Below are 57,434 nucleotides of genomic sequence, written 5' to 3'. Positions count from 1 at the left end.
CAGCGATCAGTCGATCCGTCTCGCCCTCGACAGCCTCAAAGTGGCCGGTCGTGTGGAGTCCGACTCCGTCGGGCGAGGGGCCACCTGGTCAAGACTTCCCTGACGCTCAGGAAGAGGCCGCGCGTACAACGCGCTCGAAGCAACCCGCCTTGGTTTCGCTGGGCCAGCAGAGTGTGATCAGGGAGCGTGCAGGGTCGGCACCGTTAGAATCGGGGATGGCCGAGGCACTGAGCCGCACCACTCACGAGGAGAAATCGCCACCCATGAGAATTCTTGTCACCGGCGGAGCCGGATTCATCGGATCCAACTTCGTTCGACGCACGCTGCAGGATGCGTATCCAGGGCTCGAGGGAGCAGAGGTCGTCGTTCTTGATGCGCTCACCTACTCCGGAAACCTGGCCAATCTCGCATCCGTCGCCGACTCACCCCGCTACACCTTCGTCAAGGGCGACATTCGTGACGGAGCACTGCTCGACCAGCTCTTCCCCACCGTCGACGCGGTCGTGCACTTCGCCGCCGAATCGCACGTCGACCGCTCGGTGCGCGACGCCTCGATCTTCGTTGAGACCAACGTGCTCGGCACCCAGCAGCTGCTCGACGCCGCGCTGCGCAACAACCTCAAGCGTTTTGTGCACGTCTCTACCGACGAGGTCTACGGCTCCATCGCCGAGGGCTCGTGGGACGAAGAGCGACCGCTCGAACCGAACTCCCCCTACTCGGCGTCGAAGGCTGGCAGCGACCTACTCGCCCGCAGCTACCACCGCACGCACGGCCTCAATGTGTCGATCACGCGCTGCTCGAACAACTATGGCCCGTACCACTTTCCAGAGAAGGTCATCCCGCTGTTCGTCACGAACCTCATCGATGACAAGCACGTCCCCCTCTATGGCGAGGGCAACAACATCCGCGATTGGCTGCACGTTGACGACCACACCCGTGGCATCGCGATGGTGCTGGTTGAGGGTCGCGCCGGTGAGATCTACAACATCGGCGGCGGCACCGAGCTGACCAACAAGGAGCTCACCCAGCTGCTGCTCGACGCCACCGGCAAGGACTGGTCATACGTCGACCGCGTCACCGACCGCCTTGGCCACGACCTGCGCTACTCGGTCGACATCTCCAAGATCCAGGCCGAGCTGGGCTACCGGCCGCAGGTTCCGTTCGAAGAAGGCCTCGCCGACGTTGTGCAGTGGTACCGCGACAACCGCGAGTGGTGGGAGCCACTGAAGGCACGCGCCGCGCTCGACGCGTAACACCGAAGGCTCGTCAGATCGTTGGGACGGGTACCTGATTCGCGAAGTACGCCCGCGCCGACTTTGTGAGCAGCAGCACAATCACCAGGATATTGATGGCGATGCCGATGATCGCAAAGGGAATATTGAATCCTGCATCCGCCCCGAACACGCTCAGGATGCCCGAGAACACTCCGAGCACCGACAGAATGATGACCACGATGCGCGCCCAGTTGCGGCCGTTCCGCATCGCGAACGCGACCAACAACAGGATGACGCTGAGCACGATGGTGACAATCGCTGCAGTGATCTGAGCCGCAAACATCGGTGCGGAGTCTCCGTCTCCGACGACCACGAAGCCGACCAAGGCAGTGAGCGCGGCGAATATGAGGTCAATGATCACCCCTATCAGCAGGAACCAGAACGCGGCGGTAACGGATGTGGGTCGATTCATGTCAGCTCTCATTCGGTGATGTCGTGACGGTGGTGACGTGCGCCCGCCCGTGTGAAACGCGCGATTTGCTCAACCTATCGGTGTCCGGCAGCTGCTGGATAGGCACAGAGCCAACCGAGAGTGGTGGGAGCGCTAAAGGCGCGCGCCGCGCTCGACGCATAGCACCTGGCTACGTAGCGAGAAGGAGCCTCACGAGTTCGGGGAGTTCCTTCGAGACGGCGACCCACACGATCTCGCGATCTGCGGCGAGATAGTCGTGAGCGAGGATGTTGCGTGTTCGCGTTATCCGCTTCCAGGGAATTTCTGGATGCGAATTCCGCAGCTCTTGAGGAAGCCGATTCTGTGCGAGATCGTCAAAGTTCACGATGAGATGAGAGCCGGCGAGATAGAGGATTTCGTCCTCCGGGTCGAGGAACGCAGCTTCACCGCGGTTCGCGATCTGATCGAGACTCACCAGGATGTGTTCCAACTCGTCGCGGACCGCTGGAAGCCGATCCATTACCTTTGTAGACGGGCCGGCCGCGCCGGTTTTTCGAGGCCTGGGGGCGAAGCGCTCCCGCGGGGAGCGCGACTGGTCGTTCACACGGGCACCGCCTCGGCGAGAACATGGCTGAAACGCGGGTTCTCTGCTTGCCTCTCCGTGATGATGTCGACATTGAAGCCGGTGAGCGCTTCGATTTCCAGGGCAAACGCGCTCAGGTCGAACAGCGAGACATTGGGAAGGGTTCTGACCAACAGGTCGATATCACTGGCCGGGGTGTCAGCGCCGGTCAGCGTTGATCCGAAAACTCGAACATCCTCGATGCCGTGAACCGCTGCAGCGGCGACAATGTCGTCAGCGTAAACAAAGAGCGCGATCGAGGGCCTGGTGTGGGCGGCACCGAGAATCTTGCGCAGAGTGTCGGGCGAGGGCGTGCGTCGACCGGTTTCATAGGCGGCAAGCGTCGGCTGGTGAATGCCGGACGCTGCAGCGAGCGCCGATTGCGTCATTCCGACGTCGCCGCGGGCTGCGCGGATGAGTTTCGCGGCTCGTGCTGGTGCTGGTGACATCGAGTGACTCCCGCCTATATACAGTGTCTATATTCTAGCTGCAGGCGAAGGAATCTCGAAGAGCGGGAACTGACCCGTGGGAGTTTCGAGACAACGGCTTCGTCCCTCAGCCGTTTCCTCAACCGGCGAGTTGATGCGGAGCACCCCCACTCGCTGATTGAGGAGCGAGCGCGAGCGAGCGTCTCGAAATCGGCTCGAGCAACACAACCCCGCGAGAGCGTTCTGCTGCGACGTTGGTTGATTGCTACGGCGTGCTACGAACGGCTACACTAGGGACATGAGCCTGGTACCGGTACGCGAACTCCGCAATCACACCGCGGATGTCATCGAGCGCGCCCGCAACGGCGAAGAGGTGACGATCACGTCGAACGGCGTGCCGGTGGCGACGCTCGTTCCGGTTCGAGCCAAGAAGAGGGCTTTCATAACCAAAGAAGAGTTCCTGGCTCTCGGCCCGGGCAAGCCCGACATGGAACCGCATCCGCACGACCTCTGGGATGACACGACCGACGACCTCGGACCCATTCAGTGAGCGTGCCCCGAGGTCTGCTCGACACCAGTGTGTTCATCGCTCTAGAGCAAGGCAGGCCCTTCGATGAATCGAAGCTTCCCTTGGAGCAGTTCGTGTCCTCTATCACCCACGGCGAACTGTACGCAGGCGTTCACGCCGCACAATCGCGAGAGACTCGCGCGATACGACTTGCCACGATCGAGTCTCTTGCCGGCGTCGTGACGCTTCCCGCCGACACAGCAGCTGCCGCCCATTGGGGCCGGCTGCGACAGGCGGTGAGTGAAGCCGGACGGAAGGCAAATGTCAACGACCTGTGGATCGCATCTATTGCACTCGCCCACTCGCTCCCGGTTGTCACTCAGGATGCAGACTTCGAGGTTCTGTCAGACTTAGGTGGTCCGGAAATCATCACCGTCTGAACCAGCATGGTTCGAACCGGGCACCGTTCGAACCAGCACCGTGTAGGGGAATACATGAAGTATCTGATCACCGGAGCATCCGGAATGCTCGGCCACGATCTGCAGGCTGTACTCGCCGACCGCTCGGCGACCGCCAGTTCCGTGACCTCCAATTCCGTGACCGCCCTCGCCCGTGCCGACCTCGACATCACGAACGCCAAGGCGGTTCAGGATGCCGTTGCCGGGCACGACGTGGTGATCAACGCGGCCGCGTACACCAAAGTCGACGATGCCGAATCCCACGAAGACGAGGCGTATGCCGTGAACGCGATCGGCGCGCAGAATCTCGCTGCCGCAGCATCCGGCGCCGGCGCCAAGCTGGTGCAGGTCTCGACCGACTACGTCTTCAACGGCTCAGCCACGACGCCCTATGCGGAGGGCGAGCCGTACGACCCGATCTCCGCCTACGGACGCACCAAGGCCGAGGGCGAGAAGCTGGCGATCGCCGCCCACCCGAGCGGCACCTTCGTCGTGCGCGCCGCGTGGCTCTACGGCGAGCACGGACCGAACTTCGCGAAGACCATGCTGAAACTGGCCGCGTCGAAAGACACCTGGGGCGTCGTCGACGACCAGCTGGGTCAGCCAACCTGGACCCACGACCTCGCCGAGCAGCTCGTGCGCCTCGTCGACTCAGACGCTCCAGCCGGCATCTACCACGGCACCAACTCAGGGCAAGCGACCTGGCTCGAGTTCGCCCGCGCGGTGCTGGTCACGCAGGGGCTCGACCCTGAGCGGATCACCCCCACCGACAGTTCGGCGTTCGTGCGGCCGGCACCGCGCCCGTCGTACTCCGTGCTCGGGCACGATGCCTGGGCCGCGGCCGGCCTGACGCCGATGCGCGACTGGCGCGAGGCACTCGATGCCGCGAATGCACAGGGTATCTTCGTCTCATGACCACCCTCCGCGTCGTCGTCGACCAGCTCGCAGCGCGTGTTCCAGGCGGCATCGGCCGTTACACCCGCGAACTCACGCAACAGCTCATCGTCACCGCCCCAGACGGCTGTGAGGTCGAAGGAATCGTCTCCGCGCATCCCGACGACACGTACGAACAGCTTGAACGGATGCTGCCGGGCCTTGCCCACCTCTACAAGGCACCGATCGGGCGACGTGAGCTGTCACGTGCCTGGCAGTACGGGCTGGGAATTCCGCTCGGTGGGGGCATGATCCACGCGCCCAGCCTGTTCGCTCCCCTGCGCAGGCACGACCGCGTCAACGACAACGAGCAGATCGCCGTGACCATCCACGATGTGGTGCCGTGGACGCATCCAGAGACCCTCACGCCCCACGGCGTCGCCTGGCACAAGGCAATGGTGAAGCGGGCGCGCAAGCACGCGGATGCCATCGTCGTGCCCACGCACGCCGTCGCAACGCAGCTCGCCGAGTACTACGACTTCGGCGACCGCGTGCGGGTGATCGGCGGGGCCGTCGGTTCTGGGCTGGTGCTGGGCGCGGAGGCGGACGTGCGCGAGCGCTCGGAACGCTTGGAGTTGCCGCCGGAGTACATTCTCACCGTCGGAACCCTCGAGCCGCGCAAGGGTTTGGCGTCGCTGATCGCCGGGCTGGCGCTGCCTGGCGCACCCGAACTGCCGCTGCTGGTCGTCGGCCCTCCCGGCTGGGGTGAACTCGATGTGCTGGCCGTCGCCGAGGAAGAGGGTCTCGAAGACGGCCGGGTGCGGGTGCTGGGGTTCCTCAGCGACGCCGACCTCGCGGTCGTGTTGTCGAAGGCGACCGTGTTTGTGTACCCGAGCCTTGCCGAGGGGTTCGGGTTGCCGATCATCGAGGCGTTCAACTTCGGCACGCCCGTCGTGCACTCAGACGACCCCGCGCTGCTCGAGGTGTCAGGTGGTTCGGGCGTGGCCGTCGAACGCGCGAACCAGAAGGAGTACCCGGCACGCCTGGCTGAGGCCATCGCATCCGTCGTCGGTGACACAGAGCGCTCACGCCGGCTTTCGCAATACGGGATCGACCGGGCGAACGCCTTCAGCTGGCGCGACTCGGCCGAGCGCGTCTGGCAGCTGCACGCCGACCTGTAGGGCTCGCACGCCGCTGTTGACGTTCCTGCAGGGACGTAAAGTGCTCGTCTGCCACCGGATTCAGAGCACTTAGTGACCCCTCGCACGATTGTTCGATGGGTCGAGCCGCTCCCGCTGGTCGAGCTTGTCGAGACCCAGCCAACTGCTGGACCGTACCAATTGTTCACTTTCTTCGATCGAATTCAAGAAACCCTTGACAACCCTAAATAATACATGACATCCTCTCTTCAACTGGTACAGACCACTTGGAGGAAAGATGCTCAAGCGTCAACTCATGGCAGGGACCGCCATCCTGGCGACAGCAGTGATGCTGGCTGGGTGCGCACCTGCCTCCGGCGGCACGGACGGCGACGGAACGGGAACCGTGAAGATGGTGTCATGGCCCGGCCCTGAAGGCGAGGCAATGGCCAAGGTCGTCGAGGCGTACAACGACGGCCAAGGCCAAGACGACGGCATCGAAGTCGAAATGGTCCTCCTGTCTCGCCAGGACACGTTCTCGAAGGAGACGGCGCTGATGGCGTCGAAGTCGAGCGATATGGACATCTACTGGACGGCCTCGTACAACGTCGGTCAGTTCGCGGCTTCCCTCGACCCGCTCGACGGAATCGACACCTCGAGCTATTTCCCCGTCGCCGTTGACGGACTCACTTACAAGGACGAATTGTTCGCCCTTCCCCTCGACGTCAGCAACCACTTCCTGCTCTATCGCCAGGACCTCATCGACGCGCTCCTGGCCGACCCGGCGTCAGTCGAGAAGTATCGCGAGATCAGCGCGGAAGTCCTCGGCACCGCGCGAGACCCGAAGGACCCGCAGACGTGGGATCTCGACGACTACAAGGCGATGGCCGCCTACTTCTCCCAGTCGGAGAACCCGGAGTCGCCGACGGAGTACGGCACGATCCTGCAGGCGAAGAACCTGCTGTACAACACCATGGTCTGGAACGACGTGCTCTGGGGTTACGGCGGCAACTGGGCAGAGGACGGCGAAGCGGCGCTGAACAGCGAAGCCGCGGAGAAGGCCGTGCAGCTCTATGCAGACATCTACACGAACAAGTGGACCTCGCCAGACAGCTCACAGGCCGAGTTCCCCGAAACCCAGGCCGCCCTGCAGTCTGGCAGTGCCGCATTTGCGATCCAGTGGTCCGCGGCCTTCGCGGCGCTCAACGACCCGGAGCAGTCTCCGGAGATCGCCGGGAAGATGGCGATCGCACCGGTGCCAGGTGGCCAGACGCACGTGCACGCCCTGTCGGTGTCGCTGAACAAGTACAGCAAGAACAAGGAAGCCGCGAAGACGTGGCTCTCCTACCTGGCGACACCGGATGCCATGACCCAGTACGCAGAGGCCGGCGGCATCCCCGCAATGCCAGACGTTCTCGAGGCCAACAAGGCCATCAACCCGGCATTTCCGCAGGTTTCGGAGAGCATTGCCGAATACGGATACTCCGAGCCGGTCTTCCCGAAGACCTTCCAGGCCTACAGCAAGCTCGCTGAAGACCTCAGCGGAGCGTGGGTCGGCCAGGTTCCCGCGAAGGAAGCCCTGGAGATCGCCAACAACAACCTCCAGGACCTGCTCGGCTGAGGCGCCTGAACCGTCGCGCCGGGAACGGGGCTCTCCCCGTTCCCGGCTCCCCTCAATATCCGTAGGAAGGTGAAGCCCTCCATGTCGACCTCACTCGACACACGCCCCGCACTCGGCACTCGCAAAAGAGCCGTCGCGGCCCGCAAACGAAGCAGAACCATTGCAGCAGGAGTGCTCAGCCTGCCGCTCATCGCCTTTGCCGCTGTTTTTGTCGTCTACCCACTCATCACCGGGTCGATGACGGCGTTCCAGGCCAGCACTCTGTTCGACCTCGCCGGAACCTTCAACGGCATCGACAACTTCACGTCACTGTTCACCAGCGACGGTTTCGCCAAGTCAGCCGGATTCACCGTGCTGTTCTCGGCGATCGTCGTCACGGTCGAGATGGTGCTCGGGTTCGGACTCGCCCTGCTGGTGAACCGCCGGTTCCCGGGCAAAAAGGTCTTCTTCACCATGATCCTGCTCCCGATCATGGTCGCACCGGCACTACTCGGCATCATGTTCCGGTTGTTGCTCAACGGCGACATCGGCGCGATCCCGGCACTCCTCCAAGGTCTCGGGATGAGCGTCTCGCTCTTCTCCCCCGACTCGGTGGTGCCGCTGCTCATCGTCCTCGACATCCTGCAGTGGACGCCGTTCACCTTCCTCATCATCTACGCGGGGCTCCAGTCGTTTCCGAGTGAGCTCCTCGAGGCATCCGCCGTCGATGGCGCGGGCTATTTCCGCTCCCTGTTCAGCGTAATCATGCCGGTTCTCACCCCCGTGCTGTTCGCTGCCTTCTTTCTGCGGGCGATCGACGCTCTGCGCACATTCGATGTGATCTACGTGCTGACCGCTGGAGGACCAGGCACCAGCACCACCACGCTGAGCATTTATATCTACAAGGCCGCGTTCGAATCCGGCGACTTCGGCAGGGCAGCGGCGGCCGCACTGATCATCCTCGTGTGTCTGATCCCGTTCGTGCCGTTCATCGTCAAACGCATCGCCTCGACCGGAATGGAGAAGACGAAATGACCGTGATCGAAGATCGCCCGGTGACCGTTCGGCGTCGCACGCCGAACCGTCGCCGCTGGCTGTTCACCGCCATCGTCGGCGCCATCGCCCTTCTGGTCAACGTGCCGCTGCTGAACGCGATCCTGGTGAGCTTCAAACCGGACGGCGAAATTGCCGCGAACCCACTCGGGCTGCCGACTGCACCGACCCTGGACCACTACGCAAACGTGCTGTACGCCTCTGGGTACGACTTCCCGCGGTTCTTCGCCAACTCTGCGATGATCGCACTCGGCACAGTGATCGTTGTTCTGGCCATCGCGGTTCCGGCGACCTATGCGATCGTGCGACTCGGTTTCGGCGGCCGCTGGATCATCAACAGTGCGTCTGGACTCCGGCTGCTCCCGGCAATCTTCTTCGTCGTGCCGTTCTTCCTCCTCTTCACGACCCTCGGGCTTCAGGACAGCATCCCCGGCCTCATCGCCGCGAACACCTTCCTCAACCTTCCGCTGGCCATCATCCTTCTCGCTGCCGGACTCAGGGATATCCCGAATGAAATCGAGGAGGCGGCATCCGTCGACGGCGCAAACGTGTACCGGACGCTGTGGGGTATCGTACTGCCGATCCTGGCGCCGACCATGGTGGCGGTGGCGGTGCTGGTCTTCATCTTCTCGTGGAACGACTATCTGTTCGCGCTGGTGTTGTCCACGTCGAATGCGACCCCGGTCACGCTCGGTGCGGCAAACTTCATTACAAGTACGGGAATTCGCTGGGGTGACATCTCCGCGGCATCCTTCCTGTCCACGCTGCCCCCACTGGTTTTCGCGGTCTTTGCCCAGCGATACCTTGTCAGTGGCCTCTCAGCTGGAGCGGTCAAGGGGTGAGCGTTCAAGCGATGAGCAGTCACGAGAAGGGGAACCAGCACATGGCGCACAAATACGAGACCGTTGCCGCCGGGATCCGCGCCACCATTGCAGAGTCGATGGCACCCCACGACGCGCTGCCCTCCGAGCGGGAGCTCATGGCGATCTACGGGGTCAGCCGCATGACTGTGCGGCAGGCGATCGCCAAACTCAGTGAAGAGGGCCGCGTGTACAACGTGCACGGCTCCGGCACCTACGTCGGTTCGACCGATCTCTTCTCGAAGAGCCCGAAGCTGACCTCGTTCACGGAAGACATGATGAGCCGGGGCTATTCGGCCTCCTCCCGCGTTCTCGCCGTATCGAGGGTTGAAGCGGATGATGTCGTCGCGCGGGCACTCGAACTGGTGGCGGGCTCGGAATGCACGCACATCCGGCGGCTCAGGCTCGCCGACGGCAACCCCATGGCCATCGAAGACGTCTACCTGCCAACGACGATCCTCGACATCGAACAGTTCAACCTCGGCGATTCGCTGTATGAACAACTCCGCACATCAGGCCACGAGGTGTACCGGGCGGAACAGGAGATCCAGGCGATCACCCTCAATGAGGAGCGGAGCAGGCTCCTTGAGGTTGAACCAGGAAGCGCCGCACTCTGCGTGTCCAGGGTGAGTTCGTCGCGCCGCGGACAGTTGATCGAGTACGCACGAACGATCTACCGCGCCGATCGATACACCTTCCAGCTCGCAGTGACCAGAGAAAACGACAGATGACAGACCTGGCCGTCGGTATCGACATCGGGGGAACCAAGACGGCGGTCGGGCTGGTCACTCGAACCGGGGAGGTCATCGCGCGACTCGACGCTCCCACTCCTGCCAATGAAGGAGGCGACAGTATCGTGTCTGCCGCCTCCTCCCTCGCTCACACTCTCCTGCACGGACGGACCGTCATCGGGGTCGGCGTTGGCGCTGCCGGAGTGATTGACTCCGTTGCGCGCCGAGTCGTCTCAGCGACCGGCAGCCTCAGCAACTGGGCAGGAACCGACCTCGGCAGGGCGTTCGAGGCGGCCCTCGACCTCCCTGTTGTTGTACAGAACGACGTTCACGCCCATGCCGCCGGTGAGGCCTTCGTCGGCGCGGGACGGGGACACGGCACCGTTCTGGTGGCTGCCGTCGGCACCGGCATCGGCGGGGCCGTCGTCGTCGACGGACAACCGCAGTTCGGCGCCCACGGCGTCGCCGGCCACCTCGGCCATCTGCCTGCAGAAGAAGCTGCAGGCATCCTCTGCCCCTGTGGCAGGGAGGGACACCTCGAAGCAATCGCGTCTGGCACCGCGCTTCACGAGCTCTACCTGCGCCTCGGCGGCGACGCCGACGTGCAGGATGCTCGCGAAGTCGTGCGTCGCACGGACAATGACCAGCGTGCCCGCACGGCGGTCGTCACGTCTGCACGCGCCCTTGGGCGGTGCCTCGGTGGGCTGGTGAACGTCATCGACCCCGACATCGTCATCATCGCGGGCGGCATGCGGCGCGCGGGCGCACTGTGGTGGTCATCGGTTGAGGAGGCAATGCGCACGACCGCGATGCCCCTGGTCGAGCGGGTTCCGCTCGTGGAAGCCTCACTCGGTGATGACGCCGCCATCATCGGAGCGGCGCGAGGAGCCTTCGAATCACTGGAGGCGGTGAACCAGTGATCGCGTCATTCCGAGGCCGCCTCGTCGTCTCGTGCCAGGCCTATCCAGGGGAGCCGCTTCGCGATCCCCGCGCCATGGCCCTCATCGCCCAGTCGGCCGTCGCCGGCGGTGCCGTCGCGATCCGCGCGCAGGGACTCGACGACATCCGTTTGATCAGCCAGTCGGTCGACGTGCCGCAGATCGGCCTCTGGAAGGTGGGCGCGGACGGCGTCTTCATCACCCCCACCCTCGATCACGCGCTCGCGGTGATCGAGGCGGGAGCCCAGATCGTCGCGATCGACGGGACGCGGCGAGCGCGGCCGGATGGGCTGTCGCTCGAGGAGACGGTGCGACGCATCCATTCTGAGACCGGCGCGCTGGTGATGGCGGATGCCGGGAGCCTCGACGACGGGGTGGCTGCCGAAGATGCGGGGGCGGACATCGTGGGCACCACCCTGTCGGGCTACACCGGCGAGCGCCCCCGCACCGCCGGACCGGATCTCGAGTTGGTTCACCTGCTCGCGGGGCGGCTGAGCGTTCCGGTCTTCGCGGAAGGGCGCATCCACTCACCGGACGAGGCGCGTGCCGCGCTCGATGCCGGGGCGTATTCCGTTGTCGTCGGGACGGCGATCACCCACCCCACGACGATCACCTCGTGGTTTGTGGAGGCGCTCGCGCGCTGACCGTGAAGAAACGCGGCCTCCGGACATCCGGTCGTGCAGCACCGAGTTGCACAGTCAACGAACGAAAACAGGACCTCAGTCGATAGCCAGCGCAGATCGCATCCGCTAGGTTGGGCACGTGCCAGACAGCCTGCTCAACGTGAACATCGTCACCGGGCCGGTCATCATCGCGTTCTTCGCGGTGAGCGCCGCAGCTCTGATCTACCTGCTCGCCCGGCGCCCGACACCGCGCTGGATCGTCACCGCGGCCATCGGGCTTCTCGGCGGCGCCGTGATCGGCCTCGCCACCCTCCTGGTCACCGTCGGGCTCCTCAACCTGTTCGGGAGCCCGCTCTCGCACGAGGCGAACGCCTGGATCATCGCCGCATTCGCCGCCATTGGCCTCGCGATCGTCAACCTTTGGAGGTCGCGCTGGTGGCGCAAGCTGATCGCCGTCGTCGGCATCCTGCTGTTCGGGATCACCGCCACCCTCGGAGTCAACGCCGCCTACGGACTCAACCCGACGCTCGGTTCCTTCCTGCACATCAACACCAGCCAGCCCATCGATCCGGGCAAGCCTCCGGCGACGCCCCCGCCCGCCAATGCCGGCCCGCTCTGGGAGACCTGGACTCCTCCGGCCGACATGCCGGCCGCGGGAAAGACCGGCACCGTGGACATCCCGGCCACGGCATCCGGATTCTCCGCCCGCGCCGCGGAACTCTACCTGCCTCCTGCGGCACAGGTCGACAACGCGCCGGCCCTGCCGTTCGTGCTGATGATGATGGGCCAGCCCGGAGACCCTGATGCCCAGTACATCGCCGCGATCCTCGACAAGTATGCCGCCGCGAATAAGGGCCTCGCCCCGATCGCACTTATCGTCGACCAGCTCGGCGACCCGGCAAACGACCCCCTCTGCCTCGATTCATCACGCGGCAATGTCGAGACCTACGTGATGACGGATGCCGTGGGCTGGGCGAAAGCGAACCTCAACATTCTTCCCGACCGCACCGAGTGGACGGTGGCTGGCTACTCGAACGGCGGTGAGTGCTCCGCCTACTTCGGCTCCAAGTACCCCGACGTCTGGGGCAATATCCTCGACATCTCGGGCGACGCGTATGCCGGTGCCGAAGACAGCGACCAGGTGCTGAAGGAGATCTTCGGCGGCGACCAGGCAGCATACGACGCGGTGAAGCCGGTCAACATCTTGGCGGCGGGCAGCTACCCGGACACCACGGCGATCTTCACGGTCGGCGCCGACGACGGCACGTTCCAGCCCGATGCCAAGGCGGTGTCGGATGCCGCGGCCGCAGCAGGCATGAACACCACCTACTACGAGGTGCCGGGAGGCGACCACGGGGTGAGCGCCCTCAACGGCGGACTCGACAAGGGCTTCGAGCTGCTCTATCCCCGCCTGGGCCTGTCGCAACCAGCATCCTGAACCGTGGCTTCCGGCTGTTGCGAACAGCGGGGCTACCGCACGGTCATCACTAATACGCATTAGCGATCGTTTTGCACTATGCTAATGCGTATTACCAGCCCAGCGCCAGCCCGGCGCCTGAGCTCCAGAGAAGTGAAGGCGACGTCCAATGACGAGTCCAACGCACGAGAAGATGACGCAACGCCGCGTCGCCGAACTCGCCGGCGTGAGCCAGGCCACCGTCTCCCTGGTGCTGAACGGCAAAGCCGACGCCGCGTCTCGCATTCCGGAGGAGACCCGCAACCGCGTACTCGAGATCATCGAGAAGACCACCTACGTGGCCGACCCCGCTGCCCGGCGCCTGGCCGGAATGGGCAACAAGATCCTCGGTGTGTTCACCTATGAACCGGCGTTCCCCAACGAGACCGCCGATTTCTACACACCACTGTTGACCGGCATCGAAGCCCGGTCCGAAGAACTCGGCTGCGACCTGCTGCTGTTCACGAGCGCGCCTGTCGAGAACGGGCGTCGTCAGATCTTCCACGGCAACAACCGACTCGGTCTGGCAGACGGATGCCTGCTGCTCGGTCTTGAGATGGATGCCGCAGAACTCAGCCGCCTGGTTGACAATAACTTCCCCTTCGTCGCCGTCGGCCGACGGGATGTTCCCGGCGTGCCGTACGTCGGTGCCGACTATGTGAGCGGCACCGCAGAGCTCACCCGCGCCGCACTCGCCGCCGGGCATGAACGCTTCTTCTACCTCCACGTCGACTCCGCAGCAGAATCGGTGGCGGACCGCCAGCTGGGCTTCCATACCGAATTGCAGAAGGCGGGAATCGAGAGCGTGCAACTGCGCGCCTGCACCGGCGACGACTACCTCGCCGACTGGAAGGCGATCACCACCGCCGATCCCACTGTGCTCTTCATCGAAGCGCCCCGCCATGCACTGGAGATCTACGAGCTGGCCAGGCAAGCGGGCGTACGTGTCCCGTCAGACCTGTCGATCGTTGTCCTGGGCGAGCCTTCCAGACCGAGCGCCCAGGCGATCGACTTCACCCGTCTCAGCCCGCCCCGCACCGAACTCGGTGCCGAGGCGGTCACCCTGCTCCGCCGCATCCTGTCTTCCGACGACGCGCCATCTGAATCCGAGAGCCGGATCCTGCTGGACTGCGTCGTCGAGTCCGGCACCACCCTCGCCCCACCCCGCAACGAAGGAAAGCACCTGTGACCCTGACCCCCGCCAGCACCATCGACGGTACAAGCAGCACGACCGAAGCCAGCACGACCGAAGCCAGCACCGAGATCCTCGTCGTCGGAGGCGGCCTCGGCGGCGTTTCCGCTGCGCTCGCCGCGCTCCGCGCCGGTCGCAGGGTGGTGCTCACCGAGCAGTACGAGTGGCTCGGCGGACAGCTGACCAGCCAGGCAGTGCCGCCAGACGAGCACACCTGGGTAGAGCAGTTCGGCGTCACAGCTTCGTACCGGGCGCTCCGCGACGGCATCCGTGACCACTATCGCGCCTGGTACCCGCTCACCACCGAAGCCCGCGCAATCCGTGCCCTGAACCCGGGCGCCGGGCTGGTCAGCCGGCTCTGTTCCGAGCCGAGGATCGCCGTCGCCGTCATCGACAACATGCTGGCGCCGTACCTGGCGACCGGACGCCTGCGCCTGGTCAAGCAGGTAGTCCCCGTCGACGCCCAAACGGATGGCGATCGAGTCACGTCCGTGACACTGCGTCACCTCGGCACGGGTGACACCCTGACCGTCACCGCAGACTACGTCATCGACGCCACCGAGACCGGCGACCTCCTTCCACTGACCGGCACCGAGTTCGTCACCGGAACCGAGTCCAAGGCCGAGACCGGCGAGCCGAGCGCGCCGGAGACCGGCGACCCCGACAACGTCCAGGCGCTGTCCTGGTGCTTCGTCGTCGATCACATCGAGGGCGAGAACCACGTCATCGACAAGCCACAGGACTACGACTTCTGGCGCGAGTACGAGCCGGAGTTCTGGGGCGCAAAGCTGCTCTCGCTGACCGGCCCCGACCCGCGCACCCTCGAAACGGTGACGCGCACGTTCACGCCGACCGTGGACGACGACCCGCTGACGCAGGTCGCAGACCAGCGTGCAGGCGGAGGTGACCGCGAACTCTGGATCTTCCGCCGCATCCTGGCCCGGAAGCTCTACACGCCCGGCCACTTCCCGAGCGACCTCGTGGTTGTCAACTGGCCGATGATCGATTACCTCGAAGGCAACATCATCGACAACCCGGATGCCGAGAAGCACCTGGAGGCCGCCCGGCAGTTGTCGCTGTCGTTCTTCTACTGGCTGCAGACCGAGGCTCCCCGCCCCGACGGTGGCACCGGCTGGCCAGGTCTCCGCCTGCGCGGCGACGTGACCGGAACCGAGCACGGACTGGCGATGGCTCCCTATGTTCGCGAATCGCGTCGCATCCGTGCCGAATACACGGTGGTGGAGGACGACCTCTCGATCGAAGTGCGCGGACACGGCTCCCCCGCCACCTACCCAGACACGGTCGGTGTTGGCATGTACCGCATCGACCTGCACCCCTCGACCAACGGCGACAACTATGTCGACGTGGCGAGCGCACCGTTCGAGATCCCACTCGGCGCGCTCATTCCCGTCCGTATGCAGAACGTGCTCCCGGCCGGGAAGAACATCGGCACCACCCACATCACCAATGGCGCCTTCCGGCTGCACCCGGTGGAGTGGAACATCGGCGAGGCGGTCGGCGCACTGGCCGCCTTCAGCCTGGATCGGAACACAGATCCGCGAACCGTTCGCAACACCCCCGCATTGCTCGAGCAGTTCCAAAGCCTGCTCGCCGCCGACGGCGTCGAACTGCACTGGCCAGACGTCACCGGCTACTAACCACACAGGTGTCGATCACCCGATCGACCATTACAGAGGAGAAACACCATGCGATCAGCAAAGCCGCTGACGACAATCGGAGTGCTGGCGGTATCCGCCCTGCTCCTGTCCGGATGCTCCGGCACCGCAGAGACACCCACGGCAACGGATGTCGACCTGCGCATGACCGTCTGGACCTCAAACGAGGATCAGCTGGCCATGTTCGATTCCATCGCAGACGAGTACATGGCCGATCATCCAGAGGTCGCCTCGGTCACTTTCGACCCGCTGCCGTTCGAGGACTACACCACCACGCTGACCACCCAGGTCGCCGGCGGCAAGGCGCCTGACCTCGCCTGGATCCTCGAGAACGCCGCACCCGACTTCGTGGCCTCCGGCGCGCTCGCACCGATCCAGGAGACGCTGGAGAACACCAAGGGTTATGAGTTCGACGATCTGAACGAGGCGGCAACCGCACTCTGGAAGGCAGACGGCGAGCTGGTGGCGTATCCGTTCTCGACTTCTCCCTTTGTCATGTTCGCCAATGATGATCTGTTGAAGGCCGCCGGTCAGCCGACCGCTGCCGAGTTGCAGGCACAGGGCAAGTGGAACTGGGAGGGCGTGTCGGAGGTCGGCGCTGCGGTCAACGCCGCAACCGGCAAAGCCGGGTTCGTCATCCGCGACTTCGACTACACCACCTGGGACAACCTGGCCTCGGTCTGGATGGGCTGGGGTGCCGCGCCCTGGAGCGAAGACGGCGCAAGCTGCACCTTCGACTCCCCCGAGATGGCCGACGCATTTGCGTTCCTGCACGATGCGGCCTTTGTGAAGAAATCGATGCCGGGTCCCGGCACGACGGCGGACTTCTTCGCCGGTGACGCTGCATTCACCGTAACCCAGATCTCCCGGGCCTCCCTGCTGCCGGATGCCGGCTTCGCATTCGACCTGGCACCACTGCCCGAGGGACCTGAGGGCTCATACTCGATGGTCGGCCAGGCCGGCATCGGCGTGATGGCCCAGGGAGAAAATACCCAGGTCGCCGCGGAGTTCCTCGCATTCTTCAGCAATCCGGAGAACTCCGAGAAGCTGGCGCAGTACTTCCCGCCGGCCAGGGACTCGCAGCTCAATGTAGACACTCTGGCAGCCGCGAACCCGGTGCTCACCGCCGAACAGATCGAGAACGTGGTTGTGCCCGGAATCGCCACCGGCGTGGTGCGCCCGGGCCACACCGACTCGGCCGAAATCGGCCAGAAGGTGCGCGCAGCCCTGGATGCGATCTGGACGCCGGACGCCGACATCCCGGCCGTTCTGAGCAGCGTGTGCAAGGCCGTCGACCCGTTGCTGGAGAAGTAGGAACCACGTGACGACAACAACGAGCACTCGGCCGGACCGGGCAGCAGCCCGGTCCGGCCGGGTGAGCCCCGACCCCGCGCTTCGCAAGCGGCGCCCGCTCAGCTATCGGCAGCGCGACCAGATCGCCGGATACATCTTTGTAGCGCCGCAGGTTCTCGGCATCCTGGCATTCGTGCTGATTCCCCTCGGGCTGATCGGCTATTTCAGCGTGCACGAGTGGAATGTGCTCGCGGGCAGCTTCACCTTCGTCGGTGCAGAGAACTTCGAACGCCTGTTCACCGACCCAGAGTTGGTGCCCGTGCTGCAGGCGACCGGGGTGTTCTCCGTCGGACTCGTCGTTTTCAACCTGGTCCTGGCCCTGCTCCTTGCCGTCATGCTCAACCGCAAGGCCAGGGCGATGACCTTCTATCGCACCCTGTTCTTCTCTCCCGTCGTGGTCTCGCTGGTGGCCTGGACCATCGTGTGGGGCTTTCTGCTGCAGGATGACGGCGGCATCAACGGCATCCTGCAACTGGTCGGCATCGAGGGCCCGAACTGGCTGCGTGAAGGCCCGACCGCCATGGCCAGCGTCATCATCGTGCAGGTGTTCAAGAACGTCGGGCTGAACATGGTGCTCTTCCTCGCCGCTCTCCAGGGCGTTCCGCAGGAGATCCAGGAGGCCGCCCGAGTCGACGGCGCGAATGCGCGCACCCTGTTTACCCGCATCACCGTTCCGCTCATTTCACCCACCATCCTGCTGACCTTCATCATCACGATCGTCGGCTCACTGCAGGTTTTCGCACAGGTCGCTGTGCTCACCCAGGGCGGGCCGGGCATCTCGACCACCGTGCTGGTCTACTACCTCTACCAGCAGGCGTTCCTGTTCGGCCGTTTTGGCTACGGTTCTGTGCTGGCCATCGTGCTCTTCGCCATCGTGCTGATTCTCACTGTCGTGCAGTGGCAGCTCCGCAAGAAGTGGGTGTTCTATGAGAACTGATGCCATCGCCCCTGACGTGTCCGTTGCCGGATCGCAGCCGGAGCCGGATCGACACCTGCCGCCCCGCGCCGGCCGGCAGCAGAAGCCGAAGACCCTCAAGCAGGTGATCTTCTACGGAGTGCTCAGTGTTCTGGCCATCCCGTTCGTATTCCCGACCTGGTGGATGATCACCTCATCGTTCAAGCCGATCAACGAGATCTTCTCGTTCCCGCCCACCCTTTGGCCCGCCAACCCGACGCTGGAAGGTTATGCGGAAGCGTTCGCCGTGCAGCCGTTCGGGCTGCAGTATTTCAACTCGTTGTACATTGCGGTGATCGTCACCGTCGGCACCATGTTCGTATCGTCGCTGGCGGGATATGCCTTCGCACGCATCCGTTTTCGCGGGCAGAACCTGCTCTTCATGGTGGTGCTCGTCGGCCTGCTCATTCCGAGCGAGGTCACGATCGTTCCGTTGTTCCAGATCTTCAACCAGCTGGGCATGGTGAACACACATTGGCCGCTGATCCTGGTGTCTACGTTCGGGGCGCCGAGTGTGCTGGCCACGTTCATCATGCGGCAGTTCTTCATCTCGCTGCCAGGCGAACTCGAAGAAGCGGCCAGGCTCGACGGTCTCGGCCGGTTCGCCATCTGGTGGAAGATCGCGATGCCGCTGGCGAAGTCGGCGCTGGCCGCCGTGGCGATCTTCACCTTCCTCCACGTCTGGAACCTCTACCTCGAGCCGACCGTGTACCTGCTGTCGCCCGACCTGTTCACGCTGCCACAGGCGCTGACCAGGTACGTGGATGCCTACGGTGGGCAGATGTGGAACGTGCAGCTGGCCGCGGCCACCATGACCGCGCTTCCGGTGCTGATCGTGTTCGTCGTCGCGCAGAAGCAGTTCGTGGAAGGGCTCGCTCAGTCCGGGCTCAAGGGCTGACCGGCACTGGTCGACACGCCACGGCTGCGCGCCGCCAACCGCTCCAGCATCGCCGGGCTGGCTCCGCCTGAATTGGATGACGTTCGATCCACGCACGAACGCGCCGCAGCATCCGTCGCATCGGGTGCGTGGAACTGCTGCCGATCTCGATATCGCGCGCGATGGTTCCGGACATGCGCCCAGCGTATGCACCGCCGCTGGGAGCGCGCTGGCCACCGGACTACAGTCCGCAGGCTCGGGGGTGCGCCAGTAAGCGACGCGGCTACTCGGCGGGAGTCTCGGACGCCGGCGGCGCCAGCGTCGTGGCGATCAGCTGCTGGATGTAGGCGTAATCCGGCTCTTCGGGGTCGACGTCGGGCGGCACCAAAGCCAAGCGCTGCACCGGAAGCTCCTTCGTCTTCGACGCCAGGTTGACGAAGTACCCGAGCATGCCCTGCGGCACATCCGTCTTCACCACCTGCGACCCCGCCTGCGCCACACCCTGGAACTTGGTCAGCACATTCGCGGGATTGAACTGCTGCAGTATCGCGTCCTGCAGCTGCCCCTGCCGCTGGATACGGTCATAGTCGCTGGTCTCATAACGCGACCTGGCGTACCAGAGGGCCGTGAAGCCGTCCATCTTCTGCTCGCCAGGTTCGATCCAGTAGTCGATCGCCACTTCGTTGCCGTCTTCGTCGTGGCCGGCGCCCATCGGCACGCGATCGGCGACCGTGATGGTCACTCCACCGAGGGCATCGACCATATCTGCGAAACCCTGCATGTCGATCAGCACGTAATACTGGATCGTCAGGCCGGTGATGCCCTCCGCCGCGTCGCGCATCCCCTCAATGCCGGGCTCGCTGCCTTCAGCCACGGCATTCGGATACATCTCGGGGCTCTTCAGCTCCACCTCGGTGAACACCGAGTTGAGCATGCAGGCGTCGACCTCGCAACCGTCGATCGCACCGTATCCCTCCGGATACACGGCGGCCAGCGGGGAGTCCGCCGGGAACGGGTTGTCCTCGAGGTTACGCGGGAGGCTGATCATCGTCGCCTGCCCCGTCTCGGCATTGATGCTGACGACGGAGATGCTGTCTGGCCGCAGGCCGTCACGGTCAGGACCGGCGTCGCCACCGAGCAACAGGATGTTGTAGTGCCCGTCGACAGGCGGCTCAGACGGACCGGCGACGAAGACCGACGACAGGAATCCGCTGGCCGTTGTGGCCACAAACGCGCCGTACGCGGCAGTTCCGCAGACGGCGATCATGAGCACGGTGGCGAACCCGGCGATCAACGGGCGCGCGCCCGGCGCAGCACGCACCAACCGCACCAGCCGCAGGGTGTCGATGGTGAGGATCACCCAGACCACGGCGTAGAACACCAGCACCGCGGCGGCCAGCCAGAGGCCGATGGTGTTGGTGAAGACGGTGTAGACGACTTCTGGCCAAAGCAGGTACGCCACACCGGCCACGACGGCGAGACCGAGGAGGGTGAGGGTCGCGCCGAGGCCGAAGCGGCCGAGCCGACGGTTGCCGGCCAGCACCTGTGCAGAGCCAGGCAGCACAAAATTGAGCACGACGAGCCACCAGCCGCGTTTGGTCATTACCCGCGCTGAGCCGACTTCCGGATGCCGAATCGGGCTGCTCACACTGCTCATAGTTTCGCTTGGAGGTCTCTGTTCTTCTGCTCCACCTGTGCGGCAAGCTCGAGCGCGTACGCGTCGAGCTTGTCCTGGAGGGCAGTGTCGGAGGTGGCCAGTATCTTCACGGCTATAAGCCCAGCATTGCGAGCGCCACCGATCGACACCGTTGCCACCGGGACGCCGGCCGGCATCTGCACGATCGAGAGCAGCGAGTCGAGGCCGTCGAGGCGGCCGAGGGGAACGGGCACGCCGACCACAGGAAGGGTCGTGACGGAGGCGAGCATGCCGGGCAGGTGAGCCGCTCCGCCCGCGCCGGCGATGATGACCTTGAGTCCGCGATCGCGAGCGCCTTTGCCGTATGCGATCATCTTCTCCGGTGTGCGGTGAGCCGAGACGACCTCGACCTCGCACGAGACACCGAAGTCGCGAAGGATCTGCGCGGCGTCGCTCATGACAGGCCAGTCAGAGTCAGAGCCCATCACAACACCAACCCTGACGACACCGTTCTCTGCGGCGGCAGAATTCTGCGCGGCGGCAGGAGTTGCCACCGTCTGCTCCGGCGGGAACGCGTCTGGTGCAAAGGGTTCGGGTTCAGGGTTCTCTGGCACGGAGACGATCTTATGGCTCAGTCCTGAAAAAACGCCGCAGTGGCACGCGCCTCGTACATGACGTCGTCGAGATTGTCGCCGCCCGCGGTGACGTGGCCGATCTTGCGACCCGGCCGGGGATCCTTGCCGTAGTTGTGCACTTTCACCGTCGGATGCTCCGCGAGAGCGCCCGCATACCGGTCGATCAGCGACCCGCTGGAAGGCCCACCGAGAATGTTCACCATGACCGACCAGTCGTCACGAGCGCCGGTGCCACCCAAAGGCAAGTCGAGTACAGCGCGCAGGTGTTGTTCGAACTGGCTGGTCGTCGACCCGTCGATCGACCAGTGACCGCTGTTGTGGGGGCGCATCGCCAGTTCGTTGATCAGCACCCGCTCATCCGTCGTCTCGAACAGTTCGACCGCCAGCACCCCGGTCACCCCGATTCCCTCAGCAACGGCGAAGGCAATATCGGCGGCGACATCCGCGATGCGTCCGGCAGAACCAGGGGCAGGCGCGATCACCTCGGCGCAGACGCCATCGCGCTGCACGGTCTCTACGACGGGCCACGCCACGACCTCGCCGGACGGCCTGCGGGCGACGACCTGCGCGAGTTCCCTGGTGAACTCGACCAGTTCTTCGACCAGGAGCGCTCCGCCGTTCGGGTCGCCGCCGTTCGGGTCGCTGGCGAGAGACGCGAACCAGTCGTCGACCTCGTGCTCGCCCCGCACCAGGCGCACGCCCTTGCCGTCGTACCCGCCGCGAGGTGTCTTGACGACAGCGCGACCGCCGTGAGTGCCCAAAAACTCGGCCAGCTGGGCCGCGTTCTCGACCCGCGCCCAGTCCGGCACAGGAAGACCCAGGTCGCTCAGTCGCTGCCGCATGAGCAGCTTGTCCTGCGCGTACAGCAGCGCATCCGGCCCTGGATGCACGCGGACACCGCGCTCGACCATGGCCCGCAGAATCTCCTGCGGCACATGCTCGTGATCGAAGGTGATCACGTCGACGGTCTCGGCGAAAGCGAGCACAACCTCACGATCGCGGTAGTCGCCCACCGTGGAGGCGGCGAGGCCCGCCGCCATGCCGTCGGCCTCCGCGAGCACCCGAATGTCGATCCCGAGATTCACGGCCGCGGGGATCATCATCCTCGCCAGCTGCCCCCCGCCGATGACTCCAACCGTCGTCGCCATGTGTTCACCAAATTCTCTGCGAGCGTTTACCAGACCCCAAGAAAACTCTCAGGTCGCGCCGAAATCATCGCCGTAGACTGCGAATCGCGCGGTGGTCGTTTCGCTCAATTATCGCGCACACGCTGGTGGCCGAGAATCCAGATCCCGGTCGCCGGAAGCAGAAACTCTGCACGATGACCAGACCGGACGGATACATGTCGAAAACTTCGGTTGCAAGGGCCAGACTGCTGGCCCTCGCCGCGCAGCTGGGCAAGTTCGGCGCTGTGGGACTCGTGGGATTCGCCGTGGACGTCACGGTCTTCAATATTCTGCGCACAACGATGTTCGACCCCGAACTGGTGCATGCCGGACCGATCTACGCGAAGATCATCTCCACGGTCCTGGCGATCCTGGTGAACTGGATCGGCAACCGGTACTGGACATTCGGTGCCAACCGGCAATCGCAGACACTCCGTGAGGGCATCGAATTCTTCGCTGTCAGCCTCGCAGGGATGGGCATCGGCCTGGCCTGCCTGTGGTTCAGCCACTACGTGCTCGGGTTCACCAGCGTCGTCGCCGACAACATCTCCTCAAATGTGATCGGCCTCGGGCTCGGCGCGATCTTCCGCTTTGCGCTCTACCGCTACTGGGTGTTCTCGCCGAACCGTGGTCGCACAGTCGGTGTCGGAGTGGCGCAGGGCGGCGGCGAGGCCATCGCGGTGGCGCGTCGCGCGCAGCCGGTGGATGCTGCGGCCAGGCGCGAAGTGTCCGCCAGCTCGAGCAACGTCTAGCTGCCGAGCCGACGGCCTGGTCAGGCCTGGCTAATGCCCGGTCCAGAGCGTCGAGTGGTCGGTCTGCGCCGACTGCTCCTGCCTGCGAGCGCCGAGAACCGTCTGCGACGACTCCATCAGGTCGTGCAAGACCTCCTGAACAAGGTCGGCGTTCGGCACATCTTTCAAGACGAGCGGATGCTCCAGCCCCGCATTGATGCGCACGTCGCCTGAACGGAACGCCGACTGCAGCCAGGTGCGCCGGAGCGACACGTCGTACCCACGGCTGTGCAGCAATTCCTGCCTGGTGCGAACGAAGAAGCCGTGCCGGAAGATGATCCGCCTGGTCGTGATCGTGTACCGGCGATTCAGCCACGAAGCAAGCGGCAACAGCCACAACAGCACGATCACCACGACCGCACCGACAGCGATCGCGATGTTCTGCCACTGCTCCGGCAGCCTCCCGAGAAAGTATCCGGTTACGCCGCAGACGGCAAACAACAGCAGGGTCGGCCAGAACAGCACCCGCGCGTGTGGACGCACGCGCGCTACGATTTGTTCCGCCGACTGGTCGACAGCCGGCGAATCGTGGGACTGACCCGCGCTATTGCTCATATCCCATTAATACCGCAGATGGGTCACATCGCCGGCGGCGACAGCCTGCAGTTCGCCATCCGACCGATCACGCACGATCAGTCGCCCGTTGTTATCCAGGCCGACCGCCAGCCCGACCAGGTCGTCCCCGCCGGGCAGTTCGATGCGCACCGGCGAGTCGATCGTGCCGCAAAGTTCGGAGACCACGGCACGGAGCCCGCTCGCCACCGGATCGCCGCCCGCTGCCAGAAAAGACCGATACAGCCTCGACAGCTCAGTGAGGTAGCGGGCGAGCACGACGTCGGGATCTGGCTCCGAGCGGGTGACCAGCAGCAGCGAGGTAGACGTCAGCGTCGGGAGGTCGTGTTCATCGAGTGCGACGTTCAATCCGGCACCGATGATGAGGCCGTCGGCATTCGGCAGGAGTTCAGAGAGGATGCCGGACACCTTGTACCCATCGATGAGCACGTCGTTCGGCCACTTGAGTGCAACCTCGTGACGCGGAATCTCTTCTTCCTTCACATCGGGCACCGGAACCGTGAACTCCTCGACCACCGATCGCACCGCGCGCGTCATGGCCGCGCCGGCGAGGAGCGGGAACCAGCCGAAAGCATCGACGGGGAGCTGCCCACCGTCGCCGAGGGCAGGCCGCAGCAGCACCGAGATCGCGAGCGATTTGCCGGTGGGCGCAAGCCACGTGCGGCCGAGCCGACCGCGGCCGCGAGTCTGGTTGTCGGTGACGACCACCGATAAATCAGGCCAGGCCGCGGCATCCGTGCCCGTCGCATGCTCGACCAGCACGTCGTTCGTCGAGCCGGCCTCACCGAGAAACTCGAACCGACCAGACGCCTCACGGCTCAGCGTAAACTCCATACCGGCTCCTCTCCGTGGCTAACTCAGGCTATTCTCGCGAATCAGCCCCTATTCCGCCTATTCGGGAGGCGAATCGGCGGATTCTCCTGAGTTAGCCACATCGAGCGCCTCGAACATGACCAGCGATCGAGCCGGGATTTGTAGGGAATCGTCAACGGTTCGCTCAAAGGGGTGGCCGGTAGAGTGAATCGCGTGACTGAGATGACTCCCGACACTGCACCTGACACCGGCGCCGCTTCCGGCCCCGACCTGCACACGACGGCTGGGAAGCTTGCCGACCTCAAGCTCCGCTACCACGAGGCCGTCACCGCGAGCGGCGACGCTGCCATCGCGAAACAGCACGCCAAGGGCAAGATGACAGCCCGCGAGCGCATCGACGAACTGCTCGATCCTGGCTCCTTCGTCGAGCTCGACGAGTTCGTGCGGCACCGCACCCACGCATTCGGAATGGAGAATAAACGCCCGTACGGCGACGCGGTCGTCACCGGCACCGGCACCATCCATGGCCGTCAAATCGCCGTCTATTCACAGGACTTCACCATCTTCGGCGGTTCACTTGGCGAGGTCGCCGGCGAGAAGATCATCAAGGTGATGGACCTGGCGCTGAAGACCGGCGTGCCGATCATCGGCATCCTCGACTCCGGCGGAGCACGAATCCAGGAGGGCGTAGTCGCCCTCGGCAAGTACGGTGAGATCTTCCGGCGCAACACAGCGGCATCCGGGGTCATCCCACAGATCTCGATCATCTGCGGTCCAGCTGCCGGCGGCGCCGTCTACTCCCCCGCCCTGACCGACTTCGTGATCATGGTCGACAAGACCAGCCAGATGTTCGTCACCGGCCCGGACGTCATCAAGACCGTCACGGGCGAAGACGTCGGCATGGAAGAGCTCGGTGGCGCCCTCACCCACAACAAGGTCTCCGGCGTCGCCCACTACCTCGCCAGCGACGAATCCGACGCCCTCGACTACGCGCGCACGCTGCTCAGCTTCCTGCCGGACAACAATATGGCGGAGCTGCCGGTGTTCGACAACGAGGTTGAACTCGAGATGACGGATGCCGACCAGAAGCTGAACACGATCATCCCCGATTCGCCCAACCAGCCCTATGACGTGAAGACGGTCATTGAGCACGTGGTCGACCACGGCGACTTCCTCGAGACGCAACCGCTGTTCGCGCCGAACATCGTGGTCGGGTTCGCCAGGGTCGAAGGACGCAGTGTCGGGATCGTCGCAAACCAGCCCAGCGCGATGGCGGGAACGCTGAACATCGAGGCAGGCGAGAAGGCGAGCCGGTTCGTGCGGTTCTGCGACGCGTTCTCGATCCCGATCCTCACCCTCGTCGACGTGCCCGGCTACCTGCCGGGCACGGAGCAGGAGTGGACCGGCGTCATTCGTCGCGGCGCCAAACTGCTGTACGCGTATGCGGAGGCAACCGTGCCGCTGGTCACCGTCATCCTGCGGAAGGCCTACGGCGGCGCCTACATCGTGATGGGTTCGAAGCAGCTCGGGGCCGACATCAACCTGGCCTGGCCGACGGCCGAGATTGCTGTGATGGGCGGGCAGGGCGCGGTGAACATTCTGTACCGGGCCGAGATCAAGGCCGCGGAGGATGCCGGTGAAGATGTCGCCGCCGTGCGCACCCGCCTGGCGAACGAGTACACGTATAACGTCGCCAGCCCGTTCCTGGCCGCAGAGCGCGGCGAGCTCGACGGAGTGATCGAGCCGGCCGCAACACGCGTGTCGGTGACGAAGGCACTGCGGGCACTGCGCACCAAGCGGGCCAGCCAGCCGCCGAAGAAGCACGGGAACATCCCGCTGTAGGGACACGCCATGACATCCTCATCGAACTCCCGAGGCCCCGCTGAACCTGACCCGTCAGAATCTGATCCTTCAGAATTTGATCCTTCAGAGATCGTTTTTGTGACGCGCAACGTGACCGATTCCGAAATCGCGGCGGTGACGGCCGTTGTTCGCGGATTGCTGCGAGAGGAATCCGAGGCCGCGCACAGCACGCCAGAGACAGGTCGAAGCGCCTGGGAGCTCAGCCAGCGGGCATTGCGTAAGCCGATGCATCCGGCACATGGCGCCTGGCGCGGATTCCCGGCGTAGCTGACGTTTCCGGACAGACCTCCGCACCTGGACCGCCGGGCCAATGGACGGCTCGTGTCCCCCAAAATGCCGACTTACCTTAATCGCCCCGAACGTCCAATATAGTAATTGCTAGGTGTCTCTCTTTGAGTTACACCACCAATCATTCGCCCACTAGGGTAAGCAGGCGAATGTTTTGGGGGCGAGTCAGGGTTATATTCGGGTTATCGCCCTGACTCGAATTTGGAAAGGGGATCGGCCTTCGGGTCGGTCCCCTTTCTGCCGCCCGGATGCCGACGGCCGGGACCTCGTCGAACGTCGCCGCGTGCGCTGAGAATCGCCGCTACAGCAGCGATTGTGGGCGCAACCGGCGATGCTCGGCGCTAGCGGCGATGCTGTGCGCCGCGAGCCACGGCGACGCGCGGGATCTCCAGCCAGAGAGCGACCTCGTCTTCGGCATTGTCTGGCCCGAGCGCGCTGACGCTCGGGTCTGCGGTGGTGAGTCCGACGACGGTGACCGCGGTGTCAGATCCGTCAGCCGAAGTGCGCACGATGATCTTGTCTGCCGACGTACGCGACAAGGCATCGGCCAGCTCGCCGAGCACGGCCTCCAGCGCACCTCCGTCAAGATCATCGATGCCGCCCTCGTCGAGCAGGGTGACGAGTGCACCCCGATTCCTGGCCGCCATCACTTCTGCCCGTACGGCGTCATTCAACAGCCGACGCCCGCGGATCTCATCGCGCACCGCGGCCTCCAGATACCGGCATTCCTGCCGCTGCGCGTCGCTGAGGTCTCCGCCTCGGTCGACGATTCGGCGGAGCATGGGCGCTGCGAGGCGGTTCGTCTGCGCCAACCGTACTCGGCGCTCGTAGAGGTGTGCCTCCTGCGCCGCCTGCCATTCCGTTGCCTCGCGTTCGGCGAGCGCGTACTGCCTGGCGTCTCGCCCGGCTTTGGCCATCGCCCGCGTCAGCACCACGGCGATCGCGACCCACACCACACTGCCGATGACACCCATCGATCCCAGCTTGCCCGCGCCGGCCCAGACGACGGTGTGCACGACCAGAAAGCCGACGCCGAGCCAGGATGCGCTCTGCCGCTTTCGCGTCGCCGTGATCGTCATCAGCGTGCCAACCGCTGCGACATACCAGGTTGCGTAACCGTTCTGGGCTGCGCCGGTCAGCTGGCTCGCCACCAGCAAGGGCAGTGCAATGGACACCGCGAGATTGAAGAACGACATCCACAGCGGCATCCGGAGCTCACCGAACGGCCACAGGCTGAGGACGGTGGCCAGCGCGTACAACCCCAGCGCGGCGATCGTCGGCCCGGGCATGACCGGTGTTCCGATCGCGTAGACGCCGAGCACGATGTGGTACGCCGAGAACAGCGCCGCCAAGCCGAGAACCAGGCCGCGGGGGACGGTGATCATCCGCGGTCACCGCCCTGTGGCTGCGAGTGGTCGAGACCGAGCACCGGGATCTCGTCTGCAGAGAACTGGTCGGCGAACGGATGCAGATCGCCGTCTGTGCGCGGCCATTCGATCATGATCGCGGTCCCCTGTCCGATGCCCGTGCGCACGTGCACACGACCGCCGACGCTGTTCACGCGCTCCTGGATCGAGACGCGCAGGCCAAGCCGTTCGCTCGGGACGCTCTCTGGATCGAATCCGATACCGGTGTCCGCGATCTCGATAGTGCAGCCGCCCTGCAGGTTCGGACGGATGGTGAGGGTTCTCGACACCGTCGCATCTGCCGGCCCGGCGTGCTGCATGCTGTTGACCATCGCCTGCACCGCAGCGGAGTAGAGGGCCTCGCTCGCCTGCAACGGGATGGCGAACGAGTCGATGTCGTGCTCCATGATCTCGAAGGGCCGGGCGAACGCCATCGCGGCGTCACGAATGCGACTGCGCAACCGGTGGAACCCGATCATGGTGTCGTCGTCCGTACGCACTGCGCCGGCTTCATCGAGCCGCGCAATGGCATTCCTGGCCATCGTCGCTGCCAGCTCAGACTCCTTGGGGCTGTGCGCGTTCGCCGCCGACAGCAGGGTCGTCAACACGCTGTCGTGCACGATGGCGTCAACCTGCACCCGCTCCAGTTCGGTGGCGTGCTGGCGTACCGCTGCACCGTACTTGCGGAGCGCGTTGGACTGGGCGAGGTCCACTGCGGCCGTGGTCTGGCGCAGCAGGTAGATGATGATGAGCGCGACCTCGCCGAGAATGATGGCATACGCGACGTCGAGCGACGCCAGCAGCGGGTCGGCCCCGCCACCGGACGGCAACGTGCGTACCACGCCGTAGACCAGCGGCACAACCACTGTATAGATGGCGGCCCACAGGGGCCGGAAGGCAACGGCCGCGCACGTGGTGGCGATGGTGCAGAGGTACCAGAGGTACGGCTTGCCGTCCATCTTCACTGCAGAATCAATCATCAACGGCGACCAGAGGAGCAGCGCTGCGACGTAGTAGGAGGCGAGCACCGTGGCTGCGATGCGCACGCCCGACTTCAGCACGGCGGTGACGACGAGGCCGACCAGCGCGATCACGTAAATGGCAGCACCGATGAGTGCCAGGTCTCGCTTGCGGTAGGGCAGCTGGGCGAGGAAGACCGGCGTCGCCTGGAGAGAGAAGATCAGCGCGATGACAGCGACACACCGGTACAGCACGGTCTCGATCTGCTGGCGACTGATCGGATTGTGCGGCGCACGCGCCAGCCCCGGCCTGAAGAGCCTGGGGCCGGCCGGGGTTGTGTCGGCTTCCGCAGCCGCCTCGTCAGCGAGCGGCTCCGCGCGCGCCTCAGGCCTCTTCATCTCCGCCATCAGGGTCAAGCCCGGGCAGGATGCCGTCTTCAACGGCGCGGCGCAGCAGGTCGACCTTCGTCGGTGCCGGCCGGCCAACCTCGACATACTTCACCCGAATGCGGTCCAGGTATTCCCGGGCCGTCGAGTGCGCGATACCCAGTTGTATGGCCACCATCTTCAGCGGCAGGCCCGATGCGTACAGGTGCAGCACGTCGCGCTCGCGCCGGCCGAGTTGCGCCTTGGCGAAGTCGCGGTCGGCATCGATCGCACTGGCCCACTCAAGATTGTTCAAAACGTCACCACGGGCGACGGATGCCACGGCCGCCATGACCGTCGTCGTCGGCGACGACTTCGGAATCACCCCGGCTGCCCCGGCCGCCAGCGCTTCACGCACCGACGCAACGCGGTCGGCGATGCTGTGCACGAGCACCGACGCGCCGGTGCGCCGCGCCAGATGCACGTTGTCGGTCACCCGGGAGTTGTCTCCGAGCGACAGGTCGAGCACGATGACATGGCAGTCGCGACCAGCCAGCCCTGCCACCAACTCCTTGGCCGTTGCCGCCGCGAACACCACTTCGTAACCGGCGTTCTCGCACGCAGCCCTCAGCCCGAGGCGCACCGACTCGTGATCGTCGACGATGCCGACTCGAACTATCGGCGTCTCACTCTTTGTCACTCGAACTGCTGGGTTCACGGCAGGATTCTTTCGTTTCGTCGTCGTTGCCAACGATAGCTACTTCGTCAACAGTGCGACGGCTTCGACGTGATGAGTATTGGGAAAGAGATCAAAAGCCCGCAGCGACTTCAGCCCGTAGCCGTGCGCCGACAGCAGCGCGACATCCCGAGCCAGGGCCACCGGGTCGCAGGCGACGTAGACGATCTGACCGGGCGCGAGCTTGCCGAGCTGATCGACCACCGCCCCACCGACACCGGAGCGAGGCGGGTCAAGTATCACCGTTGCGGCGGCGTACCGATCGCGATCGGCCGCCCCGGCATCCCGCACCGCGCGTTGCAGGAATCGGTCGACGCGGTCGGTCTGGGCCGTTGCGCCCACCCACTCTGCGAGGTTCTCCGACGCGTCGTCGGTGGCGCGGGCATCGGCCTCGACCGACGTGATTCGCACGGTCGATCCGAATCGGTCGCCGACGGCCGCGGCCAGGAGCCCCACTCCCCCGTAGAGGTCGAGGTTCGCGGCGCGGGGATCGAACAAGTTCTCGTCGATGGCCTCCTGCACGGCTGCGTACAGGGTCTCGGCCGCTCGGGAGTGCACCTGCCAGAATCCGCCGGCGTCGAGGCGGAATGCACGGTCACCGACCCGTTCGGTGATCCGGCGCGGTGGCAGCGGCCTCCGCTTGCCTTTGCCGTCTTTCTCGGCCACGAGCACCTGCACGTCGCCCTCGCCAGGCAAGACCACGTCGACGGATGCTGCGCCAGGGAAGCGGGTACCCAGCGGCGCCGCCGCCTCCACCTGGCGTTCGGCCAGCGGCAGATCGTCGATGGGGATGACGCGGTGCGACCGGGCAGCATACGGACCGACCGAGCCGTCGTCGGCGACCTGAAGACGGATGCGGGTGCGCCAGCCGGTTCCATCCAAGGCATCGCCCGGTGACGCGTTCTCGCCGACCGGCACCGGCTCGACCTGGACATCCGTTTCGATGCCGGCCATGCGTTTCATCGCATCAGCCAGGACCTGGCGCTTGAGTTCACGCTGGTGGGAGAGCTCGATGTGACCGAATTCGGCGCCGCCCGCGCGGTCCTCTGGGGCACGTTCGAGCGCTGCGGCCGACCAGATGTGCGGCTGGCGCTCCGGAGCGGCCTTGAGCACCTCGACCGTCTCGGCGCGCCAGAAGCTCTTGTGGCTGGCCTCGGTGAGGCGAGCGCGCACGCGTTCGCCCGGCAGGGTGTCGCTGACGAAAACGACCCTGCCCTTGTGCCTGGCGACGAAGATTCCGCCGTGGGCTACGTTGGTCACGTCGAGTTCGAGTTCGGTGCCCGGCTGGGGCCCGGCTGGCCGGGTTCCGGCCTGCTGGGGTTCTGCTGACTGCGGCTCTGCCTGCTGGGGCTCTGTTGACTGGGGTTCTGCTGGATTGTCTTGCGGTGCTGAGTTCTGCTCGTTCGTGCCCATTGTTCGAGCATCCCACACCCACGCGTCACGCCGGATACCTTCTGAAGGGAAACATGCGCCTCTACCTGGCTTCTACCTCACCCGCCCGCCTCACTCTGCTCCGTTCGGCCGGCATCGAGCCGGTGACGATCGCTCCGGATGTCGACGAGAGCGCCATTGCGGATGCCGCGGCGGCAGCATCCGGTGCCCCACTCACTCCTCATCAGGTGGTGGAGCTGCTGGCCAGGGCGAAGGCGGATGCGGTGGTGAGCGGCGCCGTCGCCGGTGGGACCGATGTCTCAACGACCGGAACTGACGCCACTCCCCTCGACGGACTGGTGCTCGGCGGCGACTCGGTGTTTGTCATCGACGGTGTCATCTACGGCAAGCCGCACACCGCCCAGAAAGCCAGGGAACGCTGGCACCTGCAGCGCGGACGCACCGGGCAGCTCTACTCAGGACACTGGCTGATCGAGCACGTCGGCGGGCAGCCAGGTCGTTCGGTCGGAGCCGTTGCCGTGGCCGACGTCACCTTCGCCGACGACATCACTGATGCCGAACTCAACGCCTACATCGCCACGGGCGAACCGCTGTACGTGGCCGGAGCGTTCACCATCGACAGCCTCGGCGGGCCCTTCATCACGCGCATCGTGGGCGATCCGTCGACCGTCGTCGGACTCTCGCTGCCGACCCTGCGCCGCCTGGTGACCGGGCTGGGATACGCGTGGCCGAGCCTCTGGAACCGCGGCGCCGTCGCCTGAGGCACCCGCGGCATCTGTCATCTGCCGCCTCTCCTGACGACCGGAGTTGTAGGCATTCGCACCGCTTGCTCACTCTATTTTGTCGATCGCATCCAAAGAGCACGGGGTATCGGCCAATAGGCTAGGGGACTGTGCCGCGTATATCGAAGGTCCTCATTGCCAACCGGGGCGAGATCGCTGTCCGGGTGATCCGCGCTGCAAAAGACAGCGGAATCACCTCGGTCGCCATCTACGCCGATCAGGACCGCGACGCCCTGCACGCCAGGCTCGCCGACGAGTCCTACGGGCTTGACGGCACCACCAGCGCCGACACCTACCTGGTCATCGACAAGATCCTGTCGATCGCCCGCCGCGCCGGCGCAGACGCGATTCACCCCGGCTATGGCTTCCTCGCCGAGAACGCAGACTTCGCCCGTGCCGTCATCGGCGCAGGGCTCACCTGGATCGGCCCGACGCCCGCGGCGATCGAACAGCTCGGCGACAAGGTCTCAGCCCGCCACATCGCAGAGAAGGTCGGCGCGCCGATGGCGCCCGGCACCCTCAACCCGGTGACGGATGCCGCTGAAGTACTCGAATTCGTCGACCAGCATGGTCTTCCCGTCGCGATCAAGGCGGCGTTCGGCGGTGGCGGCCGCGGGCTCAAGGTCGCTCGCACTCGCGAGGAGATTCCCGAACTGTTCGACTCCGCGACGCGAGAGGCGATCACCGCCTTCGGTCGCGGAGAGTGCTTCGTCGAGAAGTACCTCGACGCCCCCCGCCACGTTGAGACCCAGTGCCTCGCCGACGCCCACGGCAATGTCGTCGTCATCTCGACCCGCGACTGCTCGCTGCAGCGCCGTCACCAGAAGCTGGTCGAAGAGGCACCGGCGCCTTTTTTGACCGAGGCGCAGACGGCCGAGCTGTATCGCGCTTCGAAGGCCATCCTCAAGGAGGTCGGCTACCTGGGAGCCGGCACCTGCGAGTTTCTGATCGGCAAAGACGGAACGGTCTCCTTCCTCGAGGTCAACACCCGACTGCAGGTCGAGCACACTGTGTCTGAGGAAGTCACCGGCATCGACCTGGTGCGCGAGCAGTTCCGCGTCGCAGAGGGCGGCGTGCTCGACTACGGCGACCCGATCGCCAAGGGGCACTCGTTCGAGTTCCGCATCAACGGTGAAGACGCCGGCCGCGGCTTCATCCCCTCGCCCGGCCCCGTACACGTGTTCCGTCCGCCCGGCGGCCCCGGCGTGCGTGTCGACACGGGTGTGCAGGCCGGCGATGAGATCTCCGGTTCGTTCGACTCGCTGCTGGCGAAGCTGATCGTCACCGGAGCCACACGAGAGGAAGCGCTTGAGCGCTCCCGTCGTGCCCTCGACGAATTCGAGGTGGCGGGCCTGCCGACGGTGCTGCCGTTCCACCGCCGAATCGTGCGCGACCCCGCGTTCGCCCCGGCCGACGGAGCGCCGTTCTCGGTCTTCACGCGCTGGATCGAAACGGAATTCGACAACGGCATCGAGCCATGGAGCGGAACTCAAACCGAGACGAGCGCACCGGCCAAGCGCAACAGTGTCGTCGTCGAGGTGGAGGGGCGCCGCATCGAGGTCACCCTTCCTGCTCGGCTGCTTCCCGGAGCTTCGTCTGAAAGCACGGCCGGGCCGGCTCCGCGCCGTCGCGGTAACGGTGGCGCTGTTGACACCGCGACAGGGGATGCGGTGAAGGCTCCGATGCAGGCCACGATCGTCAAACTCGCCGTGGCCGAGGGCGACGTGGTCGTCAAGGGAGATCTGCTGCTGGTGCTCGAAGCGATGAAGATGGAGCAGCCGCTGACGGCTCACAAAGACGGCGTCGTCACAAACGTGGCAGCCTCGGTCGGCGCAACCGTGTCATCCGGTCACCTGCTGCTGACCGTCGCCGACGTTGTCGCCGCGCACGCCGCCTGAGCGACGCCGTCTGCCGAGCACAGGCATCCGTTTGCCCCTCGCCGAACCGTGACCTAAGCACGTTCCCAGCGCGATTTTGGGTGCTCAGCTCACGGCTCGGCGACGGTTCTTCACGCGCGGGAGGCGATGAGCAACTCCACCCCGTCGAGCACGCGAGCCAGCCCGAACTCGAAGGCCAGGTCGGGGTTCGCCGGTGCCTCGTACGCCTCGCCCGCCGCGGCGCCGACGCGTCCTGACACCGGGTACCGGCTGCCGTCCATCACCCGTTCGAGCACAGGGGCATTGGCCTCCCACCACTCCGCGTCGGTGACGCCGGAGTCGTTCCGCATCCGCTCGGCATCTGCGGCGGCGCGCGCGGGCCCGGCCACGAACCCCGACACCAGTGTGACCACCTGGTCCATCTCGATGTCGTCGAGGCCGATTCCCTCCACCGCCCGCAACTGCCACTCGTACCGGTCAGACACGTGCGGCCCGAGCGGCGGGCGACTGGTGTCGATCTGCAACAGCCACGGATGCGCACGGTACAGCTCCCATTGCAATCGTGCGATGTATTCCAATCGGCTCCGTACGTCGCCGGGGTGTTCGGGTAGCTCCTGCTCCCCCGCTGTCGTATCCACCATCAGGTCCACCAACTCGGCTTTACCTGGGACGTAGGTGTACAGCGACATCACACCGAGTCCGAGCCGCTCGGCGACCCTGCGCATCGACAGGGCCTCGAGGCCTTCCTCGTCGGCGAGGGCGATTGCCACGGAAACCACCTCGTCGACACTGGTCTTCTGCTTCGGACCGCGCGTGGATTGCGGCTCATCGAGATGGTGACGCCAGAGCAACATGAGCGAGCGATCCGCATCACCACGCCCAGTGGATTCGGTAACCATGCCCACTAGCCTACTTTCTCCGTATGGTGTACGCTAATCTCTCGCGAGTACTCCGTAGTCTGTACGGAGTAGAAGGAGGAACGTGCCAACCGTCCACTCACCCCATCAATCACTCACCTATTCGCTCATCGCGAGCGGGCTCCAGAAGAGCTACGGAGACACCCACGCGCTCGACGGCTTCGACCTGCGCGTCGCGGCCGGCAGCATCCACGGCCTGCTCGGCCCGAACGGCGCAGGAAAGAGCACGGCCGTCAGCGCGCTGTGCACCTTGATCGACGTCGACGACGGCAGCGCGACGGTTGCCGGTCTCGACATCCGGTCATCGGGCAAGCAGGTGCGCGAACGGATCGGCCTGGTCGGCCAGGCCGCAGCCCTCGACGACATCCTCGGCGGGCGCCAGAACCTGGTCATGTTCGGGCGGCTGTTCGGCCTGCGCAGTTCGGCGGCGCGCGCCCGTGCAGACGAACTACTCCACCAGTTCGGGTTGACGGATGCCGCTGAGCGGCCGGTCTCCACCTACTCCGGTGGCATGCGGCGGCGCCTCGACATCGCGGCGAGCCTCATTCGCACCCCCGCGGTGCTGTTTCTCGACGAGCCGACGACCGGCCTCGACCCGCGCGGTCGCAACGAGGTCTGGCGGGCGGTGCGGCAGATCGCCGAATCGGGCACCACCGTGCTGCTCACCACGCAGCACCTCGATGAGGCCGACCAGCTCGCCGACCGCATCTCGGTGATGAACCACGGTCGCGTGATCGCGGAGGGCACCCCCAAACAACTAAAACGCAGGCTCGGCGGCGGCCGAATCGAGGTGATGCTCGAAGACGGCACCCGCCTCACGGAGGCGGCACGGCTTCTCGGCGAGGCACTCGGCACCACGGCAGTTGTCGACGATTACTCTCGCACCGTCACGCTCGAGGTGCCGCCCGGCGGGACAGGGCTCATGTCCGTCGTGCGAGTGCTCGACGGCGCCGCTCTGACCGCAGACGACATTGCGCTCCGACGCCCGACCCTGGACGAAGTATTCCTGGCGCTGACAGATATGCCGCCAGCGGCATCCGTCGCCGACAGCTCACCTGACAGCGCCGACCGCACGGCCGAAAGCGCCGACAACAAGGAGACCCCATGACGACCACTCAGGACGTGGAACCCGAACTCCGCCGCTCGAACGCCCTGCGCGAGAGCTGGATCATCACCCAGCGCGACCTGCTGCACTGGGTGCGGCAGCCAGCCGGACCGATCTTTAACCTGCTGTTCTCGATCATGCTGCTGCTGATGTTCGGCTTCTTGTTCGGCGGTGCGATCGAGGTGCCGGGCGGCGGCGACTACATCAGCTTCCTGCTGCCAGGCATGCTGACGCTCGCGATGCTTTTCGGGCTGGAGAGCACAATGCTGGCAATGACGACGGATGCCGCAAAGGGCATCACAAACCGTTTCCGTTCGATGCCGATCAGCAGTTCGGCGATCGTGCTGGGGCGCAGCGGCGCCGATATGGCCAGTTCGGTGCTCGGGCTGGCCGTGCTCTTCGGCGGCGGACTACTCATCGGCTGGCAGATCTCTGGTGAGGTCGGTGCTGTGGTACTCGCGGTGTTCCTGTTGCTCTGGCTGCGGTTCGCACTGTTGTGGGTGGGGATCTTCCTCGGGCTGCGTTTCCGCGGGGCGGGTGCGACTGCGGCCATCCAGGTGCTGGTGTGGCCGGTCGGGTTCCTCTCGAACCTGTTTGTCGCACCAGAGACGATGCCGGGGTGGCTCGGTGCGGTGGCCGAGTGGAATCCGATCTCAGCGACAGCGACCGCGGCCAGGGAGCTGTTCGGCAACCCGACGGGTTCGATGGGAGGCATTCTCGCGGACAACGCGGTGCTTATGGCGGCCCTCTGGCCACTGGTGATCACACTGGTGTTCCTGCCGCTGTCGGCGCGGGCGTACCGGAAGCTGCGCGCCTAACGGCCGGCGGCGTCACGCGGGCGCCGTACCGCGCGACAGTTACCATTCCGGTCGAGAGTGCCCGTTCCGCCAGTAACTCTCGACCGGAAAGGTAACTCTCGGATCGGGCGGATGCTGCGAGCTGCTAGAGCACCACGTGCATCGCGCGGGCGGCATCCGAGATGGAGCCGGTGAGCGACGGGTACACCGTGAACGCCCGCGCCACCTGGTCGACGGTGAGCCGGTGCTCAACGGCGAGCGCGAGCGGGAAGATCAGCTCGCTGGCCTTCGGTGCCACGATCACTCCACCGATCACCGTGCCGCTGCCGGTGCGGGCGAACAGTTTCACGAAGCCGTCCTTGATGCCCATCATCTTGGCGCGGGGGTTCTGCTCGAGCGGCATCTTGTAGATGTCGCCCTGGGCAATGCCCTCTTCGATCTGCTTCTGAGACCAACCGACCGTGGCGATCTCGGGCTGGGTGAAGATGTTGGCCGCCACGTTGCGGATCTCGATCGGGTTCACGGCGTCGCCGGTGGCGTGGAAGACGGCGGTGCGCCCCGACATCGAGGCGACGGATGCCAGCGGCAGCTCCGTCGTGCAATCCCCCGCCGCGTAGACATTCGGCATCGACGTGCGGGCCACGCGGTTCACCCGGATGTGGCCGGACTCCGTCAACTGCACCCCAGCATCCTCGAGCCCGATACCGGCGGTGTTCGGCACCGAGCCGACGGCCATCAGGCAGTGGCTGCCCTCGACGGTGCGGCCGTCGTTGAGGGTGGCGAGCACACCGGTCTCGGTGCGCACCACGGAGTCTGCCCTGGATTTCGACAGCACCTCCATGCCGTTGCGTTTGAAGACATCTTCGATCACGCGGGCCGCGTCTGCGTCTTCCCCCGGCAGCACCTGGTCACGGCTGGAGATCAGGGTGACCTCCGCACCGAGTGCGCGATAGGCGGAGGCGAACTCAGCCCCGGTAACACCGGACCCGACGACGATCAGGTGCTTCGGCACGGCCTTGAGGTTGTAGAGCTGGGTCCAGGTGAGGATGCGCTCACCGTCGGGAACGGCGGAAGGGAGGATGCGCGGGCTCGCTCCGACCGACACCACGATCGTGTCGGCGTCGACCCTATCGAAATCGGTGGCGGAGGGTTCTTCTGAGGTTGCCACGATCAGGCCGTTGGTGCCATCGAGGCGCCCGTGTCCATGGATCAGGCGCACGCCGGCCCGGATGAGCGAGGCCTTGATGTCTTCAGACTGCTGCCTGGCGAGGCCGAGCAGTCGTTTGTTGACGGCGGCGAGGTTGATCGCGACCTCTGGGCGAACCGGCTTGCCCGCGGCACCGCGCACATAGAACTGCACTCCGAGGTCGGTTGCCTCGCCGATCGAGTTCGATGCCTCGGCCGTCGCGATGAGCGACTTCGACGGAACGACATCTGTGAGTACGGCCGAACCACCGACGCCGACGCGCTCAACGAGGGTCACGTCAGCACCCTGCTGGGCTCCGGCTATGGCGGCTTCGTACCCGCCTGGGCCTCCGCCGAGTATGGCAATGCGCTGCTTGCGTTCGAACTCGTAGGCCATTGCTCTATTCTCTCCCACCGGCGTGACCCCCACAAACACGTTTGTGCCGCCGACGCTGACGCCGTAACTGGCCCGCTGCAGCTGGCCGCCCCGTGCAACAGCGTCGAGAATCGCCCTCCGAGCCCACAATCGCCGCTCCTGCGGCGACGCTCGGCATCACCGGCGATTCTCGACGCAGGAACAGCGCGCGGGCGCGCAGGGCGCGGCATCCGTCGCCTGTTGCTCATTCGAGCACTGAACGCGCAATATCTCCGTCGATCTCCGCGGACAAATTAGAGTGGAGGGATGCTCACGACCGACACCAACCCGCTGGACGCACCAGGCACCGACCCGTTCGAGATCGCCCGTACCGCCGCCGCCGAAATCGCCGAGTTCACCGGCGTCGCCCACCACGATGTCGCCCTCACCCTGGGCAGCGGATGGGGCAAGGCCGCTGACCTCATCGGCGAAACCACCCACACCATCCCCGCGCAGGACATCACCGGTTTCAGCGCCCCGGCGCTGGAGGGACACGTCGGCACACTGCGTTCCGTGCTCACGCCAGACGGCAAGCGCGCCCTGGTCATCGGGGCACGCACCCATTACTACGAGGGCCACGGCGTTCGCCGGGTGGTACACAGCGTGCGCACCGCTGCGGCGACCGGGGCGAAGACGATGATCCTCACCAACGGCGCGGGCGGCATCAAAGAACACTGGACTCCCGGCACCCCCGTGCTGATCAGCGACCACATCAACCTCACCGCGGATTCCCCGCTAGAAGGCGCAACCTTCATCGACCTCACCGACCTGTACTCGAAACGACTGCGCGACCTGGCCAGAACGATCGATTCCTCGCTCGATGATGGTGTGTACTGCCAGTTCCGCGGGCCGCACTACGAGACCCCGGCCGAGGTGCAGATGGCGAAGACCATCGGCGGAGACATCGTCGGCATGTCGACGGCGCTCGAGGCGATTGCCGCCCGTCAGGCGGGCATGGAGATTCTCGGGCTCTCGCTCATCACCAACCTCGCAGCGGGCATCCAGAAGACGCCGCTCAGCCACCAGGAGGTCATCGAAGCCGGCCGCGAGGCCGAGCCGGTGATCAGCGCGCTGCTCGCCCGCATCGTGGAGGCACTGTGAACGACGAGACACGCACCAACGACCCGGTGATCGACCAGGCCAGGGCCTGGCTTGCCCAGGACCCAGACCCGGTCACCCGCGCAGAGCTCACCGAGCTGACGGATGCCGCGGTGCGCGGCGACGAGGCCGCCATCGCTGATCTTCACGACCGTTTCGACACCCGGCTGGAGTTCGGCACCGCCGGACTCCGTGGAGAGATCGCGGCCGGCCCGAACCGTATGAACCGCGTGCTGGTGACACAGGCGGCCGCCGGGCTCTCCGCGTTCCTTCTCGAACGCGCCGGTAGCGACAGAGACGGCGAGACGCCCTCCATTGTGATCGGCTACGACGGCCGCACGAACTCCGATGTCTTCGCCAGAGACACCGCCGAGATCGCCGCGGGCGCCGGGCTGCGGGCCATCCTCCTCCCCCGTCTACTGCCGACCCCCGTGCTGGCCTTCGCCGTGCGCTACTTCAACGCCAGCGCGGGCGTGATGGTCACCGCCTCGCACAACCCGCCGCGTGACAACGGCTACAAGGTCTACCTCGGCGGAGCAGATGACGGCTCGCAGATCGTGCCGCCGGTCGACTCCGAGATCGCCGCCCACATCCTCACAGCCGCAGCCGGCGACATCACGAACCTGCCGCGATCGGATGCCTGGATCACCGCAGGCGAAGACGTGGTCGACGCGTACATCGCCGCGACGGCCTCACTCGCAGCTGAGCCCGCCACCGAGAAGCCCGCCACCGATGAGCCCGCCGCGGGCAGTGCCGTTGAGTCGACCCCGGCCTCCGAACTCACCGTCGTGTACACCGCGATGCACGGCGTCGGCTGGGAGACGGCTTCGCGGGTCTTCGCGGCCGCCGGCTTTCCAGAGCCGCACGTCGTCGCCGCACAGATCGAGCCAGACGCCGCCTTCCCCACCGTCGCCTTCCCGAATCCGGAAGAGCCTGGCGCCATGGACCTCTCCTTCGAGACCGCGCGTGCGGTCGACGCTGATCTGGTGATCGCCAATGATCCGGATGCCGACAGGCTGGCGATTGCCATCCCCGATCCGGGCGATGCCGCTGGTTACCGCCGGCTCAGCGGCAACGAGGTCGGCGCGTTGCTCGGCTGGATGGTCGGCGAGGAAGCCCACCGTCGGGGCGAACACGGCACGCTCGCCGTCTCTCTGGTGTCTTCGCCCGCTTTGGCGGCCGTCGCATCCGCTTACGACCTCGACTTCGCGGAGACGCTCACCGGTTTCAAGTGGATTTCCCGTGCCCCGAACCTGATCTTCGGCTTCGAGGAGGCGCTGGGCTACCTGGTGAACCCGGAGACCGTCGGAGACAAGGACGGCATCTCGGCGGCGACGCTGTTCCTCGCGCTCGCCACCCGGTTGCAGGCTGACGACCTCACGGTCGCCGATCGGCTCGACCAGTTCACGCAGCGGTTCGGGCACTACGCATCCGGGCAGATCTCGGTGCGGGTCTCTGACGTGTCAAAGATCGCCGAGGTGATGGCGCGCCTGCGGAAGTCGCCGCCGGAGCGAATCGGGTCGGCTGCGGTGGAGTCGATCGACGACCTGGCCGGCGGCTTCGACGGACTGCCGCCGAGTGACGTGCTGAGGATTCGGCTGGAGGGCGCCTCGCGCATCATCGTGAGGCCGAGCGGCACGGAGCCCAAATTGAAGGTGTATCTCGACACATTCAGCGCAGAGGGCTCGGTCGCCGAGCGGAAAACCGCGGCAGAGGCCGAGCTGGCCGAGCTCGACGCGGCGATGCGCGAGCTCGTCGGCTAGTCATCTCCCGAGCGTTCGTGAGGGGTCACAAATAGTCGTTTCCCGGGCCTCGGGAAGAGCGATTTGTGACCCCTCACGCGGCATTGGCCGAGTCAAAGGATTGCCGAGCGCTGGGTTTCGGCCGTGGCGGGCCTGGTCAACCAACGCTGGTCAACCAACGAGAGGGCTGCCCTACTCAGCCGAGATGCGGAACACCAGCGTGCGCGCTTCCGGCCGCAGCTGGTAGTCGGGCCACACATCCGGGCCGCACGCCCGCGATCCCAATCCGTGTTGCGCCGCATCGAGATAGAGGTACGAGGCATCGCTCTGCGGCAACTCAAACGGATGCCCGGCCGAAGCCAGCTGCTGCGCCGTGTGCCGTGCGAGGGTGAACCCCGGGAGCCGGCCGCGAGCATCCGCCACCGCATCCAGCCGCAGCCATGGCTCGCCATCCTGCGCGAGTGACAGCGAACGCACGTCGCTGCGGTGCCCGTTCTCCTGCGGCTTCGCGTAATCCACCGCGAGGTCATCGATCGACGCCTCGTAGCGGCCGACAAGCGATGCATGCCTGCTGTCTGGATACGACGGCAGCGGACCCGCTCCAAACCATGACGCCCCATCGACAGCGGCAGGCAGGTCGAAGCGCACGCCGACACGGGGCCAGATGATGCCCCACTCCGACGTCGGAATGACGTCGAGCCTCAGCCACAGCTCTCCGTTGACAAGCTGCCACGACTCGTCCACCTGGACCGCATTGCTGCTGTCAGCCGGCGCATAGCGCGTTCGCACCCGAATACCGTCGGTCACCGCTGAGACCGTCTCGACTCGAGCGGTCAGCCGGTCGAGGCCGGCATGCCGCCAGACGTCGACCGAGGAGGGAGCTTCAACCCCGTTGCCGTTGTTCAGCCACGGATCGCCCAGGTCGTACGAGCCCCGCCCCGCCCCGTAGTCGTTGTCGGTCGGAGCGCGCCAGAGTTCGAGACGCGGGCCGGCGACGGATGCCGCGCCCAGCGACACGAGTCGACCGTCGACGAATTCTGCCAGCCCGAGCGTCGTGCGACCCTGGGCAGGCTGCGCCGCGATGCGGTCAACGGATGCCGTGGGCCGCGGTGGACGCAGGCCGTCAGGTGGCCCGCTCGTGAGGTCGGTCTGTGCCGCCACGAGCACGTGACCCGATTCCGCCCACGCGGTATCATCCCGGAGCACAGCCTCGAGTGTGAGCCACACCTCCCTCGCGGCAGGTGCACCATCCAACTGCGCAGCATCCGTCACCGCGACATCCGTCACCGCGGCATCCGTCACCGCGGCATCCGTCACCGACGCCGGCAGCGACACCCGGGCGGTCTCACCCGCGGCGAGCGCACCGCCCGCCGCGCCGACAACGGCAAGTTCGCCCGAACGGGCCCGCCTGCCATCCACCTCGACGCGCCAGCGGAACACCACATCGGATGCATCAGCCGTGTGCCGGAGGTTCGACACCGTGACAACGCGCCCAGCGCCAGCACCAGCACCAGCACCAGCGAACCGAAGCCGAATCGGCGACACGATCTGCTTGTACTCCCACAGCCCCGGCGACGGCGTGCCGTCGGAGAGCACCATGCCGTCCATCACGAAGTTGCCATCGTGCAGAACCTCACCGAAGTCACCGCCGTATGCGAAGAATTCGCTCCCGTCGTCGGCAACGGAGCGGATGCCGTGATCCCTCCACTCCCAGACGAATCCGCCGTGCAGCCGCGGGTAGCGGTCGACGAGGTCTTCGTACTGGTCGATCGCACCGGGTCCGTTGCCCATGGCGTGCACGTACTCGCACAGGATGAACGGCTTCGTCCGCTGCCGCGCAGACTCCGCTGTCGAGCATCCGAGCAACTCCGAACGGGAGTCGTCTCTGCCGATCGCGTCTGTCTCCGGAACCGACGAGTACATCCGCGAGTACACGTCGGTGTACGCGCCGGAATAGTCGCCCTCGTAGTGCACCGGCCGGGTGTCGCGGGCGTGCGCCCACGCCGCCATGGCCGCCAGGTTCGCGCCCGTGCCCGACTCGTTGCCGAGCGACCACATCACGATGGACGGGTGGTTCTTGTCGCGCTCGATGGTGCGCTCGATTCGGTCGACGTACGCCTCGCGCCAGGCGACATCGTCGCTCGGGTTACCGATCCAGTTGTTCGCGGAGAATCCGTGCGTCTCGAGGTCGCACTCGAGAATCACCCAAAACCCCAGCTCATCGGCCAGGTCGAGAAGGCGCGGATGCGGCGGATAGTGGCTCGTGCGAATCGCATTCACGTTGAACCGCTTCATGAGTGCGAGGTCTTCGCGGGCGAAGTCCTCATCGAACACGCGCCCGTGGTCTGGATGCGTCTCGTGCCGGTTCATCCCATGGAACACCACCCGTCTGCCGTTCACCAGGAACTGGTCACCGACGATCTCCACAGAGCGAAAACCGAGCCGCATCGACACGGTCTCTGCCGCGCTCGACACCTCAGCGTCGTAGAGTCGCGGCTCTTCAGCTGACCAGGGCAGGGCGCCGTCGATTAAGACGGGTGCAACATCGGATGCCGCGGCCCACGTCACCTCGATTCCGAGCTCTGGCACCGTGAGCGACACCGGGAACGCGGCATCCGTCGCCGTGATCTCCGGGTCGATTGTGCCGGCCCCCGCGGCGCCAGGCACTCCGGCGTCACCCGAGAACCCGGTGCGCAGCCACACGTCGTCGAGGCCGCCGACCGGGCGCGCCTGCAGCGTCACATCGCGGAAGATGCCCGGCATCCACCACTGGTCCTGGTCTTCGAGATAGCTGGAGGCCGACCACTGGTGCACGCGCACCACGAGGAGATTCGGGCGGCCCGCACGCAGCGCTGAGCTCACATCGAACTCCTGCGCCAGGCGGCTGCCGACGCCCACTCCGATCAAGGCGCCGTTGACCCACACGCGATACCGCGACTCGACCCCGTCGAATCGCAGAACAACGGATGCGGCATCAGACCATTCGGCGGGCAGCTCGAAGCGCCGCCGGTAGTCGCCCGTCGGATTCTCGTCTGGCACGTTCGGCTGGTCGGTCGGAAACGGATATTGCACGTTCGTGTAGATGGGCCGCCCGTAACGGCCGTCGCCCTGCAGCACCCAGTGCGACGGCACAACCATCTCGTCCCACGCGGTGTCGTCGAATGACTCGGCAGCGACATCTTCGGCCGCCTCATCATCAGGGAGCACCCCGCGCCCGCCGGGTGTTCCCGGCGCCCCGGCCAGCAGCCTGAAGCGCCAGTCGCCGTTCAGCGACAGCGTCGGGGCATCGGAGTGCAGCCACGAGCGGGCTGGCACTCGGCGCCCGGAACTTGGGCCGCGATCAGTGATGTAGTCGGCGCTGCTGTAATCGGCGCTGCCGGCGCTGTTCGTGAGCTCAGACAGCGGTCGAACAGATGTGGGGAGCGTGGTCATGCCTTGACGGATCCTTCGGTCAGCCCACCGCGCCAGAAGCGCTGCAGGACAATCATTGCGATGCCGAGCGGGATGACTGAGAGCAGTACCCCGCCGGTGGTGAGTTCGTAGAATTCGGGCAGCCGGTCGACCTGGCTGAGCCAGTTGTTGAGGCCGAGGGTGATCGGGAACAGTTCGGTGTCGCTCAGCATCACGAGCGGCAGGAAGTAGTTGTTCCAGATGCCGACGAGCTGGAACAGGAACACCGTCACCAGTGCAGGCGTCAGAATGCGCAGGCCAAGCGTGTGGAAGATACGTAGCTCGCTCGCCCCATCGATTCTGGCGGCCTCCATGAGTGAGTTGTCGACGGTTGCCTGCGCGTAGATCCGGCAGAGAAACAGTCCGAACGGCGAGACGAGCGACGGTAGCAGCACGCTCCAGTAGGTGTTCGCGAGGCCCATCTGGCTGAACAACAGGAAGAGAGGCAGAGCGGTCGCCGTCCCGGGCACCAGCACGCCGCCGAGGATCGTGCCGAACACGAAGTTACGACCCTTGAAGTCGTACTTGGCGAGTGCGTACCCGCCCGCCGCGGCGAAGTAGGTGGCGATGACGCCGCCGACTCCGGCGTAGAGCAGCGAGTTGAGGAACCAGCGCACGAAGACTCCGCCGTCGTAGCTCAACACCTGCGACAGGTTCTCCCACAGCGAGAACGTCGGCGCGAACCAGAACCCGTATGTCGAGAAGAGATCCTCTGTCGACTTGGTCGACGCGACGAACACCCAGTAAACGGGAACCAGGAAGTACAGTGCCACGATCGCGAGGATCGCCGTCACGATGATGGTCGACGAGCGGCGCTTGCCGGCCATGCGATCAGAGCGGCGGGTGCTCTTCGTTTGACGTGCGGATCGCTCCGTTTCGGCATCCGCTCTCTGCGCTGTTGTGGCGGTCATGCGGACTTCCTGTTCGTCAGTTTGAGGAAGATGAAGGAGAGTGCGAACGCGACAACAGCGATGAGCACGGCTTGGGCCGCCGCGACGTTGTAGTCGTTGTAGGCGAACGCCGTGGTGTATGCGCTGAGGTTCGGCGTGTACTGACTGTCGATCGCCGGTGCCACTTTCATCAGCACTTGCGCCTCGGCGAAGAGCTGAAGCGTTCCGATGATCGAAAAGACCGTGGTCAGCACGAGCGCGGGGCGAATCAACGGCAGCTGGATGCTGCGCACGACGCGCCAGGTCGACGCGCCGTCGACGCGAGCCGCCTCATACAGTTCGACGGGGATCGACTTGAGCTGCGCGACGATGATGAGCATGTTGTACCCGGTGTAGCTCCACACCACAATGTTGGCGATCGACCAGAGCACGCTGCCGGCGCCGAGGAAGTCGGGTTCGAGCCCGACGAGCGCGGCGACGTCGAACAGTGGGCTGAGGCCGGGAACGTAGAGGAACGACCACAGGATCGTGGCGATGACACCAGGAACGCCGTACGGCAGGAAGTAGGCGGCGCGGAAGAACCCTGGCCACCTGGCGCTCGCCGACTCCAGCATGAGGGCGAGCACAGTGGCCAGGACGATCATGATCGGTACCTGCACGACACCGAAGAGAAGCATCCGCCCGATCGATGCGATGAAGTTGCCGTCGGCGAGCGCAAGTGCGTAGTTATCGAACCAGGCGAACTCGCTCGTGACGCCTTCTTCGCCGAAGAGGCCGCTTCGCCTCACCGATGTGAAGCTCGAGCCGATCGCCACGATGATCGGCAGAATGAAGGTCAGCACAAAGAGCGCGAGGAATGGTGCAAGGAGCATCCACGGGGCCCTGGCGGCGCCGCGCGTGCGTCGGGCTCTGGCGGGCTTTCCTGTGCGCAGCTCGGTGGGTTGTTGGCGCTCGGCGGTGCCGGTGGCGACTGGCGTCGTTGTCATGCCGTCTCCTTACGGATGCTGAGGCCCTTGTTGGTGAAAACCGAGATGATCTGCTTCTCGGCTGCGGCAACGGCGTCGACGAGCGTTCCGCCCGAAGCCTTCTTACGGAAGCCGTCGCTCAGAATGTTGAACGACTGCTGGGTGACCGGCCACCACGACCATTCGGAGTTCTGTTGCTGCGTGGCCGGGACGAAGACCTCTTCGTTGTAGTTCTGGCCGCTGAAGAACTCGGATGGCTGCTGGCGCTGGGTACCGATGAAGTCGCGGGCCGGCGACCAGCCGATGCCGCTGTTTTCGATCATCGCGTCGATGCCCTCTTTCGAGGTTGTCATCCACACGGCGAAGTCCAGTGCTTCCTTTGGGTGCTTGCTGTTGGCGAGCACCGCCGCCGTGGAACCACCTTGATAGCTCGAGCCGTAGCCACCGTTTCCCCACGTCGGCATCGGCGCGGCCATCCACTTGCCCTCGCCTCCCGCAACGCCCTCAATGAGCGCGTCGCCCCAGCTGGCCGTGACGCAGGAGGCGATCTGCCCTGAGGATGCGGCCGCGAACCAGGCCGGGGAGTAGTTGCCGTATCCGGTCTGCACGAGGTCGTCATCGATCGCCTTGTCGAAGAATCGCGCCACTTGGAGTGTGGCGTCGTCTGTCATGTTGATAACCCAGCCGTCTTTCTCGGCGCGAAACCAGCTGGCGCCGGCCTGGGTGGCGTATGCCGCAAAGGACGAGGCATCAGCGAGGCTGAACGTGTCCAGGTAGACATCCTTCGCCCGCATCTCTGCGGCAACGACCGCCCAGTCGTCCCACGTGGCCGGCGATTCGGTGCCGAGCACGTCTGGCTGGTAGAACATCGCCATCGGGCCGGAGTCCTGCGGAATTCCGTACACACCGTCGACGTAGCTGACCTGCTTCCACAGTGTCTCGTCGTAGAGGTGTGCGTGCTCGTCTGCCCCGTACCGCGACAGGTCGACAAGCCCGTTGACAAGCATGAACTCGGGGATGGTGCGCATCTCCACCTGTGCGAGGTCTGGTCCGCCACCCGATGCCAGAGCCGAATACAGCTTCTGATATCCACCCTCGTTGCCCCCAGGAATCCAGACCGCTTCTACCTGCACGTTCGGGTTCTTCGCGTTCCAGATGTCGGCGACGTTCTGCAGGTCTTTCAACCATGACCAGTAGGTGAGGGTGATCTTCTCGCCGGATGCTGCGGCGGCGATTGCCGGGGCGGAATTGACCGAGGTGGTTCCGGGGGTCGCGCATCCGGCGAGCAACCCGACGGCTGCGGCGCTGAAGCCTGCGCTCAGGAGTTGGCGTCGTGTGAGTGGAGTCATGTGCCTTTCACTTCGTTGTGTGTTGGCCGATGATGCTGCGAGAGCCTCATCGCTCTGTTCATCGCGGTTCACCCCCCATTCAGGGGTGCGACGCGCGAATGGGTTGACGCTAGCACAATTTCGAGCCGTCACTCGAAATTCGATTCATTTCGTGTAGCGCGATAGCCTGCCGTCATGACCAGTGTCGATCGAGGCAGCCGTCGCGGGCCCTATGCGAAGTCGGTTGAGCGCCGCCGCACGATTGTCGCAGCGGCACACGGCGTCTTCGCGGCGCGGGGATTCCGGGGCGGCACGTTCCAGGAGATCGCTGATCGCGTCGGCATGAGCCAGACCAGCCTGTTGCACTACTTTCCGACGAAGGACGACCTGTTGGTCGCCGTACTGAACCATCGCGACGTGATTGCCGACGGGGGGCCGTCCCAGGAGCGGCCGCCTGAATTCGCCGACACACTCGTTCATCAGGCGGAGTACAACGAGACCGTGCCGGGAGTGATCGAGCTGTACACCGTGCTGTGCGGCGAGTCAGCGACCGACGACCATCCGGCGCGCGACTACTTCGTCGCCCGATTCGACCGGCTGCGCGAGGAGTATGCGGGAGAACTGCGTGCGCTCGGCGCCGCCGGGCGGTTGCGTGACGGCGTCGATCCGGATCGAGCGGCGGCGTCGATCATTGCATTATGGGACGGCATTCAGACGCAATGGCTGCTCGCCCGAGGCACCACCGACATGGCCGGATGCCTGCGCGACTACCTCGACCTGGTGATCCTGCCCGCGTCAGCGCCGACGTAGTTGATCAAGGGCCGGTCAATCCACGGCTGGCCAGGCTCAGCCGAGAGCGACCTCGAGCTTCTGCGTGAGCTCGTCGAGGTCGAAGTAGTTGTCGACCACGATCACATCGGCATTGGTCTTGCCGATCGCCTCGACCAGCTCAGAAGAGCTCAGAATCACCTGCGCATCAGAGGCGACCGCGCGCACGCTCGCGACATCCGTCGCCGTCACCTCGGCATCGATTCCCAGCCGCTTGAGCGCACGCTCTGCGGTCACCTTGAGAATCGCGGATGTTCCGACACCGGCCCCGCACAACGCCACAATCTTCACGAGAGCAGCTCCCTTTCAGCGAGAGCGTTCGCGCCGAGCAGCGAACGGATGCCGTCGGCATCCGTCGCCGCAGCGACCGCTGGAATCACGCTCGCATCGTTGAACACGTTCGCCAGCTCCGCCACAAAGTGTATGTGCTCGTCTGCGCCAGTGACGGCCAGGCCGATCACCACGCTGACCGGGTCATTGTGAGGGTGGCCAAACGACACCGGCTCGGCCAGGGTGACGACGCTGAGGCCTTCAGTGAGTACATCGGGACCCGGACGCGCGTGCGCCAGCGCCAGCCCGGGTGCGATCACGATGTACGCGCCGAACTCTTCGATCATCACGATCATGCGACCGGTGTAGTCGGCCGTCGTCGACCCGGAACCTTCCAGCGCATCGCCCGCTGCTCGCACCGCCGCGCGCCAGTCGTCGGCGTGCACGCCGATGGCAATCGCAGTGTCTGGCAGTGGAGGGAGGGGCATCGCAGGATCTTTCCGGGAGAGGCGGGTGGCGGTTGTGTTGCTCGATGGAGTGGCCGGAGCGGCCAGACCGGTCAGGTGCCGGATCAGGCCTCCTGGAAACCCGCGATGATGGCATCCGCCAGTTCTTCGCGGTCTTCGAGCGGCTGAAACGATGCGGCGGCGGCATTCAGCTGGAAGGTCTCGAGATCGTCGAGGTCGTAGCCGAACGCATCGCTCAGCAGCGCGAGTTCCTGCGTCAGGCTGGTGTTGCTCATCAACCGGTTGTCGGTGTTGACCGTCACCCGGAAGCCGAGCTGGTAGAGCAGGTCGAACGGGTGGTCGAGCAGGTCGTCACCCCACGCCGCGATCGCACCGGTCTGCAGGTTTGACGACGGGCTCAGCTCGAGCGCGATCTCACGGTCACGCACCCACTGCGCCACCGGGCCGAGGGTGACGTAGGTATTGTCGTCGTCTTCACGCTCGATGGTGATGTCCTCCGCGAGTCGAACACCGTGGCCGAGACGCAGGGCGCGTCCGTCGAACAGGGCGCCACGGATGCTGCCCGGCCCGTCGGCCTCGCCGGCGTGCACCGTGACGGGGAGGAACTCCTTGGCGAGATAGTCGAACGCGGCCAGGTGGTTGCGGGCCGGGAATCCGAGCTCTGCGCCGGCGATGTCGAACCCTGCCACGCCGTCGTCGCGGTGGCGCACGGCGAGTTCGGCGATCTCGAGGCCGCGGTTGGCGTGCCGCATCGCCGTCACCAGCTGGCCGATGCGGATCGAGGAACCGGACTGGGCGACGTCGTCGATGCCCGCTTCGATGCCTTCCTGCACAGCCTCAACGGCCTCGTCGAGGGTGAGTCCGCGGCCGAGGTGCTGTTCGGGCGCCCAACGGATCTCTCCGTAGATGACCCCGTCGCGGCCGAGGTCTTCCACAAACTCGCGGGCGACTCGGCTGAGGCCCTCGTGCGTCTGCATGACGGCGGTGGTGATGTCGAAGGTCTTCAGGTACTCGACCAGCGATCCGGAGTTGGACTGGTTCTCGAACCACGAACCGAGCTGAGCGGCATCCGTCGCCGGCAAATCGAGTCCGATGGAGTCGGCAAGTTCGATGATCGTTTGCGGACGCAGGCCACCGTCGAGGTGGTCGTGCAGCGAGACTTTCGGCAGGGCGTTGATGCTGGTGCCGCCGCCGGACAACAGATATTCCTCTGGAATGACATTCACGTGCCTAATCTACCGGCGGCGCGGCGTTTTGGCCTGTCCGTTTGCTGAACGTCGCCTGCACGTCCTCCCGCCGTTCGACCACCGGTTCAAACGTCGAGCGCCAGTTACGCGCGTATGCACCACGCGCGCATGGCGCATACGCGCGCAAATGGCGCGTGGCTCGGACCAGAGACGCACGAGAGAAGCACGCCGGTCAGGCTCCGCCCTGCACGACGCGGGAAATCTCCGCCGCCGTGCCGGCCGCCCTGGTGAGCACGTCGCCCGCGTCGACCTCGCTGTAACTCGTGGCCAGGTATGGCACCGTGAATGCGGCCACCGCGTGGGGCGAGCGCCCGAACACCGGATACACGATGTCCAGGATTCCCTCCTGCCTCGGATCCGGATCCGATGCCCAGCCGCGTTCACGCGCCGCAGCGATCCGCTCGTCGAGCACGACGAGGTCTGTCCCGTGTACCGCAAGCTCCGCGCGTGCGAAGTCGAGGGTGTCGGGCTCTGCGAAGGCCAGGAGCACGATCCCGGTCGACGTGGACGCGGCAGGGAACCCGGCGCCGACGCGCACCCGGAACCCGAAGTCGGCGGGGCTCTCCGCGTGCGCGATGACGCGCACGACGGTGGACTCAAGGGTCGAAAGATTGCACGATTGCCTGGTCTCCTGTGCGAATCGCCTCATCGGGTCAGACGCCGCCTGCACGAGACCGCGAAGCGGCGGGTGCTGGTTGGCGAGTTCGAGCATCCGTGTGGACAACACGTACAGGCCGCTCTGGCGCTCGCGCAGAATGAAGCCCCGCCGCTCGAGTGTCTGCAACACGCGGAAGATCTCGCCGACCGTGCGGCCGACGGCCTCCGCCACCTGCGCCTGGCCCAGTCCGCCGGCGTGCCCGGCGAGCAACTCGAGGATGTCGAGCGCCTTGTCGAGCGCCGGGACGGCGTAATTGGTGGCCATCGCGGTCAGCGGGACGCGTCGAGTGCAGCCAGGAAGCGCGTCGCGATCTCTCGCTCAAGGTCGGCGGGAACAGGTTGTGCGCCCGCGGCCAAGCTGTCGGCGGCCGTCGCGATCCGTTCGAGGGAAAGCACCTGGAGCAGGAACCCGAGGTCCATCGCCTCCAATGAGTTGCCCTTGGGGTGCGGGCCGGCGAGGTTGAACATGCGCCCATCGGCGATCAGCACGACGTGGCGGCCGTCTGGCAGGTCGATCCGTTCGATTGCCTGGTCGACGGTGGTGACGGATGCTGCGCGCGCCTTCAATCGGGCGACGTCGATCTCCCAGGGGAAGTGACCGCTGTTCGCCAACACCGCGCCGTCACGCAACCGGTCGAACACCTCGTCGCCGATCACGCCGGGGTGTCCCGTCGCGGTGATGACGACATCGGCCCAGCCCGCGAGGTCGGCGGCGCTGCCCACGCGGTAGCCGTCGAGCGCAGCCTCGAACGCCTTGAGAACGTCGAGTTCGACGACAGCGACCTGGCCGCCGAGCGCGCGCAGGTACTGCGCGATGCCGCGCCCACACCAGCCGTAGCCGACGACGACGAAGTGGCGGCCGGGAACCATCAGGTTCGTGATGCGCATGAAGCTCTCGACCACCGACTGGCCGACGGCGTGCCGATTCTCGCCGATCGCCTTGAGCAGGCTGTCGTTGATGACGATGACCGGGAAGGGGACGGCGTCGGCGAGCTCGTCGCGCAGGCGGATACCGCCCGACGTGGTCTCCTCTGTGCCACCGATGAGCGTCGCGGTTCTGCCCTGGGCGATGATGCCTGCGGCGAGGTCTGCCCCGTTGTCGAGGAGCATGTCCGGCGCGGCATCCAGCACCGCCTGCACGTTGGCGTGGTGTTGCTCGAGGGTGTCGTCCCTCGCACCGAACAGGCTCATACCCCCGTCGCGGAGCACGGCGACGATGTCGTCCTGCGTCGAGCCGTGGTTGCCGGTGGCGATGATCTCGGCGCCTCCGGCCTGCAGGGTCTCGAGGAGTACGGCTGTCTTCGGCTCCAGGTGCAGGGACATCCCGATGCGACGGCCGGCGAATGGGCGGGACTCGGCGAAGTCCGCACGCGCCCTCGCGAGGAGCGGCATGCGGGAGCGAATCCATTCGATGCGGCTCCGGCCGGTGGAAATCAGATCAGTCATGGCCAGAGTTTACACATATGAACTGAACTTTCATATATGTTCGAGGCGCAGCACCGCTTCGACCCGGGTTTGCAGAACTCGGCAGCATGTCCTCCCGTTGTTTGACCACCGCTTGACCAGCTGCGCGCCAGTTACGCGCGTATGCACCACGCGCGCATGGCGCATGAGCGCGCTAATGGCGCGTGGCGCGGCCCAGACGCACGAGCTGGGGGTGGCGCCGCGGCGGGCGCGGCGGGCGCTAGCCGCCGACGCGGTCGGCGATGAGCGGCCCGCCGGTGAGAACTTCGTCGCCCTCGTCACCGATCCGCCACGCGCCATCGACCGACTCGAGCGCCCGCGGGAAACGGGCCGGCTCGTCGGCGCTCAGCGTGAACAGCGGCTGGCCCTTGGTGACGGTGTCACCGGGCTTCGCGTGCAGGTCGACGCCGGCGGAGTGCTGCACCGGGTCTCCCTTCCTCGCACGCCCCGCGCCGAGCCGCCAGGCTGCGATGCCGAACGGCAGGGCATCCTGCTGCACGAGAACCCCGTCGCGATCGGCGTAAACGGTATGCGTCTCCTTCGCGACCGGCAGCGCCGCATCCGGGTCGCCGCCCTGCGCACGGATCACCTCTCGCCACTTGTCCATCGCCCGACCATCCTGCAGCGCGGCCTCGACGTCGACGTCGGTCTTGCCTGCCAGCGCGAGCATCTCACGGGCCAGGGCAACGGTCAGCTCGGTGATATCGGCCGGGCCGCCCCCGCCGAGCACTTCGACCGACTCGCGCACCTCGTTCGCATTGCCGATGGCGAGCCCGAGAGGCACGTTCATGTTGGTCAGCAGAGCGGATGTCGCGACGCCCGCGTCCTGCCCGAGCGCCACCATTGTTCGCGCAAGCTCCCTGGACTCCTCGATGTCTTTCAGGAACGCGCCGGAGCCGAACTTCACGTCGAGCACCAGCGCACCGGTGCCCTCCGCGATCTTCTTGGACATGATCGACGAGGCGATCAGCGGGATCGACTCGACCGTTCCGGTGATGTCGCGCAGTGAGTAGAGCTTGCCGTCTGCGGGAGCGAGCCCGCTGCCGGCCGCGCAGATGACCCCTCCGACATCGCGGAGTTGGGCGAACATTTCCTCGTTGGAGAGGTTCGCACGCCAGCCCGGGATGGACTCGAGCTTGTCGAGCGTGCCACCGGTGTGGCCGAGGCCGCGGCCGGAGAGCTGCGGAACCGCGACGCCGAACACGGCAACGAGCGGCATCAACGGAAGGGTGATCTTGTCGCCGACCCCGCCGGTGGAGTGCTTGTCTGTGGTCGGCTTGCCGAGCCCGTCGAAACTCATCCGCTCACCGCTGGCGATCATCGCCATGGTCAGGTCGCGAATCTCGGTGCGGCTCATGCCGTTCAGGAAGATCGCCATGGTCATGGCGGCCATCTGCTCGTCACCCACATAACCACGGGTGTAGGCATCAACCAGCCAGTCGATCTGCGCGGTCGAGAGTTCGCCGCGGTCGCGCTTGGTGTGGATCAGGTCGACGGCGTCGAAGTCCTCGACAGGGCTGCCGGCAGAAGCGCCGCCGCTCACAGCTGCACCCCGCTCACAGCTGCACCCCGCGATACTCGGCGAGCTGTCTCGGTCCGAAGGCGTCTGGCAGCACCTCGTCGATGGTGCGGATCCCAGACACGGTCTCGAGCAGCATCCCGGCGGCCGAGTGCTCGTAGAGCAGCTGCCGGCAGCGCCCGCACGGCATCAGCGTGTTGCCGCGCCCGTCGACGCAGGCGAAGGCGACCAGCCGGCCACCTCCGCTCATGATCAGTTCAGAGACCAGGGAGCACTCCGCGCAGAGCGTGACGCCGTACGAGGCGTTCTCCACGTTGCATCCGCTGATCACACGCCCGTCGGTGACCAGCGCGGCGGCGCCCACCGGAAAGTTCGAGTACGGCACGTATGCCTTGCCCATCGCGTCGGCGGCCGCTTCGCGCAGCGCGCCCCAGTCGATGTCGCCCGATGCCGGGTCGGCGGGTATGGATGTCACGTGCAGAACCTCCGGTTACGACTTGATATACGGTTTGCCGGATGCCGCCGGCGGCCTCGAGACGCCGACCAGGCCGGCGACGGCGAAGATCGTGACCACGTACGGCAGCATCAGCATGAACTCGCTCGGTACCGGCGAACCGATGATGCTGAGCACGTTCTGCAGGTTGCTTGCGAAGCCGAAGAGCAGCGCGGCCAGGGTGGCGCGGATCGGATCCCAGCGGCCGAAGATGACCGCGGCCAGGGCGATGAATCCGGCGCCGGCCGTCATTTCCTTGCCGAAGGCGCCGACGGAACCGAGGGTGAAGTACGCACCGCCGAGTCCGGCGATCGCGCCGGCCAGCGACACGTTCCAGAACCGGGTGCCTGTCACATTGATGCCGACAGTGTCAGCAGCCTGCGGATGCTCGCCGACCGCCCGTAGCCGGAGGCCCCACTTGGTGTGGAAGATGCCGATGTAGACAGCGATCACCGCGATGTACATCAGGTAGACGATGAGCGTCTGCCGGAACAGCACCGGTCCGATGATCGGGATCTCGCTCAGGAGCGGGATGTTGATGCGCTCGAACCGCGGCGGCTGGTTCAGGGTGGCCGCGTTCGGGGCGAGCAGCTGAGAGAACAGGAAGCCGGTGAGTCCGGTGACCAGCACGTTCAGCACCACACCGACGATGACCTGGTCGACGAAGTACTTGATGGAGAACGCGGCAAGCACAAACGACACCAGCACGCCGGCGACCATGGCGGCAACCAGGCCGAGCAGCGGCATCCCGGTCAGCGAGGCGACCAGCGCCGACGTGAATGCACCGGCCAGCAGCTGGCCCTCGATGGCGATGTTGACCACGCCGACACGCTCGGAGATAACGCCGCCCAGGGCACCGAAGATCAAGGGAACGGCCAGACTCAGCGAGCCGAAGAGGAGCCCGGGAACCGGGATGGTGTGGCCGGCCGCCGCCCAGGCGAGGAACCCGATCAGCACCAGCACGGCAAAACCGCTGATCAGCCAGAGCGAGACCTTGCGGTGGCGGGAAACCAGCCAGGTGCTCAGTGCCGCGAGGATGACGAGCAGGATCGTGACGACGATGCCCGTGGCACGCGTGGGCAGTTCGACATCGGGCAGCTGCACGAGGTCGGTCGACGTCGACAGGCGCATGGTGCTCGTTCCGTCGCGGCCGAAGACCACAAGGAGAAGGAACGAGAGCACAGCGAAGACACCGAGCGCAATCGGTGACTTCCAACTGCGGATCATGGCGACGGCTGGACCGTTCTTCGGTTCAGTCGGCTGGGTGGGCTGGATGATGGGGGCGACGGTGCTCATTTCGCTGCCACCTCCTGCGTGACGTTCGGAAGTTGTCGACGCGATTTGGAGCCGGGAGCCGGCAGACGGAAGATGGTGCGCACCAGCGGAGGCGCGGCGATGAAGAGCACGATCAGCGACTGCACGACGAGCACGATGTCAACCGGCACACCTTCGGCCGCCTGCATCGAGAATCCGCCGGCCTTGAACGCGCCGAACAGGATGCCTGCGGCGAAGACCCCCCACGGTTTCGAGCGCCCGAGCAGCGCGACGGTGATCGCGTCGAATCCGATGCCGGAGTCGAGCCCCGCGCCGAATCCGCTTGTGGTCGTGCCCAGCACCTGGTTGATGCCGGCCAGGCCGACCAACCCGCCCGAGAAGAGCATGGCGTACACGTACATCTTCTTCACACTGATGCCGGCGACCCTGGCCGCGTTCGGGTTCTCGCCGACGGCGCGGAACTGGAATCCGAGGTTCGACCGGTTCAGCAGCCACCAGGTGAAGACGGTGGCTGCGATGACGAGCACAAAGCCGAAGTGCAGGTTGTATTCGGGTCCGAGCAGGTCGAAGAAGATGGCGGTGTCTTTGCTCGCCGGGCTCTTCGGGTTGTTCGACCCGGGTGCCTTCAGGAACCCGTCACGCAACAGGTACATGACGAGGTAGCCGGCCACGTAGTTGAGCATGATGGTCGTGATCACCTCGTGGGCACCGGTGCGGGCCTTCAGCAGGCCGACGATACCGCCCCAGATCGCGCCTCCGAGGATGCCGGCGATGAGTGCCGCGACCATGTGGATGCCATACGGCAGGTCGACGGCGAAGGCGACCCAGCCGCCAAGCGTGGCGGCGATGAGCATCTGGCCGCGACCACCGATGTTGAACAGGCCGACCCGGAAGCCGAGGGCCACTCCGAGCCCGGCCGCGATGAGCGGCGTGGCAAAGGTGAGCGTCTCGGTGAGCGGCTTGATGCCGTCGCCGAAACTCGGCCGGCGGAAGTTATAGACGGAGCCCTGGAACAGCGCGACGTAGGCGCCG

General features: G+C 65.6%; 55 protein-coding genes (2 of these 55 cut by a window edge). 28 read left to right on the top strand and 27 right to left on the bottom strand.

Annotated features, from left to right (window positions below):
* Positions 1 to 103, top strand: partial view of a Fic family protein gene (locus K323_RS0108930; RefSeq protein WP_245570951.1) — the 3' end only. Its footprint begins 1,088 nt before the window's first position; 103 of the gene's 1,191 nt are visible here — the last part of the coding sequence; the start codon falls outside the window, past its left edge; it ends in the stop codon at positions 101 to 103.
* A 160-nt stretch (positions 104 to 263) separates the two neighbouring features.
* Complete coding sequence (rfbB, locus tag K323_RS0108925; protein WP_026851450.1) at positions 264 to 1,253, top strand: dTDP-glucose 4,6-dehydratase; 990 nt, start codon at positions 264 to 266, stop codon at positions 1,251 to 1,253.
* 13 nt (positions 1,254 to 1,266) lie between these two features.
* On the opposite strand, the gene K323_RS0108920 is transcribed toward rfbB, so the two are convergent.
* The 3 genes from K323_RS0108920 to K323_RS0108910 all read right to left on the bottom strand — a co-directional run bounded on the left by K323_RS0108920 (position 1,267) and on the right by K323_RS0108910 (position 2,736).
* Positions 1,267 to 1,686 (bottom strand): hypothetical protein, encoded by a 420-nt coding sequence (locus tag K323_RS0108920; RefSeq protein WP_022884940.1) that lies wholly within the window; start codon positions 1,684 to 1,686, stop codon positions 1,267 to 1,269.
* Between the two features lie 169 nt (positions 1,687 to 1,855).
* On the bottom strand, positions 1,856 to 2,185 hold the full coding sequence (locus tag K323_RS25130) for a HepT-like ribonuclease domain-containing protein (RefSeq protein WP_022884939.1): 330 nt from the start codon (positions 2,183 to 2,185) through the stop codon (positions 1,856 to 1,858).
* 80 nt (positions 2,186 to 2,265) lie between these two features.
* Positions 2,266 to 2,736, bottom strand: coding sequence for an XRE family transcriptional regulator (locus tag K323_RS0108910; RefSeq protein WP_022884938.1), 471 nt, complete (start codon positions 2,734 to 2,736; stop codon positions 2,266 to 2,268).
* A 277-nt stretch (positions 2,737 to 3,013) separates the two neighbouring features.
* Between K323_RS0108910 and K323_RS0108905 the strand changes: the two genes are divergently transcribed.
* From K323_RS0108905 to K323_RS0108830, 16 genes are all read left to right on the top strand, one after another.
* Positions 3,014 to 3,265 (top strand): type II toxin-antitoxin system Phd/YefM family antitoxin, encoded by a 252-nt coding sequence (locus tag K323_RS0108905; RefSeq protein WP_022884937.1) that lies wholly within the window; start codon positions 3,014 to 3,016, stop codon positions 3,263 to 3,265.
* On the top strand, positions 3,262 to 3,663 hold the full coding sequence (locus K323_RS0108900; protein WP_022884936.1) for a type II toxin-antitoxin system VapC family toxin: 402 nt from the start codon (positions 3,262 to 3,264) through the stop codon (positions 3,661 to 3,663). Before K323_RS0108905 ends, K323_RS0108900 begins: the two co-directional genes overlap by 4 nt.
* Positions 3,664 to 3,717: 54 nt before the next feature.
* A complete protein-coding gene (gene rfbD / locus K323_RS0108895; protein WP_026851448.1) occupies positions 3,718 to 4,596 on the top strand; it encodes a dTDP-4-dehydrorhamnose reductase in 879 nt (292 codons plus the stop codon).
* Complete coding sequence (locus K323_RS0108890; protein ID WP_022884934.1) at positions 4,593 to 5,735, top strand: glycosyltransferase family 4 protein; 1,143 nt, start codon at positions 4,593 to 4,595, stop codon at positions 5,733 to 5,735. The genes rfbD and K323_RS0108890 overlap by 4 nt, the downstream gene beginning before the upstream one ends.
* 274 nt (positions 5,736 to 6,009) lie before the next feature.
* Positions 6,010 to 7,314: an ABC transporter substrate-binding protein gene (locus K323_RS25125; protein ID WP_169515631.1), complete on the top strand. Its 1,305-nt coding sequence runs from the start codon at positions 6,010 to 6,012 to the stop codon at positions 7,312 to 7,314.
* 81 nt (positions 7,315 to 7,395) lie between these two features.
* Positions 7,396 to 8,328 carry a carbohydrate ABC transporter permease gene (locus K323_RS0108880; RefSeq protein ID WP_022884932.1) on the top strand — a complete coding sequence of 311 codons (933 nt, stop codon included), beginning with the start codon at positions 7,396 to 7,398 and terminating at the stop codon, positions 8,326 to 8,328.
* Positions 8,325 to 9,188 (top strand): carbohydrate ABC transporter permease, encoded by an 864-nt coding sequence (locus K323_RS0108875; RefSeq protein WP_022884931.1) that lies wholly within the window; start codon positions 8,325 to 8,327, stop codon positions 9,186 to 9,188. The genes K323_RS0108880 and K323_RS0108875 overlap by 4 nt, the downstream gene beginning before the upstream one ends.
* 11 nt (positions 9,189 to 9,199) lie before the next feature.
* Positions 9,200 to 9,937 carry a GntR family transcriptional regulator gene (locus K323_RS0108870; RefSeq protein WP_157509392.1) on the top strand — a complete coding sequence of 246 codons (738 nt, stop codon included), beginning with the start codon at positions 9,200 to 9,202 and terminating at the stop codon, positions 9,935 to 9,937.
* Entirely contained in the window at positions 9,934 to 10,857 is a 924-nt protein-coding gene (locus tag K323_RS0108865) for an ROK family protein (protein ID WP_022884929.1), read from the top strand. Before K323_RS0108870 ends, K323_RS0108865 begins: the two co-directional genes overlap by 4 nt.
* Positions 10,854 to 11,519, top strand: coding sequence for an N-acetylmannosamine-6-phosphate 2-epimerase (locus tag K323_RS0108860; protein WP_022884928.1), 666 nt, complete (start codon positions 10,854 to 10,856; stop codon positions 11,517 to 11,519). The genes K323_RS0108865 and K323_RS0108860 overlap by 4 nt, the downstream gene beginning before the upstream one ends.
* Before the next feature lie 118 nt (positions 11,520 to 11,637).
* Complete coding sequence (locus K323_RS0108855; RefSeq protein ID WP_022884927.1) at positions 11,638 to 12,936, top strand: alpha/beta hydrolase; 1,299 nt, start codon at positions 11,638 to 11,640, stop codon at positions 12,934 to 12,936.
* Between the two features lie 148 nt (positions 12,937 to 13,084).
* Positions 13,085 to 14,143: a LacI family DNA-binding transcriptional regulator gene (locus K323_RS0108850; RefSeq protein WP_022884926.1), complete on the top strand. Its 1,059-nt coding sequence runs from the start codon at positions 13,085 to 13,087 to the stop codon at positions 14,141 to 14,143.
* Positions 14,140 to 15,804, top strand: coding sequence for an FAD-dependent oxidoreductase (locus K323_RS0108845; RefSeq protein WP_022884925.1), 1,665 nt, complete (start codon positions 14,140 to 14,142; stop codon positions 15,802 to 15,804). Before K323_RS0108850 ends, K323_RS0108845 begins: the two co-directional genes overlap by 4 nt.
* 48 nt (positions 15,805 to 15,852) lie before the next feature.
* Entirely contained in the window at positions 15,853 to 17,136 is a 1,284-nt protein-coding gene (locus K323_RS0108840; RefSeq protein ID WP_022884924.1) for an ABC transporter substrate-binding protein, read from the top strand.
* Positions 17,137 to 17,143: 7 nt separating this feature from the next.
* A complete protein-coding gene (locus tag K323_RS0108835) occupies positions 17,144 to 18,112 on the top strand; it encodes a carbohydrate ABC transporter permease (RefSeq protein ID WP_022884923.1) in 969 nt (322 codons plus the stop codon).
* Positions 18,102 to 19,028 carry a carbohydrate ABC transporter permease gene (locus K323_RS0108830; RefSeq protein ID WP_022884922.1) on the top strand — a complete coding sequence of 309 codons (927 nt, stop codon included), beginning with the start codon at positions 18,102 to 18,104 and terminating at the stop codon, positions 19,026 to 19,028. The genes K323_RS0108835 and K323_RS0108830 overlap by 11 nt, the downstream gene beginning before the upstream one ends.
* Positions 19,029 to 19,290: 262 nt before the next feature.
* Here K323_RS0108830 and K323_RS0108825 read toward each other — a convergent pair whose 3' ends face one another.
* The 3 genes from K323_RS0108825 to K323_RS0108815 all read right to left on the bottom strand — a co-directional run bounded on the left by K323_RS0108825 (position 19,291) and on the right by K323_RS0108815 (position 22,426).
* A complete protein-coding gene (locus K323_RS0108825) occupies positions 19,291 to 20,664 on the bottom strand; it encodes an LCP family protein (RefSeq protein WP_022884921.1) in 1,374 nt (457 codons plus the stop codon).
* Positions 20,661 to 21,131, bottom strand: a complete 471-nt coding sequence (gene purE, locus K323_RS0108820; RefSeq protein WP_026851440.1) for a 5-(carboxyamino)imidazole ribonucleotide mutase — start codon at positions 21,129 to 21,131, stop codon at positions 20,661 to 20,663. Before purE ends, K323_RS0108825 begins: the two co-directional genes overlap by 4 nt.
* 143 nt (positions 21,132 to 21,274) lie before the next feature.
* Positions 21,275 to 22,426: a 5-(carboxyamino)imidazole ribonucleotide synthase gene (locus K323_RS0108815; protein WP_022884919.1), complete on the bottom strand. Its 1,152-nt coding sequence runs from the start codon at positions 22,424 to 22,426 to the stop codon at positions 21,275 to 21,277.
* 173 nt (positions 22,427 to 22,599) lie between these two features.
* Between K323_RS0108815 and K323_RS25120 the strand changes: the two genes are divergently transcribed.
* Positions 22,600 to 23,196, top strand: a complete 597-nt coding sequence (locus K323_RS25120) for a GtrA family protein (RefSeq protein ID WP_022884918.1) — start codon at positions 22,600 to 22,602, stop codon at positions 23,194 to 23,196.
* Between the two features lie 30 nt (positions 23,197 to 23,226).
* Here the strand turns inward: K323_RS25120 and K323_RS0108805 are convergent, their stop codons facing one another.
* On the bottom strand, positions 23,227 to 23,790 hold the full coding sequence (locus K323_RS0108805) for a PH domain-containing protein (protein WP_022884917.1): 564 nt from the start codon (positions 23,788 to 23,790) through the stop codon (positions 23,227 to 23,229).
* A gap of 6 nt (positions 23,791 to 23,796) precedes the next feature.
* The gene (locus K323_RS0108800; protein ID WP_022884916.1) at positions 23,797 to 24,642 is read right to left on the bottom strand and encodes a biotin--[acetyl-CoA-carboxylase] ligase; all 846 of its coding nucleotides are present in this window, start codon (positions 24,640 to 24,642) and stop codon (positions 23,797 to 23,799) included.
* Between the two features lie 201 nt (positions 24,643 to 24,843).
* Between K323_RS0108800 and K323_RS0108795 the strand changes: the two genes are divergently transcribed.
* Positions 24,844 to 26,463, top strand: a complete 1,620-nt coding sequence (locus tag K323_RS0108795; protein WP_022884915.1) for an acyl-CoA carboxylase subunit beta — start codon at positions 24,844 to 24,846, stop codon at positions 26,461 to 26,463.
* Positions 26,464 to 26,562: 99 nt separating this feature from the next.
* Positions 26,563 to 26,751 (top strand): acyl-CoA carboxylase subunit epsilon, encoded by a 189-nt coding sequence (locus K323_RS0108790; RefSeq protein WP_245570950.1) that lies wholly within the window; start codon positions 26,563 to 26,565, stop codon positions 26,749 to 26,751.
* 362 nt (positions 26,752 to 27,113) lie between these two features.
* Here the strand turns inward: K323_RS0108790 and K323_RS25115 are convergent, their stop codons facing one another.
* From K323_RS25115 to K323_RS0108770, 4 genes are all read right to left on the bottom strand, one after another.
* Positions 27,114 to 28,157: a hypothetical protein gene (locus K323_RS25115; protein WP_022884913.1), complete on the bottom strand. Its 1,044-nt coding sequence runs from the start codon at positions 28,155 to 28,157 to the stop codon at positions 27,114 to 27,116.
* The gene (locus tag K323_RS25110) at positions 28,154 to 29,536 is read right to left on the bottom strand and encodes a sensor histidine kinase (RefSeq protein ID WP_157509391.1); all 1,383 of its coding nucleotides are present in this window, start codon (positions 29,534 to 29,536) and stop codon (positions 28,154 to 28,156) included. The genes K323_RS25115 and K323_RS25110 overlap by 4 nt, the downstream gene beginning before the upstream one ends.
* On the bottom strand, positions 29,523 to 30,182 hold the full coding sequence (locus K323_RS0108775) for a response regulator transcription factor (RefSeq protein ID WP_026851436.1): 660 nt from the start codon (positions 30,180 to 30,182) through the stop codon (positions 29,523 to 29,525). Before K323_RS0108775 ends, K323_RS25110 begins: the two co-directional genes overlap by 14 nt.
* A gap of 78 nt (positions 30,183 to 30,260) precedes the next feature.
* Positions 30,261 to 31,652, bottom strand: a complete 1,392-nt coding sequence (locus tag K323_RS0108770) for a class I SAM-dependent RNA methyltransferase (protein ID WP_022884910.1) — start codon at positions 31,650 to 31,652, stop codon at positions 30,261 to 30,263.
* A 53-nt stretch (positions 31,653 to 31,705) separates the two neighbouring features.
* On the opposite strand from K323_RS0108770, the gene K323_RS0108765 reads away from it, so the two are divergent.
* Together K323_RS0108765 and K323_RS0108760 are read left to right on the top strand one after the other, a co-directional pair.
* Positions 31,706 to 32,392 (top strand): Maf family protein, encoded by a 687-nt coding sequence (locus K323_RS0108765; RefSeq protein WP_022884909.1) that lies wholly within the window; start codon positions 31,706 to 31,708, stop codon positions 32,390 to 32,392.
* Between the two features lie 131 nt (positions 32,393 to 32,523).
* On the top strand, positions 32,524 to 34,311 hold the full coding sequence (locus tag K323_RS0108760; protein WP_022884908.1) for an acetyl/propionyl/methylcrotonyl-CoA carboxylase subunit alpha: 1,788 nt from the start codon (positions 32,524 to 32,526) through the stop codon (positions 34,309 to 34,311).
* A 110-nt stretch (positions 34,312 to 34,421) separates the two neighbouring features.
* Here the strand turns inward: K323_RS0108760 and K323_RS0108755 are convergent, their stop codons facing one another.
* The gene (locus K323_RS0108755) at positions 34,422 to 35,189 is read right to left on the bottom strand and encodes a TetR/AcrR family transcriptional regulator (protein WP_026851434.1); all 768 of its coding nucleotides are present in this window, start codon (positions 35,187 to 35,189) and stop codon (positions 34,422 to 34,424) included.
* An 82-nt stretch (positions 35,190 to 35,271) separates the two neighbouring features.
* Here K323_RS0108755 and K323_RS0108750 point away from each other — a divergent pair, with 82 nt between their 5' ends.
* Together K323_RS0108750 and K323_RS0108745 are read left to right on the top strand one after the other, a co-directional pair.
* On the top strand, positions 35,272 to 36,315 hold the full coding sequence (locus tag K323_RS0108750; RefSeq protein WP_022884906.1) for a daunorubicin/doxorubicin resistance ABC transporter ATP-binding protein DrrA: 1,044 nt from the start codon (positions 35,272 to 35,274) through the stop codon (positions 36,313 to 36,315).
* On the top strand, positions 36,312 to 37,130 hold the full coding sequence (locus tag K323_RS0108745; protein ID WP_022884905.1) for an ABC transporter permease: 819 nt from the start codon (positions 36,312 to 36,314) through the stop codon (positions 37,128 to 37,130). The genes K323_RS0108750 and K323_RS0108745 overlap by 4 nt, the downstream gene beginning before the upstream one ends.
* Before the next feature lie 124 nt (positions 37,131 to 37,254).
* Here the strand turns inward: K323_RS0108745 and K323_RS0108740 are convergent, their stop codons facing one another.
* Entirely contained in the window at positions 37,255 to 38,691 is a 1,437-nt protein-coding gene (locus K323_RS0108740) for an NAD(P)H-quinone dehydrogenase (RefSeq protein WP_022884904.1), read from the bottom strand.
* A gap of 285 nt (positions 38,692 to 38,976) precedes the next feature.
* Here K323_RS0108740 and K323_RS0108735 point away from each other — a divergent pair, with 285 nt between their 5' ends.
* Positions 38,977 to 39,810 (top strand): purine-nucleoside phosphorylase, encoded by an 834-nt coding sequence (locus K323_RS0108735; protein WP_022884903.1) that lies wholly within the window; start codon positions 38,977 to 38,979, stop codon positions 39,808 to 39,810.
* Positions 39,807 to 41,570: a phospho-sugar mutase gene (locus K323_RS0108730; RefSeq protein ID WP_022884902.1), complete on the top strand. Its 1,764-nt coding sequence runs from the start codon at positions 39,807 to 39,809 to the stop codon at positions 41,568 to 41,570. Before K323_RS0108735 ends, K323_RS0108730 begins: the two co-directional genes overlap by 4 nt.
* A 171-nt stretch (positions 41,571 to 41,741) precedes the next feature.
* Here K323_RS0108730 and K323_RS0108725 read toward each other — a convergent pair whose 3' ends face one another.
* From K323_RS0108725 to K323_RS0108710, 4 genes are all read right to left on the bottom strand, one after another.
* Positions 41,742 to 44,981, bottom strand: a complete 3,240-nt coding sequence (locus tag K323_RS0108725) for a glycoside hydrolase family 2 TIM barrel-domain containing protein (protein WP_022884901.1) — start codon at positions 44,979 to 44,981, stop codon at positions 41,742 to 41,744.
* A complete protein-coding gene (locus K323_RS0108720) occupies positions 44,978 to 45,826 on the bottom strand; it encodes a carbohydrate ABC transporter permease (protein ID WP_245570957.1) in 849 nt (282 codons plus the stop codon). Before K323_RS0108720 ends, K323_RS0108725 begins: the two co-directional genes overlap by 4 nt.
* A gap of 80 nt (positions 45,827 to 45,906) precedes the next feature.
* On the bottom strand, positions 45,907 to 46,875 hold the full coding sequence (locus tag K323_RS0108715) for a carbohydrate ABC transporter permease (protein ID WP_022884899.1): 969 nt from the start codon (positions 46,873 to 46,875) through the stop codon (positions 45,907 to 45,909).
* Entirely contained in the window at positions 46,872 to 48,203 is a 1,332-nt protein-coding gene (locus K323_RS0108710; RefSeq protein ID WP_022884898.1) for an ABC transporter substrate-binding protein, read from the bottom strand. The genes K323_RS0108715 and K323_RS0108710 overlap by 4 nt, the downstream gene beginning before the upstream one ends.
* A 174-nt stretch (positions 48,204 to 48,377) precedes the next feature.
* Between K323_RS0108710 and K323_RS0108705 the strand changes: the two genes are divergently transcribed.
* The gene (locus K323_RS0108705; RefSeq protein WP_022884897.1) at positions 48,378 to 48,992 is read left to right on the top strand and encodes a TetR/AcrR family transcriptional regulator; all 615 of its coding nucleotides are present in this window, start codon (positions 48,378 to 48,380) and stop codon (positions 48,990 to 48,992) included.
* A gap of 36 nt (positions 48,993 to 49,028) precedes the next feature.
* Here the strand turns inward: K323_RS0108705 and K323_RS0108700 are convergent, their stop codons facing one another.
* The 9 genes from K323_RS0108700 to K323_RS0108660 all read right to left on the bottom strand — a co-directional run.
* Positions 49,029 to 49,301, bottom strand: coding sequence for a PTS sugar transporter subunit IIB (locus K323_RS0108700; RefSeq protein ID WP_022884896.1), 273 nt, complete (start codon positions 49,299 to 49,301; stop codon positions 49,029 to 49,031).
* A complete protein-coding gene (locus tag K323_RS0108695; RefSeq protein ID WP_022884895.1) occupies positions 49,298 to 49,768 on the bottom strand; it encodes a PTS sugar transporter subunit IIA in 471 nt (156 codons plus the stop codon). The genes K323_RS0108700 and K323_RS0108695 overlap by 4 nt, the downstream gene beginning before the upstream one ends.
* An 83-nt stretch (positions 49,769 to 49,851) precedes the next feature.
* Entirely contained in the window at positions 49,852 to 50,973 is a 1,122-nt protein-coding gene (locus tag K323_RS0108690) for an adenosine deaminase (RefSeq protein WP_022884894.1), read from the bottom strand.
* Positions 50,974 to 51,166: 193 nt separating this feature from the next.
* Positions 51,167 to 51,916, bottom strand: a complete 750-nt coding sequence (locus K323_RS0108685; protein ID WP_022884893.1) for an IclR family transcriptional regulator — start codon at positions 51,914 to 51,916, stop codon at positions 51,167 to 51,169.
* 5 nt (positions 51,917 to 51,921) lie between these two features.
* Positions 51,922 to 53,097, bottom strand: a complete 1,176-nt coding sequence (locus K323_RS0108680; protein ID WP_022884892.1) for an adenosylhomocysteinase — start codon at positions 53,095 to 53,097, stop codon at positions 51,922 to 51,924.
* 238 nt (positions 53,098 to 53,335) lie between these two features.
* Positions 53,336 to 54,658, bottom strand: a complete 1,323-nt coding sequence (locus K323_RS0108675; RefSeq protein WP_022884891.1) for a thymidine phosphorylase — start codon at positions 54,656 to 54,658, stop codon at positions 53,336 to 53,338.
* A 13-nt stretch (positions 54,659 to 54,671) separates the two neighbouring features.
* Positions 54,672 to 55,109 (bottom strand): cytidine deaminase, encoded by a 438-nt coding sequence (locus tag K323_RS0108670; RefSeq protein WP_022884890.1) that lies wholly within the window; start codon positions 55,107 to 55,109, stop codon positions 54,672 to 54,674.
* 15 nt (positions 55,110 to 55,124) lie between these two features.
* Positions 55,125 to 56,423 carry an ABC transporter permease gene (locus K323_RS0108665; RefSeq protein WP_022884889.1) on the bottom strand — a complete coding sequence of 433 codons (1,299 nt, stop codon included), beginning with the start codon at positions 56,421 to 56,423 and terminating at the stop codon, positions 55,125 to 55,127.
* Positions 56,420 to 57,434, bottom strand: partial view of an ABC transporter permease gene (locus K323_RS0108660; protein ID WP_022884888.1) — the 3' portion only. It continues 281 nt past the right edge of the window; 1,015 of the gene's 1,296 nt are visible here — the last part of the coding sequence; its start codon lies off the right edge, out of view — the gene reads right to left on this strand; it ends in the stop codon at positions 56,420 to 56,422. Before K323_RS0108660 ends, K323_RS0108665 begins: the two co-directional genes overlap by 4 nt.

This window comes from Glaciibacter superstes DSM 21135, assembly GCF_000421145.1.
Taxonomy (GTDB): Bacteria; Actinomycetota; Actinomycetes; order Actinomycetales; family Microbacteriaceae; genus Cryobacterium; species Cryobacterium superstes.
The sequence above is the reverse complement of the archived record's forward strand: the minus strand, read 5'-3'. Positions and strand labels throughout refer to the sequence as shown.

Bases quoted from the DNA above. Each gene is read 5' to 3' on its own strand.
- rfbB (WP_026851450.1), top strand. From the start codon at position 264: ATGAGAATTCTTGTCACCGGCGGAGCCGGATTCATCGGATCCAACTTC.
- K323_RS0108920 (WP_022884940.1), bottom strand. From the start codon at position 1,686: ATGAATCGACCCACATCCGTTACCGCCGCGTTCTGGTTCCTGCTGATA.
- K323_RS25130 (WP_022884939.1), bottom strand. From the start codon at position 2,185: ATGGATCGGCTTCCAGCGGTCCGCGACGAGTTGGAACACATCCTGGTG.
- K323_RS0108910 (WP_022884938.1), bottom strand. From the start codon at position 2,736: ATGTCACCAGCACCAGCACGAGCCGCGAAACTCATCCGCGCAGCCCGC.
- K323_RS0108905 (WP_022884937.1), top strand. From the start codon at position 3,014: ATGAGCCTGGTACCGGTACGCGAACTCCGCAATCACACCGCGGATGTC.
- rfbD (WP_026851448.1), top strand. From the start codon at position 3,718: ATGAAGTATCTGATCACCGGAGCATCCGGAATGCTCGGCCACGATCTG.
- K323_RS0108890 (WP_022884934.1), top strand. From the start codon at position 4,593: ATGACCACCCTCCGCGTCGTCGTCGACCAGCTCGCAGCGCGTGTTCCA.
- K323_RS25125 (WP_169515631.1), top strand. From the start codon at position 6,010: ATGGCAGGGACCGCCATCCTGGCGACAGCAGTGATGCTGGCTGGGTGC.
- K323_RS0108880 (WP_022884932.1), top strand. From the start codon at position 7,396: ATGTCGACCTCACTCGACACACGCCCCGCACTCGGCACTCGCAAAAGA.
- K323_RS0108875 (WP_022884931.1), top strand. From the start codon at position 8,325: ATGACCGTGATCGAAGATCGCCCGGTGACCGTTCGGCGTCGCACGCCG.
- K323_RS0108870 (WP_157509392.1), top strand. From the start codon at position 9,200: ATGAGCAGTCACGAGAAGGGGAACCAGCACATGGCGCACAAATACGAG.
- K323_RS0108865 (WP_022884929.1), top strand. From the start codon at position 9,934: ATGACAGACCTGGCCGTCGGTATCGACATCGGGGGAACCAAGACGGCG.
- K323_RS0108850 (WP_022884926.1), top strand. From the start codon at position 13,085: ATGACGAGTCCAACGCACGAGAAGATGACGCAACGCCGCGTCGCCGAA.
- K323_RS0108840 (WP_022884924.1), top strand. From the start codon at position 15,853: ATGCGATCAGCAAAGCCGCTGACGACAATCGGAGTGCTGGCGGTATCC.
- K323_RS0108830 (WP_022884922.1), top strand. From the start codon at position 18,102: ATGAGAACTGATGCCATCGCCCCTGACGTGTCCGTTGCCGGATCGCAG.
- K323_RS0108825 (WP_022884921.1), bottom strand. From the start codon at position 20,664: ATGAGCAGTGTGAGCAGCCCGATTCGGCATCCGGAAGTCGGCTCAGCG.
- K323_RS0108815 (WP_022884919.1), bottom strand. From the start codon at position 22,426: ATGGCGACGACGGTTGGAGTCATCGGCGGGGGGCAGCTGGCGAGGATG.
- K323_RS25120 (WP_022884918.1), top strand. From the start codon at position 22,600: ATGACCAGACCGGACGGATACATGTCGAAAACTTCGGTTGCAAGGGCC.
- K323_RS0108805 (WP_022884917.1), bottom strand. From the start codon at position 23,790: ATGAGCAATAGCGCGGGTCAGTCCCACGATTCGCCGGCTGTCGACCAG.
- K323_RS0108800 (WP_022884916.1), bottom strand. From the start codon at position 24,642: ATGGAGTTTACGCTGAGCCGTGAGGCGTCTGGTCGGTTCGAGTTTCTC.
- K323_RS0108795 (WP_022884915.1), top strand. From the start codon at position 24,844: ATGACTCCCGACACTGCACCTGACACCGGCGCCGCTTCCGGCCCCGAC.
- K323_RS25115 (WP_022884913.1), bottom strand. From the start codon at position 28,157: ATGATCACCGTCCCCCGCGGCCTGGTTCTCGGCTTGGCGGCGCTGTTC.
- K323_RS25110 (WP_157509391.1), bottom strand. From the start codon at position 29,536: ATGAAGAGGCCTGAGGCGCGCGCGGAGCCGCTCGCTGACGAGGCGGCT.
- K323_RS0108770 (WP_022884910.1), bottom strand. From the start codon at position 31,652: ATGGGCACGAACGAGCAGAACTCAGCACCGCAAGACAATCCAGCAGAA.
- K323_RS0108765 (WP_022884909.1), top strand. From the start codon at position 31,706: ATGCGCCTCTACCTGGCTTCTACCTCACCCGCCCGCCTCACTCTGCTC.
- K323_RS0108755 (WP_026851434.1), bottom strand. From the start codon at position 35,189: ATGGTTACCGAATCCACTGGGCGTGGTGATGCGGATCGCTCGCTCATG.
- K323_RS0108745 (WP_022884905.1), top strand. From the start codon at position 36,312: ATGACGACCACTCAGGACGTGGAACCCGAACTCCGCCGCTCGAACGCC.
- K323_RS0108740 (WP_022884904.1), bottom strand. From the start codon at position 38,691: ATGGCCTACGAGTTCGAACGCAAGCAGCGCATTGCCATACTCGGCGGA.
- K323_RS0108735 (WP_022884903.1), top strand. From the start codon at position 38,977: ATGCTCACGACCGACACCAACCCGCTGGACGCACCAGGCACCGACCCG.
- K323_RS0108725 (WP_022884901.1), bottom strand. From the start codon at position 44,981: ATGACCACGCTCCCCACATCTGTTCGACCGCTGTCTGAGCTCACGAAC.
- K323_RS0108720 (WP_245570957.1), bottom strand. From the start codon at position 45,826: ATGGCCGGCAAGCGCCGCTCGTCGACCATCATCGTGACGGCGATCCTC.
- K323_RS0108715 (WP_022884899.1), bottom strand. From the start codon at position 46,875: ATGACAACGACGCCAGTCGCCACCGGCACCGCCGAGCGCCAACAACCC.
- K323_RS0108710 (WP_022884898.1), bottom strand. From the start codon at position 48,203: ATGACTCCACTCACACGACGCCAACTCCTGAGCGCAGGCTTCAGCGCC.
- K323_RS0108705 (WP_022884897.1), top strand. From the start codon at position 48,378: ATGACCAGTGTCGATCGAGGCAGCCGTCGCGGGCCCTATGCGAAGTCG.
- K323_RS0108695 (WP_022884895.1), bottom strand. From the start codon at position 49,768: ATGCCCCTCCCTCCACTGCCAGACACTGCGATTGCCATCGGCGTGCAC.
- K323_RS0108685 (WP_022884893.1), bottom strand. From the start codon at position 51,916: ATGGCCACCAATTACGCCGTCCCGGCGCTCGACAAGGCGCTCGACATC.
- K323_RS0108680 (WP_022884892.1), bottom strand. From the start codon at position 53,097: ATGACTGATCTGATTTCCACCGGCCGGAGCCGCATCGAATGGATTCGC.
- K323_RS0108665 (WP_022884889.1), bottom strand. From the start codon at position 56,423: ATGAGCACCGTCGCCCCCATCATCCAGCCCACCCAGCCGACTGAACCG.